We start from the raw sequence: 57,671 nt of genomic DNA on the forward strand, positions 1-57,671 counted from the left end.
GTCGGTTAACACTTCCTGCTGTAATGGCGTGTTCGGGACTTACACCCTAGAGTTATCACCCATGCTGGGCACACATATAGAAAAAGCCCTTCTAGTGTACTAGAAGGGCTTTTTCATAATATATTATTATTAATTTATTGATTCTTTTTTAGGAGGAAACATAAATGAAGCTACAACTGATAGGACTAATACCCCTCCAATAATACTTAATGATACTAATGACTCTACATGGTAGAATGGAGATACTATCATCTTGATTCCAATAAAAGATAAAATAATTGCTAAACCATACTTTAACTTAGAGAATCTATCCATGAAGTTAGCTAACAAGAAGTACAGTGATCTCAATCCTAAAATTGCAAAGATATTAGAGGTGTATAAGATAAATGGATCATCTGGTGCGATAGCAAAAATAGCTGGTATACTATCTACTGCAAAGATCACGTCTGTAAACTCTATCACCATTAATGCTACGAATAATGGTGTTACCATACGTACTCCATTTTTTACAGTAAAGAACTTCTCACCATCATACTCATCACTTACCTTAAAGAACTTATGCACCATACGTACAGCAAAATTCTTAGACAAGTCTTCATTCTCATCGTGTTCCTCCTTTGCAAACCAAGACTTAATACCCGAAATCAATAAGAAGACACCAAATATGGTCAATACTACATTAATCTCCACAGTTCTACCGAATAATTCCATTGCAGGTAGATAAGTATGATTAATAATCTCTACACCAGCAAATATAAAGATTGCTCTAAAGACTAATGCTCCTAAAATACCCCAGAATAACACTCTGTGGTGTAATTCTTTTGGAACCTTAAAGAAGGTAAATACCAATATAAATACAAATAAATTATCTACTGATAATGCTTTTTCTATCCAATAAGCTGATTGAAACCTTGCAAAGTTTTCAAAGTCTAGGTAATAATAAATTACTCCACTAAAGCACATCGCCAGACCTACCCAAACGGCCGTCCAAATAAGCGCTTCTTTTGTTGATACAGTGTGACTGTGTTTATTGAATACTCCTAAGTCTAAAAGTAGCATAATAATAACGACTACTCCAAATACCCCTAATAATACAGGGTGATTGATTAAATGATCCATCTTTTAATTTTTTACTCGACAAAACTAAATGGAATAATCTCCCCCAAGAGAATACACCATAACTAATAGTAAATCAACAAATTACAAACAAACTTTCGAATATCAAAAATACAACTAAAAAAAATAACTTATTGAAAAACAATAAGTTATTTTAATTTTTTAGAATAAAACCTAAACACGGCTAAATCTATATTTTTTTTAATCTAATTTCTCAGTAAGTTTTCTGAATACCTTTTTAGGATCTTTTCCATTGTATAAGATATCATATACCGCATTGATTATCGGAGTCTTAGCACCATATTGCTTATTTAGTTCATAAGCACTTTTAGAGGCATAGTACCCTTCTGCGATCATATTCATCTCCATTTGAGCTGACTTTACAGTATATCCCTTACCTATCATATTACCAAACATACGGTTACGAGAAAACAGAGAATACCCTGTTACTAATAAATCTCCTAAATAGGCAGAGTTATTAATATTACGTTTCATTCTATGCACTTTCTTAATGAATTTTTTCATCTCACGGATAGCATTACTCATCAGTAGAGCTTGAAAGTTATCTCCATAGCCAAGACCGTGAGCGATACCACATGCTACAGCATAAATATTCTTTAATACTGCTGCATACTCTGTACCGATAATATCATCTGTTGTTTTCGCTTTAATATAATGACTACTTACACAGTTAGATATTGTCTTAGCATACTCTTCAGTCTGACAAGCAATCGTTAAATAAGATAGTCGTTCTAATGCCACCTCTTCAGCATGACATGGTCCAGTGATTACTGCAATGTTCTCGTATGGTACATTATAAGTTTGATGGAAGTGCTCTCCTACGATAAGACTCGTCTCAGGGATAATCCCTTTAATCGCAGAGACGATAACTTTCCCTTCTAAACTAACATGTAGTCTACTCATCTCCTGTGACAAGAACGCAGACGGAATAGCAAAGATTACATAATCCGCATAAGATATTGCCTTGTTTATATCATTCGTCAATCTTAATTGCTCTACATCAAATTCTACAGAACTAAGATAATTAGGATTGTGATAATTAACTTTTATCTCTTCTAATGCAGATTCGTTACGCATATACCAAGCAATCTCAGTTAGGTTTTCGCTCAACATTTTTACTATAGCAGTAGCCCAGCTCCCACCACCTATAACTGCAATTTTCGGATATTCATTCATACACTAAATTTATTAGTTGGTCAAAAGTAAGTAAAAAACACATTGCAAACAATTAGAACAACAATAGCTTAAGCTGAAAAAACACATCATTTATTCAATAAATATTGAAATAAATCTAACTTTAACTCAGAAACAAGCTGATAAAAAACACTTTTATTTGCATATTCTCATTTTAGTTTAATTAAAAACAAAGCATATACCTTCTCATTCCGTGACCAATTTTAGATTAAATTAACAGTATATAAGATATACTGCTAAATATACTTCACATTAAACATAAAAAAGAAAAGCACATTCACCATTGCAGTAAATATGCTTCTCTATAGAATTATAAACTCAGTTTGACTATTTCTCTTACTTTGTCAATTGTTATATTTTTCTTTTCTCCCATTGCTCGCCATCCCCTTTCATTAAATCGTTCAGCAATCCACTCTACCGCCTTCTCTCCATCTTCAGTATAATCACTCAATTTAGTAGCAACTCCTAGAGAATGAAAGAACATTACCATACGCTCTATAGCCAGTCTAGCTACCTCATCATCACTACCCTCTAGAGTAAATACTCGCTTACCTAATTGAGCTAATTTCTCTTTCTTCGTTTCGAACATCACACTATATAGATTAGGGCCTATAATAGCTAATGTACGACCGTGATCTATACCATATAACACAGTCAACTCATGACCAATGGCATGTGTCACCCAATCTTCTTTTACTCCTTTCGATATTAACCCATTTAGAGCCATCGTACAGCACCACATATAGTTCATCGCTGCATCATAATCAGTAGGATCCTTTAATATCTTAGGAGCTACTTCTATTAAGGTCTGTAGGATACTCTCCGCAAACCTATCTTGTAAAGGTGCTCCTTGAGGGAACGTAAGGTACTGCTCTAATACATGAACGAAAGCATCTGTTATACCATTAGCAATCTGCTTCTCTGGCAAAGAAGCAATCACAGTAGGATCACATACAGAAAACACAGGGTACAATACCTCTCCTGAGAATGATAACTTCTCTTGTGTAGCCTCTATCGTTACCACCGCGCCACAGTTCATCTCACTACCTGTAGCAGGCAATGTCAGTATTGCACCATAAGGCATAGCCTTCCAGTTTACATTTAGTTTTTTCTGAATAATATCTATAGCCTCTCCTTCAAAGTGCACAGCTGCAGAGATAAACTTAACTCCATCTATCACACTTCCTCCTCCTACACCTAAGATAAAGTCAACCTTTTCTTTCTTAATCAAATCAACAGCTTTCACTAATGTCTCATATCGAGGATTAGGTTCTACTCCCGAAAACTCAACTACTTCATACCCTACTAAAGCTTTTATCACTTGATCATAAACACCATTCTTCTTAATACTTCCTCCACCGTATACTACCAGTACTTTATTTTTTTTATCGATTAGATTAGCTATCTCACCTATCTGTCCTTTCCCGTACAATAAACGAGTAGGGTTATATAATTCAAAATTCAACATAACTACTTTCTTTTTATCTTATAAAATTAAAAAAAGGAATGCAATTGCATTCCTTTTATAGTATTAAATTCTATTTAATTATTTCTTATAAAACAAGTTGTGGTCTATATACTTCCACACTTCTTTATCGAGTAGAGGCATAATATTCTTCCCCTCTTTAATAGAGTCTCTAATAAACGTAGCGGATATCTCCATGATTGGTGCATTCTCTACTAGGTGTATATTAGGGCGATCTAGAAGAGGATTAGCCTCCTCTTTACCACTGAATATACGAGGATAGACATAGATAGGATAACGCTCTAATAGCACCTCATAGTTCTTCCACTTAGGCAGGCTGTCTAGATTGTCTTGTCCCATTAATAAACTAAACTCGTGTTTAGGATAGCGCTCATGTAGATGCGCCATCGTATTCACAGTATAATTAGGTTGTGGCAAATTAAACTCTACGTCAGAAGGCTTGATATAATCATAATCAGTCGTAGCCAAATTAACCATATGTATCCTGTGAAAATCTTCTAATAGACCTTTCTTTTTCTTTAAAGGACTATGAGGAGTTACCACCATCCATACCTCATCTAAGTCAGTGTACTGCACCATATGGTTAGCAATAACTAAATGACCGATATGAATAGGATTAAATGTTCCAAAATACAACCCTACCTTCATACTTATCTTCTTACTTTATAAAGTTTTTAACCAATTCTACAGCCTCATTCTTAGCTGTATCTAAGTCGTAATTCTTAATAATCATATCAAACTGAGGAGCTGTAGCTAATTCTACTGAAGCTTTTGCAATACGCATATTGATCTTATCTTCACTCTCTGTAGAACGTTTCTTAAGACGAATTTTCAATTCATCGATACTAGGTGGCTTCACAAATACTGCTAAGGTCTCATCAGGGAACTTACGCTTAATACGAAGACCTCCTGCTACATCGATATCGAATATTACATTCTTACCTTCTGCCCACAGACGCTCTACTTCACTACTAAGTGTACCATAGAAGTTATCTCTATATACCTCTTCCCATTCTAAGAACTTCTCCCCTTTTATGTTTTGTTTAAACTCTTCAAGAGAAATAAAATAGTAATCTTTACCATTCACCTCTTCCCCCCTTGGTTCACGAGATGTACAAGAGATAGAGAATGCTAGGTTCAAATCTTCTTGTTCTAATAAATGTCTTACTATTGTAGTTTTACCTGAACCAGATGGAGCAGAGAAAACGATTAATTTACCTCTTTGCATAATAATATTCTGTCGTGTTGTATATATAAACTAAAGTACGTTTAGTACTTGCTCTTTTATCTTCTCTAGTTCATCTTTCATCTTTACCACTATTTTTTGCATCTCAGCGTGGTTAGATTTAGATCCCATAGTATTAATCTCACGTCCCATCTCCTGACCGATAAACCCAAGTTTACGACCATTAGCCTCAGCTCCTTCTAGTGTTTCGATGAAGTAATCTAAGTGTTTGCTCAGACGTACTTTTTCTTCAGTGATATCCATCTTCTCTAGATAGTAAATCACCTCTTGCTCATATCTGTTCTCATCGATATTTAACTGAAGTTCTACTAAATTCGTACGCAACCTTTCTTTTACAGTCACGATACGCTCTTTGTCTAATACAGCTACCTCATCCATATACTTGCGGATGTTACCGATACGCAGTCTGAAGTCTTGTTCTAATGAAGCTCCTTCACTAGCGCGGAACTCCTTCATATTAGCGATAGCCTCAGTGATAACCTTTTCTATCTCTTTCCACTCATTCTCGTCTAGCTCAGCACGCTCTACTTTTAATGCATCAGGCATACGCACAGCCATCTTCATAAGCTCTGTAGCATCTGCATCAGGGATAATCTCCTTCATTTGATCAATATATGCCATCACGATAGGGCCATTAATCTTATTAGAAGTTTCTTCTGCTGTAATCTCACTATATAATGAGAAGTCTACTTTACCACGCTCTATTTCTTGTGCTATAAGATTACGAAGAGGTAGTTCTTTCTCTCTATACATCAAAGGCAATCTAACATTTAGATCTAAGCTTTTGCTATTAAGCGATTTTACTTCTACTGTGATTTTCTTTGTTGGTAATTGCAAACATGCCTTACCAAATCCTGTCATCGATTGTATCATATATTAAAAAATAATAGCTACAAAGGTAACAAAATCATTACTAACTGACTTATAAATAGCACAAAATACTGTCTATAAGATTACAGATTATCGCTAAGTCAATATATTGGTGATAATACACCTGTTTATCATCTATAACTTCAAATAAAAGGTATTATAGTAGTAAACACATTCATACCCAAAACAATAAAAACAAGTTATATATACATAAAAAAAGAGAGCCATATAGCTCTCTTTTGTGTTTTATACTCCTATTATTTGTTCGTTCCATCACCTAGAATAGGAGATAACCAAAACAACCATAACTATGAACTATGCCTTCTAAGTCCTTATTTAGACCACCACAATCTACAAAGTCAGCAATAGTAAAAGTCGCGATGAAACTATGTGAATTAAATTTTTTACTAAAACAACCTAACCTTAACTCTTCTGTTTTAATTTAACCCCCAAACACTTAAAACTTTTTCTTTTCTTTTTTATAAAGGAATTAATAGCAATTCTTCCCTTTCGTCTTCGATATTAAGACAACAGGCATCACATTTGGTCACATCAAAAAAAGAATATTTTTTTAAAAAAGAACACAAACAACACATAAACAGGTAGTTACACGTGTTAAAAATATACATAAAACACTAAAAAACCTATTTATATAGAAGTCAATCAGGAATAAAACAGTTCTTAAACTACTTGATTAAGCTATAACATAATTGTACTAATCCTGATTCAAAAGACCTTGTATCCTCTAACTGTAACTTAGACTCTGGTATACCAATATCAAATAATCTAGTACCTCCACCTAACAATACTGGGATCAGAGAGATTACGATCTTATCTATGAGTCCATCCTTCAGTAATCTGTTAACTAACAGTGCTCCTCCATCGCAGAATATATCCTTGCCCTCTTGTGATTTCAGTTTAGATATTAATTCCTTCAGATCACCATTATAGAAAGTCACATTACCTTCTGTAGGTAAATTTTGTCTAGTCATTACATACGTCTCTTTATCCGCATGATGAAACCCATGTCCTTGACTTACTACCCAGTCATACGTACGTTTACCGATCAAGACTGTATCTATAGTTTCTACAAAAGCGGCATAACCATAATCTTCTCCTTCTCGCTGTACAGCATCCAAGAAACTCAAATCATCCCCTGCTTTTGCGATAAAACCATCCAAACTACTCGAAATGTATAATACTACCTGTCTCATATATCTTTGATCTTAAAACACAAAATTGCAAACTTTTATCCTTTCCTAAACAAAAAATTACCTCAGCAGGTAAAAAACTTACCTGAAACGTTTATATAATTTATTAAATTTCAGTTACAAAAAAAAGAGCCAGCACTTGCTGACTCTTTTCCTTACTATTTATTCTTTACTTGTTCGATAGCAGCCTCTACTACTTTCTTACTATTCCCGACATAAATGTTACCATCGATAAACATTACTGGGCGATTTAGAAAAGTGTATTGCTCCAGAATAAGCTTTTTAAAATCATCTTCCTGAAGATTCTTGTCTTTTAATCCTTCGCTTTTGTACAGTTGAGCACGCTTATTGAATAGTTTTTCATAACTACCCACTTGCTTATACATCTCTTCTAACTGTGACTCTGTTACAGGATTCTTCTTGATTTCTTGTAGTTCAAACGTATCTAATTCAGGCATTTCAGCCATAATACGCTTACATGTCGTACAAGTACTTAAATAATATATCTTTCTCATATTATACATCTTTTACGGTAATGATATGTACTGGACAAACTTTCTCTGCTTGTTCACATGCCTCTAAAATAGTGTAATCTGGCGACTTAAGTGTATGAAATCCCTTATTATTCACAGATTTCAATAAGACAGTCTTTCCGTCTTTCTTAGACATCTGAAACTGCTGAGGAGCAACCTCAACACAATAATTACATCCGATACACTTATCGCGTTGTAGCGTGACTATGACCATTATGCCTCTACTATTTTATACAACTTATCAGATAAGCGAATTCTAAACGGAATCTTGATAGTACAGTCATCTCCTTTAGTCGCTTTCTCTACCTTCTGCTCATTGACGAATAGTTCTTCTACGATTAACTCTTGTGCTCCCGTACTCGGTCCTGTAATCAAAATCTTATCACCAATCTTGATATCATAAGCTTCTATTTTAAACTCTCCGATAGACGCTTTCTGGAAGTAGTGAGCCGCTTTACCTACATACACTTTTTTCTGAGTTGCATTACTACCTGGGTTGTCACTCCACTCTCCTAATTTCTGTCCTAAGTAATATCCACTCCAGAATCCACGGTTATACACCGTTTCTAAAGCTTTCATCCACTCTGCTACTTTCTCTTGAGAGTAAGTACCATCAGCGATAGCATCGATAGCCTCACGGTAGGTACGAATCACAGTTGCTACATACTCAGGAGCTCTACCTCTACCCTCTATCTTTAGCACCTTAGTACCTGCATCGATTACTTGATCTAAGAAATCTAAGGTACATAAGTCCTTAGGAGACATCATATACTCATTGTCTATCTCGATCTCAAAACCACTCTCTTGGTCTATTACCGTGTATTTCTTACGACAATTTTGTTTACATGCTCCTCTGTTTGCAGAAGAGTTATGTGAGTGAAGGCTTAAATAGCACTTCCCTGATACTGCCATACACAAAGCTCCATGACCGAAGATCTCTATCTCTACCAAATTACCAGAAGGCCCTTTCACCTGTTCTCTTTCGATAGCTTCAGTGATCTTTTTTACTTGTCTCAAGCTCAGCTCGCGAGAAAGTACGATCGTATCAGCGAATAAGCTATAGAACTTAACAGTCTCAATGTTAGTCACATTTAGTTGAGTAGAGATATGTACTTCTAACCCGATCGCTCGTGCAGATGCTATCACTGCTTGGTCAGACGCGATCACTGCTGTAAGCCCTGCCTCTTTTGCCTTATTCAATAAAGTCTTTACCACAGATAAGTCGTGGTCATAAACGATAGTGTTTAACGTCAAATAAGTACGTACATTCTTCTCTTTACATCTTCTCGCAATCTCTTCTAAATCATCAATAGAAAAGTTCACTGTAGAGCGTGCACGCATATTTAACTGGTCTACTCCGAAATACACTGAGTCTGCACCGTTATCTAATGCGGCCTGTAAAGACTCGAAGTTACCTGCAGGAGCCATAAGCTCTACTCTTCCTGAAACTGTCATATTCTTTATGCTTAATCTATTATTTTATACAATTGGTCGTTTTTACGAATACGGAAACCTAATTCCATAGTCATCTTATCTCCATTATTAGCTGTACTAACTTCCGCTCCATTTACCATCATCTTCTCTATAGTTAGTCTCTCATCACCTGTAGTAGGCCCTACGATAGCTACTTTATCTCCAACATTTAACTCCTTGTCAACAATAAACTGCCCTACACTTGCTTTAGTAAAGTAGTGTTGAGCTGTACCGATAAGTACTTTTCGCTCTGCTTGTTTCTTGCGGATTTGTGTTACTGCACTTACTTTCACTGCCTTCACTTCATCCGTAGCTTTGCGTTCTTTCTGGAACTTTAATGCCTCCGAACGCCCTTTCTTGAATACTAAGTTTCCTTTTTGTACTCCTTGGCGCAGGCGCTTTTGCTCTTCTATAGGCATTTGGATAATGTCCAAACACTCATCAGAACAACATCCGTGCATCTGCTCAGCACATTCGTCACACTGAATGAATAACAAATGACATCCTTCATTTGCACAGTTTACGTGAGTATCACATGGTTTACCACACTGGTGGCAGTTAGAGATAATATCGTCTGTGATACGCTCTCCAAGACGGTGGTCAAACACGAAGTTCTTTCCGATGAACTTACTCTCTAATCCTTCTGCCTTTACCTGACGAGTGTATTCGATAATACCTCCTTCTAATTGGTAAACATTCTTAAACCCGTTGTGTTTAAAGTAAGCGGATGCTTTCTCACAGCGGATACCTCCTGTACAGTACATCAGTAGGTTTTTCTCCTCTTTGATGTCTTCTAACTGGTCTTTGATGATTGGCAGTGATTCACGGAATGTGTCCACGTCTGGAGTGATCGCTCCTACGAAGTGCCCTACTTCACTCTCATAGTGGTTTCTAAAGTCCACTACTACCGTATTTGGGTCTTCTAATAATTCGTTGAATTCTTTTGCCTTTAAGTGAATTCCCTTATTCGTCACATCGAATGTATCATCGTTCAATCCGTCTGCTACGATCTTGTGTCTAACCTTTACTGTTAGCTTTAAGAATGATAAGTCATCTTGCTCTACAGCTACATTTAGGCGAATACCTTTCATGAAGTCATATTGCTCTAACGTCTCTCTGAATGCATCAAACTTAGATGCAGGCACAGACATCTGAGCATTGATCCCCTCGTGAGCTACATAAGTACGTCCTAAAGCGTCTAATGCATCCCAAGCTAGGAATAAATCGTCTCTAAATTGTTGTGGGTTTTCTATTTTGGCGTACGCATAGAAAGATAAAGTCAAACGGTTCTCTCCCGCCTGCTCGATAAGTTCTGCTCTTTCCTCTGCGCTTAATGTGTTATACAGTTGCATGCTATATACTTTTAAGTGTAGATTATATATGTTTGAAATCCTAAATGGAAGAATTTCGGTGCAAAGATACTATTTAGATTTAAAAATGAGAATTGAACCTTATAAAATTTACATAAATAGTTAACTATCAAATTATTCAATCCTTTTTTCAGAACCTCAACTTCTAACACATACATAACCTTTACAAATAGTCACCACATTTATGAATTGATCTATCATATAAATAAAACACGATAATGCACTTCTTAAATATCCCTATAAACAGCCATTTTTCTTAAATAGACGAGCCTAATCAATAATATATGAGACAATTATACAGATATTTGTTTCATATAAACTTAATAGAAATGGATAATAAAACTTTATCAATCGTATCATACATCACATTAATTGGATGGTTAGTAGCATTCTTTGTAGGGAAAGAAAAAGCAAATGACTTACTAAAATACCACTTAAGACAATCATTTGGTGTATTAATCTTAAGCTTCGTTTTATCACTTGTTATACGAGTAATAGCAGGGATATTCCCGGTCATTGCAGGCATGATAGCAATAGTAATATACTTAATCATCCTTCTGTATATGATTATGGGAATACTTAATGCAGCAGGAGAAAAGAAAAAACCATTACCCCTTATCGGTGAATGGTCTGATAAGACAATTAGTTTTATTAAGTAGATACATTACTCTACAATAAGAAAGAGGATTGATTTAATGAATCAATCCTCTTTCTTATATAACCTTTTGATCAGATATTATGTGCTATACGCCACAGTACTCCAGAAGGATCTATTAATACGAAGTCTCTCATCTTCCACACTCTGTCTTCCACAGCTGTCAGTCGGATAGGATATTTTGACTGAAGATCTAGGTTTTGCAAATGCGTGTACCAATCATCTGCACTCTCTACCTGCAAATGAAACATTAGATTCTCCGCTGCCTCTTGATTATAAAAATTCTGTAAAAAGAACTTCTCGGTTCCACAGTCCAGCAGACACAGTTCTTCACTCTGCCATACTATCTTAAACCCAATAGCTATATAGAACGCCTTAGATACCTCAAAGTCTTTACATGGGATAAACGACTTTAGCTCTACTACTGACAAATTAAGCTCTTTATGTTCCATAATCACATCTATATTATACTTACAAAAATAACGAAAGCTACCCTTTTAAGGTAGCTTTCGTTTATATAAATAATAGTAGTTCTTATTGTTTAGTGAACACTTCCGTCACACCATTAGCAGTAAGCTTTAATGTATTCTGATCTGTCACCTCATACGTAAACGTAGCAGACTTCACAGAAGTAGAATCAGTACCTACCATCGCTGTTTCGAAGATAACAGTATTGTCTATCATCTTCCATTTAGTAAACTCGTTAGCCTTGTCCTTGATAGCAGACATGGTCCCGTCCTCTTTTAGTTCGAATCCTTGTAGCAAGCTTGCATCTGCTCCATTTGGCTGCGTCCATGCACCTACCAAGTGTTTCATATCAAGAATTACAGGAGTAGACTCAGCTACTGTTTCTGTTGGTGTAGTTTCTTCCACTACTGGTGCTTCTGTCTGTTGTTTACAAGAAGCGAAAGCGATAGCTACAAAAGCTAAAGCAAGAACTGTTTGTTTCATTTGTACTTAAAAAATCTAAATTAGATTACTTTTTAGTGAATGAATCTTTTGATTCACCATTCACTAGGTTTAATGTTTTACCATCAACCACCTCAAATTGGTATGACACAGTATCTACACTAGATGTACCATTACCGATACTCTCTTGTTCTAAGAACAATTTATCTCCTTCTACCCACCACTTATTTGTTTTAAGCGTAGCCATATTAATAGAAGTAGCTGTTCCGTCCTCTTTTAGTTCGAATCCTTGTACTTCTTTATCATTAATAGGGTTTGGTTGTGTCCAAGACGCAACTAATACTGTAGTGTCCACAGCCACAGGCGCTGTAGTCTCTTCTACTACTTCAGTAGTTGTTGTTTCTTCAGATACAGGAGCTTCAGTTTGTTGTTTACAAGAAGCGAAAGTGATAGCTACTAATGCAATAGCTAAAGTCATTTTTGTTAATTTCATAGCGATATAAATCTTTGTTTTTGTTGGATCAAATGTAGGATAGAGAAGTGTGAAAAAATAAAATTAAGAATAATTTAACCAACCTCGTAATGATAAGTAAAACAGTAAATTACAAATAAACTTTTCTTATAAAAATCGTTTTTTAGTTAAAAAAAGAACAGACCTCTTCTATCCATATTCTCAGAGGAGTACATAATCATATATACACTTTCTAAATCACTTTATTCTCACCTAATAATACCTTGTATGCAGAAAACAAAAAAGGCGCTAAAAAGGCGACTTCTGTATTCCTTACAATTTCATTTTATAATCAGTAAATACCTTACCATTCATAATCTTATTAAGCTTTGTACCTATCAACTTTTTAGTCAATGAGCTTAATCGATCTGTAAATAAGACCCCTCTAGTATGGTCATACTCATGTTGTATAATACGCGCTGTAGTACCGTGGAACGTCTTAGTATGAGGTTTAAAATCTCTATCTAGATACTCTATCGTGATAGACCATGGGCGTGTAACGCGCTTAAAAATATCGGGAATACTTAGACATCCCTCTATCTCATCCCATGTCTCATCAGACTTACCGATAATACGTGCGTTGATAAACGTCTCGCGCATCCCTGTATCTCCCTCTGCGAAGTTAGCTTTGCGCTCATCGTCTTCTGCATTCTCATACATCACTACACTATCTACTACGAATAGCTGTTTAGTCTCACCTATCTGAGGAGCTGCTAGCCCACATCCATAAGCATGCTCCATAGTCTCCCACATATTATCGATAAGCTTATTTAGATCTTCAGAACTGCTATCTATCATATCACAGTCTACTTTTAATATTTTATTTCCGTATGCTAATATTGGTAATTTCATTGTGTTTCTATTTGTTACAAAAGTCGGGATAAGTAACTTCCTACACAAAAAAACTAACCTTAAATAACATGAGTATGGTATAAGAAACTTAAAAACGAAAGACCAATCTTCCCATTAAAACATTAATTCAAACATACTTACTCTCACCTCAAAAAAAATCTCTATCCTATATATTAGCGAAATCATAGAGATTAAAGATAAAGTTGACGAGTTTTAAAAAGCAAATAGTTCTCTTCTAATAAGGTCCTTAGCTTGCACTTTCGTGGAGATTGCCTGCACTTTTCTAGGAGTTTACTAGCCTAAAGAGCGCTTTTCTCGAAGAAAGGTGCAAGCAAACCTCAAGAAATCCCCTAGCATCTCGGTATAAAGCTATAGGTATGTGACCCATAAATACGCAGAACCAATAGACAGCTAGCTCGAGTCGAATTGGCGTTAATGATAAAGAGATAAAAAACAACGCATTGCTATAAATTATATCATAGCAAAGAGAACACACCTCCCTGCTATAATTCATAGCATAATGATATAACTCTCTTGGACTGTAATTAATTTATATTACTTTTACATCAGTAAGAATCTAATTTTTATAAAAAATGAGTGCAGATAAAGAAGCAAAATTAAAAGCGTTACAACTTACACTTGATAAGTTAGACAAAACTTATGGTAAAGGAACAGTAATGAAGTTGGGAGATACTGCTGTAGAAGAGGTAGAAGTTATTTCTTCTGGATCACTAGGTATTGACCTTGCATTAGGTGTAGGAGGATTTCCTAGAGGAAGAATTATAGAGATATACGGTCCAGAATCATCAGGTAAGACGACTTTAACTTTACACGCTATCGCAGAAGCACAAAAAGCAGGTGGTATAGCAGCATTCATTGATGCGGAACACGCTTTTGACCGTTTCTATGCACAAAAACTAGGTGTAGACATCGACAACTTAATTATATCTCAACCAGACAATGGGGAACAAGCATTAGAGATTGCGGAAAACCTAATACGTTCTGGAGCTATTGATTTAGTAGTAATTGACTCTGTTGCTGCCTTAACTCCTAAGAGTGAAATCGAAGGAGAGATGGGAGATTCTAAAATGGGATTACACGCTCGTTTAATGTCTCAAGCTTTGAGAAAGTTAACTTCTACTATTAGCAAGACTAACTGTACTGTATTCTTCATTAACCAGTTACGTGATAAAATCGGTGTAATGTTCGGTAACCCTGAGACTACTACAGGAGGTAACGCATTGAAGTTCTACGCTTCTGTACGTCTAGATATCCGTAAATCTACTCAGATTAAAGATGGTGAGAATGTGATTGGTAACAGAACGAAGGTAAAAATCGTTAAGAATAAAGTAGCACCTCCTTTCCGTACTGCTGAGTTTGACATCATGTATGGTGAAGGTATCTCTAAAGTAGGTGAAGTACTGGATATGGCTGTTGACTATGAAATCGTGAAGAAAAGCGGATCTTGGTTTAGCTACGGTGATACTAAATTAGGACAAGGTCGTGATGCTGTGAAATCAGTGATCAAAGACAACCCTGAACTAATGGAAGAACTTGAACAATTAATCAAGGACGAAATCAAAAATAAAGAAGCTTAATTGTTTCTATCCTTAAATACGAATCCCTTACAATGTTATTGTGAGGGATTTTTTTATATATCAACCTATAAATCCTACTAGTGCAGTATATCGTAACGTCAATACTGCTATATACATAAAACCACTAACATAAAGTATTACAAGGAATTAGAAAAACTCCCTTACCTTCTGCAATGATAAACAACACAAATAGCCCTATTAGAATAGGTAAGCTACTAAATATTCCTCTCAATACAATTTTCTTATTATGTCTATCTAAAGCCATATATCTATTAATCAATACATAATAACGTTAAATAGTACAAAAAAAGTATTTCAACAACACCAACGCCTTTTAAATAATAATCCATTAACACTAGGCACTAAAAGAAGAATCACTTAATTTTGTTGTTCAATAAAACATAAAAAATAGTATGAAATTACGATTATTAGCACTCTTGCTAACAATTACAACCTTTATTAGCTGTGACGATCCGTTTAAAAGACATGATTTTTACCTGTCTAATCCAACTGATAAAGAGATTACAGTATCACTAGATGAAAAGAAATATACCTTAGCACCAAATACCTTTGAGGTACTAAAGCTAGATAATGGTATACACGAATTAGACTACAATGGACAAAAAAACAAGTTCAACGTATTCAAACAAAACTCTGGTGGTATCATCAACCCAACTTTAGAACCGCACTATATCTTCTCGATGGTATATGCTACAGAAGGCAACTTTGACAAATTTGGTTCTATTACAAGAGAAGTACTTATTGATAATGTACTCTATGAAGATAATATTAAATCGACTAATGCGCTTTTTATAGATAATAACCTATACAGATGTACCTATTTCTTAGGTGAAGAATATCCTGCAGAACAGATTACACATAATAAGAATGCAGTAGGTAACTTCTACAATAAATTCTTTACTAAAGCTGAGTTTATCGCTTTCTACGATGAAGATTTACCTGCAGAGAGCAAAGGTTTTCACCAACAGAACATGGTTGCTGGAGGCGAATGTACCATTACAGAACCAAACGCATTAGAACTAACATTACCTGACGTACCACAACAAGATGTAATTGCTTCTTATCAGCAAGAGATAGCATTAGTAGAAGAATTTAAAGCTTCAACAGATGCAGGTCGTCAAAAAGAAATTCAAAAAGCACTGTTTGATTTATCTATGAGCCGATCTAAACTTGATATTAATTACAGTAAATTATCACCTGAACAAAACCAATCTATGAATGACTTCGTTCATGCTAGTGGTAGAATTTCAGGAGCAGGTATCATACAACTGTGAATCCATAAACCACACTATAACTAAAAAAGCGGTGAGATCTTCGTTGTCTCACCGCTTTTTGCATTACTTCGCTTTATACTCCTTCTCCCATTCTAGCACAGGATCATATAATAGATTAAAAGCTGTATCTCTTACTTCTTTTTTGTTCTCTAGGGTCAGCCCTTTCGTTTCTATACAAGGAAATATCTTAACTGGTACCACTCCTGGGTGGCCTATCCCCCATACAAAAGGAAAATAATGTCTCAATCTACCAAATGCTAAAGGAGCTATCGGTATCTGATGATCTATAGCTAGCCGAAAAGCACCATCCTTAAAACTGTCTAGTATGATCGTTCTATCATCTGTTACTCCGCCTTCAGGAAAAATGCAGATGCTCAGCCCTCTACTTAGACGCTCTTGTGCACTGTCGAATACTTGCTTCTTACTTCTTGCATCCTTTCTATCTACTAGAATACAGGCACGTTTATAAAAGAACCCAAACACTGGAATACTCGATAATTCTTTCTTCCCTACAAAGACAAAAGGATTGTCCTTTACAAGAATAAGCATCATCATAATGTCTAACATCGAAGTATGATTAGCAATAAACATATAACTCTTCCCTTTCTCTAGCGGAGTTTCTTCTTCTATCTTATACCTCATCCCTATGCCGTAAAATACGAGAATAGCCCAGATACGAGCTACTTTAAAAAACTGAGGATATGTCTTCTCTGATCCAATCGTTATCAATAAAAAAGGAGATAATATTAAAATAACGATTACCATCCAGATATAAAACCACAGTCGCCAAAGTGAACTGAAAAACACACTTATACTTTTCACCATTTGTATTACAAATTCTATCTTTTACTAACTTCAAAAATAAACAATTCTAACACCATATAACTACATTGACTAGTAAAAACAAGGCAAATAAACTTCAATTCGCTTATCTTTGCTTTTTAAATAATTAATATCACGCAATGGCTAAAATTCTAACAGGAGTTCAAAGTACAGGAACTCCACACTTAGGGAATCTTTTAGGAGCTATTCTACCAGCAGTAGAAATGGCAAACAAAAAAGAGAATGAGTCTTTTATTTTTATTGCGAACTTGCACTCTGCAACGCAAATTAAGGACGCTAAAACTTTACAAGAAAATACCTATAGTGTTGCGGCTACTTGGCTTGCTTGTGGTGTAGACGTTAATCATGTAACTTTTTACCGCCAGTCAGATGTACCGCAAACAACTGAGCTTACTTGGTACTTAAGTTGCTTCTTTCCATACCAACGTCTAACATTAGCTCATTCGTTTAAAGATAAGGCAGATGTTTTATCTGATGTTAATGCAGGGTTATTTACTTACCCAATGTTGATGGCAGCGGATATTTTACTATACGATGCTGAATTCGTACCAGTAGGAAAAGACCAAATGCAACATTTAGAGATTACACGTGATGTAGCATCTCGTTTTAATCACCAAATGGGAGAAACTTTTGTATTACCAGAGGTAAAAATCCAAGAGGAAGTAATGGTAGTACCCGGTACAGATGGAAACAAAATGTCTAAGTCTAGACACAATACCATCAATATCTTCCAAACTGATAAAGTATTGAGAAAAGAGGTTATGAGCATCGAGACAGATAGTACTCCTCTAGAGGATCCTAAGAACCCTGATACTTGTAATGTATTCACGATCTATAAACTATTAGCTACTCCAGAACAAATAGAAGCGATGAGAGCTAAATACTTAGGAGGTAACTATGGTTATGGACATGCAAAACAAGAGCTTTTCGAACTTATCGTTGAGAAGTTTAAAGATATTCGTGAGAAATACGAGTACTATATCAACAACTTAGAAGAAGTAGATCGTCTATTAGGGATCGGTGCAGAGAAAGCGTCTGTGATCGCTACAGGAACTCTAAATAAAGTAAGAGAGAAATTAGGTTACGGAAGTGCTAAATAGTCTTCTATACCCTTTCTTAAGATATCTTATAAGCCTTACCTCTGTGTAAGGCTTATGTATTTATCGCTATTATACAAGCTCAAAATACTTACCTGGCAATGGCCTTACTACACCCAGCATTTCTAAATTAAGCAGGATACTACTTACCTTATAAATCGGTAGAGAACAGCTGAGTGCTATAATATCTAATAACTCACGATCATGCTTACTCAAATAATTAACTATCAACTGTTCATCAGGATTGAGATCTAGAAACAGTTGGGGTTGAATAACTTTAGGCGCTTTAGCTTGAGCATCCCAGTTTAGGGTTTCAACAATCTCTTTAGCAGAAGTTAATAATTGAGCTTTATTCTTTTGAATAAGATGATTGCAACCTGCACTCATAATATCACCAACTCTCCCAGGAACAGCAAAAACGTCTCTGTTATAATCATTAGCAAAGGTCACTGTAGACATAGAGCCTCCCTTAATAGCACTTTCAATAACAATAGTAGCCTGAGACATCCCAGCGACAATACGATTGCGTTGAATAAAGTTCTCTCTATCTACCCTACTGCTCACCCAAAACTCAGATAGACAAGCCCCACCCTGTTCTTCAATACGCCTAGCTACCGCCGTGTGAACATCAGGATAAATTCTATTCAACCCATGTCCAAGAACAGCATAAATATCTAAACCATTCTCTAAAGCTGCTATATGTGCGGTAATATCTACTCCGTAGGCTAGACCGCTCACAATAATGGGGTTATACGACTTTAGATCACTTATTAACTCCATACAGATATCCACACCTCTTTTGCTTGGATTACGTGTCCCTATGAAGCTAATAACCTTTCTATTGTCTAAACTGATACTAGGTACTGTGCTAAATAACAATAAAGGGCTATCCTCACACTCTTTCAATAAAGTGGGGTAACAACTATCTGTATAATCAAAACAAGACAAGTGATACTTCTCAATGTTTTTTAATTCTTGTTCGGCTCTTTTTAAGACATTGCTATCTTGAAGATTTCTCCATAACATACTACCAATCCGATGTACAGCAATGACATCCTTTTCTTTGGCTAAAAAGACTTCTTTAGGAGAACCGAAGTACTCTAATAATCGCTTAGCTGTTATTGGGCCAACTCCCACAGTCGATTGTAATGCCAACATATAAAATAACGTTTCTTCTTCCATAGGTAAATTGGTAATCAATTATAGTATTTGTATCTTCACTTCACAGCCTCAAAAACCTATCCAATATCACGTCAAGCCTCGATATTCTTTCATTTGTTTTAGAAATATAACTTACTAGAGATAAAAAAGTTATAGGTTGTTAAAAATAATAGTGAATATTTTTTTGATTAGTTATTGTTTAATGTAATTTTGTCTTTATGAAGATCGAAAAATACATATCAGCTTTGCTTTATAGATACCAGTGTGTAATCATTCCTGGTTTTGGAGCTCTATTGACAGAAATCAAGTCATCATACTACAGTGAGGAGAAACAATGTTTCTTCCCTCCACAGAAGAGTCTTTCTTTTAATGCGAGTATTAAGCATAACGATGGGTTATTAGCTAATCATATCGCTGTAGAAGAGAATATCTCTTATGATGAAGCTGTTCTTTTAATCAATCAGAATATTAAAGGATGGGAAGTAGAGTTGCGCAATATCGGTAGTTTAGAATTACTGAATGTGGGTATGTTCCAAACTAATTCTGAAGGTAATCTAGTATTCGAACCTGCTTCTAATAGTAATTACTTAATGACCTCTTTTGGTCTATCTACAGTAATGGCAAAGACGATAGAGCGATCTCCTATCATCCCACTTGCTGAAACTGTTACGGTACCTACTGTGAAGACAAATAAGAAGTATACATTCTTTAAATATGCTGCTGTAGTAGCTTTATTTATTAGTACAGCTGGAGTCTTTGTAAACAAAGGATATGAAGCGTACTTAAATGATGAGGCATATACTGTAAGTAAAAATGTGCAGAGTAGAGTAGAGAATAAAATACAACAAGCGACCTTTATCATAGAACCTACAGCCACTACTATCTCTATTCCAGTAAAAGAAGAGGAGCTTATAGAAGAGACTGTAAGTACCCCTTACCACGTTATCGCATGTGCTTTTAGATCAGAACAAACTTCTCTATCTGAGGCTAAGAAACTACAGAAAAAAGGGTATGAAGGAGCAAAAGCACTATCTCGTACAAAATATGGAGTCTACCCTGTCTCTTATGGTAGCTATACGACTCAACAAGAAGCTCAGCGAGAAATGAGAAAAATACATAATACTGTCAATATTGATGCTTGGATTTTAGTACAATAAATAGTTAAAACATATATCCCGAATCTGAAAAGGTTCGGGATTTTTATTTAATGTGCCTATATTTGTCGAAAATAATAACAATGGAAGCAAAATTAGTATCTGAATCAGCTACTTTAATGACAGACTTAGTTCTACCAGGAGAGACTAACCCACTTAATAATATGTTCGGTGGAGAATTATTAGCTCGTATGGATAGAGCTGCTGGTATCGCTGCTAGAAGACACTCGCGCAGAGTATGTGTTACGGCATCAGTGAACCACGTCGCTTTTAACAGACCCATTCCTCTAGGAAGTGTAGTAACTGTGGAGGCTAAAATATCTCGCTCATTTAACTCATCTATGGAAGTGTACTTAGATGTATGGATCGAAGACAGAGAATCAGGAATAAAGAAAAAAGCAAATGAAGCTATCTATACATTCGTAGCTGTAGATGACACAGGTCATCCTGTAGCTATCCCTGAGCTAATCCCTGAAACAGATTTAGAGAAAGAAAGATACATCGGAGCCTTAAGACGTAAACAGTTGAGTTTAGTTATCGCAGGAAAGATGAAACCAAGTGATGCTACAGAACTTATAGCTCTATTTAACGAATAATATTATGAAGAAATTATTATCCCTATTTGTAGTTGCATTCTTTGCATTACAGACAGCTAATGTATTTGCTTGGGGTACTACTGGTCACAGAGTAGTAGCTGAATTAGCAGAAAGAAACCTAAGCAAAAAAGCTAAAAAACAATTAAAAGAAATCATTGGCAACCAACAATTAGCGTATTGGGCTAACTGGCCAGACTTTTTAAAGTCAGATCCTTCTTGGAAGTTCGCAGATAGCTGGCACTATATCAATATGCCTGGTGATCTAGATAGACAAGCATTCGATAAAGAACTAGCGAACTCTACAGATGAAAACTTATATAAAAGAGCTCTTATCCTTATCGAAGAGTTAAAAGACAAGAATCTTCCATTAGCAAAAAAACAAGAGAATCTGTACTTCTTAATCCATATCATCGGTGATGCTCATCAACCACTACACATCGGTAGACCAGAGGATCTTGGTGGAAATAGAGTAAAGATAGAATGGTTTAGAAAAGCAACTAACTTACACAGTCTATGGGACTCTGCTCTAGTTGATTTCGATAAATACAGCTATACAGAATATGCTACTGTACTAGATGTACACGGCGCTAACTACAATCAAAAAATCACTTCTGGTACATTAGAAGATTGGATCTATGATTCGTACACGATGGCGAATAAACTATATGCTAGTGTAGAGCCTGAAGAGTCTCTAAGCTACAGATACCACTTTGATCACAAAGACAACGTAGAAAGTCAATTACTAAAAGGAGGATTAAGATTAGCTAAAATCTTAAATGACATCTTTAAATAAGACATATCTAAAGCATACAGAAAAGGCGAAGTAATGATACTTCGCCTTTTCTTATTTAGTGCTAAAACTAGCTTATTTACATTTAAATTATCGACTATAACTAGATCTAGACGATGAAGATGAACTACTGCTTCCTCCTCTACTGTAGCCTGATGAGCTACTTCCAGAAGATGAGCGGCTATAGTTACTACTTGATGAGCTACTAGGGTAAGAACTACTAGACGAACGACTGTAGCTACTATTGCTAGAACTACTTGGATAAGATGAGCTACCTCTACTATAACTAGATCTAGATGATGAGTTACTAGGATAAGATGAACTACTAGACGAACGACTATAACTACTATTGCTAGAGCTACTAGGATAAGATGAACTTCCTCTACTATAACTAGATCTAGAATAAGAGGAATTATTAGACGATGAGCTCGCATTACTAGAAGAGTTACCTCTACTGTAGCTAGAACGAGAATTGTTGCTCCCTGTATTCGATATCGCCTCTCCTCTATTATAAGAACTAGAACCTGTATTATCTGTAAAACTACTACCTCTACTGTAACTAGAACGAGAGTTACTGTTTACATTACTAGATGTACTACTATTATCCGTATAAGCAGATCTTCTGTAATTTGGGTTCTGGTTACTATCTACTGAATATTCACTTCGTGAGTTAGAGCTACCTCTAGTATTGGTTAAATCTTTTCTATTATAAAAACTATCCTCACTATATCTGGTTCTAAAAGATTGATTAGGATTTTGCCTTTCATAAGAAGATTGAGCCACCCCTTGATACATATTCTGAGCCTGTGTGCTGTATCGGTTACTTGAATAATAGTAATTATTATAATGATTAATCTGAATATTAACATGGCTCATGTATCGATCAGTGCTGTATGGCGAATAATGATAATAATAATCAGGGTAATACCCCCATCCCCAAGATGAGTGATATGCTCTGTAATTACTAGTCCAGAATAAAGTAAACATAGGTGGTCTACTTAAATAAACAGGCTCATAAATATAATTAGGTCCATAGAGATAAGAGTTTCCAACTACCTGCATTAATACAACATTTTCTCTTGTATCTTTTTCTACTTCAATAGTTGCTACATCTTGAAAAAGATCCTTACCTAATACAGCTTGAATCACAATAAGGTGTGTTCTTCCTTCCACTAATTCCACAACTCGTAGATAATCTACATAACCATCTCTATTTAAGTCAAGGTTATTAATTCTCAAATTAGGGTCATTCAGTCTAAATTCAAAATCAGATAAATCTTTAGACTCTCCAAATATAGAAGCTACAGCTTGAAGGTCTAAATTATCACTAATGTCATAGTTATTAGCTGTTACGACAGCTCTCTGTCCAAAACTTAAAGCTCCAGTAAGAGAAAAAATAACTAAAAATATATATTGTATTATTTTCATTTCAAAAAGTATAAAATGTTATCACTTCTTCTATAATGGCAAAAAATGTACCATAACAATCTATAGCAAGATACTGAAAAACAAAGAGTAAAACTTATTTGATTTCATAAAAAGAGTAAATGTTTTCATAATATTCCACATTTCAAGGGTAGTGATAACAAATTAAAAGACAGTATTTTAAAGTATCTTCTTATTTAGTCTTACAATTTTAGTAATTTTGCACTATAATATAGTTTATATGATTGATAGAGAAGAAATAAATTTTGAACGTTCTGTAATCGTTGGAATCATTACACAAGATCAAGATGAATCAAAGCTAAATGAGTATTTAGACGAATTAGAGTTTTTGACATTTACAGCAGGAGGACAAGTATATAAGCGTTTTACACAGAAAATGGACAAGCCGAATCCTAAGACCTTTGTTGGTACTGGGAAGATGCAAGAAATTCATAATTATATTGTAGAGAACGATATTCATACCGTGATATTCGATGATGAACTATCGCCTGCTCAACAAAAGAATATTTCTAGGGAATTAGACTGTAAAGTACTAGATCGTACTAACTTAATCCTAGATATCTTTGCTCAAAGAGCACAAACTTCTTATGCAAGAACTCAAGTAGAACTAGCACAATTCCAGTATTTATTACCAAGGCTATCTGGTATGTGGACTCACTTAGAGAGACAACGTGGAGGTATTGGGATGAGAGGTCCTGGAGAGACAGAGATAGAAACAGATAGACGTATCGTACGTGACCGTATTACCCTTTTAAGAGATAAACTAAAGGTAATCGATAAGCAAATGGCTTCTCAAAGAGGAAACCGTGGAGCGATGGTACGTGTAGCATTGGTAGGATATACTAACGTAGGGAAGTCTACACTGATGAATGCTGTAGGTAAAAGTGAAGTATTCGTAGAGAATAAGTTGTTTGCAACACTAGATACAACTGTACGTAAAATCGTAATTGGCAACTTGCCATTCTTATTGTCAGATACTGTAGGTTTTATTCGTAAACTACCTACTCAGTTGGTTGAGTCATTCAAAAGTACCTTAGATGAAGTAAGAGAAGCAGATCTATTATTACACGTAGTAGATATTTCTCACCATGACTTCGTAGATCACATCGAATCTGTAAATGAGATTCTTAAAGATATCAAGAGTAATGACAAGCCTACTATTATGATATTTAACAAAATAGATGCTTATCAACCTGAGAGAATAGAAGAGGATGATCTAATGACAGAACGCACTTCAAAACACTATTCGATAGAAGAGTGGAAGAAGACTTGGATGAATAAAGTAGGTGAAAACAATGCTATTTTTATCTCTGCAACAAACAAAGAAAACTTTGAAGAGTTTAGAAAGAAAGTGTATGAAGCAGTACGTGAAATCCACATTACACGTTTCCCTTATAACAACTTTTTATTCCCGGATTATGACCATTTAATTGAATCTTCAGAAGAAGAATAAAATATTTGTTTATAAATTAATTAGTAAAAGAAGATTAGATAATAATATTTTTTCTATTTTTACACTATTGCTAAAAAGCTGATTATATGTATTTATCAATGAACAATAATTTCTCTAATAATAATTTGAATCGTTTCTACGACTCGAAGAGGAATCCTATTGGCATTGATTTAAGTTAATTATATATTATTTCATTATCCGTTTAAAGGCTCCTCTCTGAGGAGCCTTTTTTATTTTAAAACAAATTCAAAAACAAAAAATCATGAGCAAAAAAGAAATTTTACAAACAGAAAAATCCATTGCATTAGTCAAAGAACAATTCTCTAAAGGACTATGTGATGCACTTAATCTATATCCTATATCATCACCTATGATTGTAAATGAAGGCACAGGAATTAATGATGATCTAAATGGTATAGAACGTCCAGTATCATTCCCTGTAAAATTTCTAAACAACAATCGCGGCGTAGTAGTACATTCATTAGCAAAATGGAAAAGAATTAGACTACAAGAACTAGAATTAGATGCTCATGAAGGAATTCTAACAGATATGAAAGCCCTTCGTCCAGATGAGGATAGCAGTCCTATACACTCTATCTATGTCGATCAATGGGACTGGGAATTACGCATTGAAAAATCTGATAGAACTCTAAGTTATTTGAAAAATATAGTACGTTCAATCTATCAAACATTGCTAGACACAGAACACAGAATATATGAAGAACTAGGAATAGAACCTATCCTGCCTAAAAAACTATCTTTTATCCATTCTGAGCAACTTTTACAACTATACCCTACTCTTACTTCAAAAGAAAGAGAACATGCAATAGCGAAAGAATATGGAGCTGTATTTATTATAGGAATTGGAGGAAAGCTATCTAATGGACACCCACATGATAGTCGATCAGCTGACTATGACGATTGGACTACTCCTACAGAAGATGGTTATAAAGGATTGAATGGAGATCTACTAGTGTGGAACCCCGTTCATGGTAAATCACTAGAACTATCTTCTATGGGGGTTAGAGTAGATAAAGAAGCTTTAGAACATCAATTAGAGTTAGCAGGAGCTTTAGATAAAAAATCGTTGTTATATCACAGTTTACTTCTTGAGGACAAGTTACCTCTTTGTATAGGTGGAGGTCTAGGTCAATCAAGAATTTGTATGTTTTTATTACGTAAAAAACATATTGGAGAAGTACAAGCAAGTATTTGGCCAGAAGAAGTAAGAAAAGATGCAGAACAAAAAGGAATAAACCTATTATAAAAAAGAAAAGGTTGGCAAATGCCAACCTTTTTACTTTTTATTTATTCTATTAGAAGTTGTAGTTTACTCCTACACCTACCATCTCTCTAACTTGGAAGCCTTTATAAGCTAAGTCATCGTAGATTGTTTGGAATGTAAAGTTTGTAGAAAGATATTTATTAATCTTCATCACTACATTCAACTGATAATCAATTACCACATTCTCTGGTTTTTTCAGATAGTTAGAATATAAGTTTAAGATATTCTCTACAGATACATTCTCCATAATGTCGAATTTGTAGTATCCATTAACTGACATCCCCAGTTGGTATTTCATTGATTTACCTTTTTCGACACCAAAAGCATCACCAAACTCTGTAAAGTGGTCATGAACTAAAATGAAACGTGAAGTAGCAGGTGCAATATTCACTTTCAAATTATCACTCTTTTTCCACAACATACCAGGTCCTACTTGTAAATAAGCTGGAGACATAAAGTGTGAGTTGTATACTCCATCTTTATCTATCCCTCTATCCATCTGAGTCTTGAAATTCAAGAATGCAGAATAGAACCAGTTACCTTCAGCCTTTTTACCTAGCAATGAGTTAAACTCTAGTCTATCATCAGTTTTCTTCTGATCTTGCCCTTTTAACTTAGTAAGACCGTAACTAGCAATTATTTTATTATCCCAGTTCCAATCACCTTGTTTGTAATTGAAATCATAATTTACTTTTAAACTTCCAGATACGTTATTATCTCCACCTGCTTGCCAATTTGAGAAGCTAGATTGGTTAAGTAAAAAAGTAAAATTACCTGTTCTTGTCCATGGGCTAACAGCTTCTGTTGCCGCATTAGCCTCAGTTTCCTGAGCCTGAGCCGAATACACTGCTAAGAAAGCGCACACTCCTAATAAAAGTCTCTTCATATTGTTAAAATTTTAATCAAAAATAATAACAATAAGTTAAAATAGCAAAGAATGGACTACTTTTTAATTGTACGTTTATACACAGGTACAGCAGAACATGCTTCTCCAAACATCACTGAACGTGCGTGATTCATCATTAATTGGGTTGCTAAAACATACGCCTCCTCAGGAATTTCCTTCTTTGAGCAACCTTTAATTATCACTGGTAAATCCGCATATTGAGAATAATCTAAAGAAAATAACAATTCTTGATAAATAGACTTTTCTAAATGTGCTCTATCTCCTAAAAATATACGTTTGGCAACAGGTTGAAGATGACTTGTCAAAAGCATATATGCCCATCCTGGAAGAATAGCATCTGTAGAACAGAACAATCCTACGTAAGCATTCTCATAAAGAGACCAATCTACTTCTTTTAATGCAGCCCTGAACTCTTTCTCTCTAAGCACAAAACCCTCATATAACCACTGTGCTATATCGATATCCATACGAGGATTCGTAGGATATAGCTCTTCTAGGTCAAAAACTTTTAGAGCGCTATTAGCAACTTTATTTACAATTTCCCCTTCCATAATTAAAGCATTCCCAATTCTAGCTTAGCCTCTTCACTCATTAAATCTTTTGTCCAAGAAGGCTCAAAAGTTAATTCAATCTCAACACTTTTTACATTGTCTATTGATCGTACCTTTTCCTCTACTTCCATTGGTAGAGTCTCTGCTACAGGACAGTTAGGTGAAGTTAATGTCATAAGAATCTTAACATCATAATTCTCATTAACAAAAACATCATAAATTAATCCTAGCTCATATATATCTACAGGAATCTCTGGGTCATAAATAGTTTTAAGAACCTTAACTATATTCTCCCCTAATTGTTGTACATCTACTTCTTCCATACTCTATAAATTTATTGTTTAGCTTGATAAGCTAAAGCATACATTTTAATTTGTTTTATCATTGAAACTAATCCATTTGCTCTAGTTGGAGACAAATGTTCTTTTAGACCTATCTCGTCAATAAAAGACATATCAGCATTCAGGATATCCTCTGTTCTCTGTCCTGAAAAAACTCGAATCAGAATAGCAATAATTCCTTTCGTTAAAATAGCATCACTATTTGCTGTAAAAACGACCTTGTCGTCTTGTAACTCAGCATGTAACCACACTTGTGATTGACATCCCTTAATCAAGTTCTCTTCTACTTGATATTGAGGATCGATTAACGGAAGACTTTTTCCTAATTCAATAATATATTCATAACGTTGCATCCAATCGTCGAACATTGAAAAATCGTCAATTATCTCTTCTTGAATTTCTTTAATTGTCATATCGTTATATTTTCTTTATTTACTTATTATGATAACATCATTTGTGCTTTCTTCACTGCTTCTACTAACACATCGATTTCCTCTTTCGTATTATAGAAAGCAAATGAAGCTCTAATTGTACCTGGAATGCCAAAAAAGTCCATAATAGGTTGCGTACAATGATGTCCTGTACGTACCGCTACACCAAGTTTATCTACAATAACTCCAACATCATAAGGATGAATACCTTCTAGATTAAAAGAAATCACTGAAGTCTTCTCTTTAGCAGTCCCATATATTTTAAGTCCTTCTATTTCAGATAAACGCTTCGTTCCATACTCTAAAAGCTCATGTTCATAAGCAGCTATTTTATCAAACCCTATTCCGTTTAGATAATCTAAAGCAACTCCTAATACAATTCCTCCAGCAATATTCGGCGTACCTGCCTCAAATTTGTGTGGTAAACATGCATACGTTGTTTTCTCAAAAGTCACAGTTTTGATCATCTCTCCTCCTCCTTGATAAGGTGGTAATTTATTTAACCATGCTTCTTTTCCATAAAGAACACCAGTTCCTGTTGGTCCACACACCTTATGACCTGAGAACACATAGAAATCACAATCTAGGTCTTGTACATCAGGTTTAATATGCGGTGTTGCTTGAGCACCATCGATTAAAACAGCAGCTCCTGCTTGATGCGCTTTAGCAATAATTTCCTTAATTGGGTTAATAGTTCCAAGCGCATTAGAAATATGGGTTACAGCTACTATTTTTGTATTAGAACTTAATAGCTTGTCGAATTCTTCCATAATTAAATCACCTTCCTGATTCATTGGAATAACTTTCAATGTAGCACCTGAACGTTCACAAGCGAACTGCCATGGCACAATATTAGAATGGTGCTCCATAGCGGAGATAAGCACCTCATCACCTTCCTTAAGCAGACTACCAAAACCACTTGCTACCAAGTTTATTCCAAACGTAGTCCCTGCTGTAAACAGTACTTCATAATCATGCTTAGCATTCACATGAGCTTGTACTTTTTTACGAGCTTCTTCATACGCATCCGTAGCCAATTGACTAAGTGTATGTACACCTCTATGAATATTTGCATTGATAGTTTCGTAATATTTAACAATTGCATCCTCTACCACTTTTGGCTTTTGTGCAGTAGCTGCGTTGTCAAAATAAACTAAAGGCTTGCCATTTACTGATTGAGTAAGAATTGGAAAATTCTTACGTACCTCCTTTATATCTAACATATTACTTTTCATTTAATTAAAAATACTTCTCATACTTCTTTAGTATGCAAATGTAAAAGCAAAGATAAGGATAACTATACTTTAGCCTACTAAATATTAATTTAAAATTAATCTAAATATGTTTTGTAACGCGTAAAAAAGATTCTATTTTTGCCATAATTTAGAACTATTTCAAATAAACAACTCAAATGAAAAAACTAACAGCTTTATTCCTAATCGTTACAGCAATGATGAGCTGTAACTCTAAAAAAGAACAAGAGTCTACACCAGTTGAAACGACTCAAGTAAAAGAAAGAATTATTTCTCTAAATGGAGCAATTACAGAAACGCTTGTTGCACTTGGAGAAAAAGAAAATATAATAGCAGTAGACGTAACTAGCACTTATCCTGAAGACATTAAAACAACAGCTCAAGATCTAGGACATACTTCTAAAATATCAATTGAAAGCATTATGGCGTTAAAACCAACGGTTATATATGCTACAGAAAAAGACCTTAACGACGATTTCAAAAGTCAATTAGAAAAGACAAAAATCCGCTTAGAAGTTATTAAACAAGAGTTCACTTTAGAAGGAACTAAGACATTAATAAAAACTGTAGCTCAGTCATTAAACAATGAAAACTACCAATCGCTTCTAGACAAAATAGATCAAGACTTACAAGATCTTCCTTCTTTTGAAAACAAACCTAAAGTATTGTTTATCTATGCTCGTGGTGCTGCTACCCTTCTAGTTGCAGGAGATAAAACACCTGTAAACAATATTGTAGATCTAGCAGGAGGACAAAACGCAGTAACAGAATTTGAGGATTTCAAACCTCTTACACCAGAATCATTACTAAACAGTAACCCAGACTATATCCTAATGTTCACAACAGGATTACAAAGTATGGGAGGTATCGATGGAGTATTAAAAATCGATGGTATCAACAAAACTAATGCTGGTAAAAACAAAAAAGTAATTGCGATGGATGGCTTATTATTAAGTGGATTCGGTCCAAGAGTAGGCCAAGCAGCAAAAGAATTAAATCAACTACTATCTGAATAAATTATAATGAAAACCAAACTCTCTTTTTACGCAATAGTATTATCTGTTATCTTAATTGTGATAGCCATTGCGTCTATATTCATAGGAGTTTATCAATTTGAGTCTGGATCATTCCAGACTTTATATCAAATATTGTTCACTAAGCAAGAGGTAAATCCAAGCGACTATTATGTATTTTTTGATGTCCGACTTCCCAGAGTTCTAATGGCAATCTTAACTGGCGCTGGACTATCTCTTGCCGGAACAACACTTCAAGGAATGTTTAAGAATCCCCTTGCCTCGCCAGATCTTATAGGTATTACAGCTGGATCTGTATTATTTGCAGCAGTGACTATTGTTTTAGGATCTCATATTAAATCCTTGATCCCAGAAGCTGTACACTACTCATTATTGAGTATAATGAGCTTTGTAGGAGCTATCATCACGATGTCCTTTGTATATAAAATGTCTACTACAGCGGGTAAGACTAATATCAGTGTATTACTACTATCAGGAGTAGCTATTACTTCTCTGACGGGTGCTGCGACAGGCTTGCTGACTTACTTATCAAGTGATGAAGAATTGAGAAATTTAACCTTTTGGACCTTAGGTAGCTTAGCAGGAGCGACTTGGACTAAAGTTAGTATCCTTGCAGTAGTTGTATTAGTTTCTATAATCTTGTTAATCAACAAGGGAAAGGCCTTAAATGCGATGATGCTAGGAGAACGAGATGCTACACACTTAGGAATACCAGTAGAAAAAACAAAGAAAAAAATAGTATTATTATCCGCCCTTATGGTAGGTACCATAGTAGCATTCACTGGAACTATAGGATTCGTAGGATTAATAGTTCCATATATACTTAGACTTGTTTTTAAATCTAACTATTACTTCATTCTACCCCTATCTACACTATGTGGTAGTATACTATTATTAGTTGCAGATACGATAAGCAGAACACTAGTGCCTCCTTCAGAGATTCCGATAGGTATTCTTACTTCGATTATGGGAGCACCAGTATTTATTGCTATATTAATCAAGTTTAAAAAATCACTCTAGTTATGATTGAAGCTTTTAAAATAAACTATTTAGCAAAAGGAAATTATATCATTAACGATATAGACTTCGAATGTAAAGAAGGTGAGTTTATTGCAATATTAGGTCCTAATGGAGCGGGTAAGTCTACGTTCTTAAGTATACTTGCTGACGAATTACACGAAAAGGGAAACAAAGTTCTATTGAAATCATGTGAATACCCTAAATGGTGTAGTAAAGAACTACCTAAGCACAAAGCTAAGTTTTCACAACATCACAATGGAGATATACCTCTAAACGTAGAAGATGTAGTGATGATGGGTAGATATCCTTATTTTGACCACATCCCTACAGAAGACGACAAAACTGCAGTACAGCAGAGTATGGACTGTATAGACATCTGTCCACTACAGCACAGAGAGTACAATCATCTATCAGGAGGAGAGAAACAACGCGTCCACTTAGCTAGAGTATTATCACAGTTAAACAATAATGTTGAAAATAAGCTGTTATTCTTAGACGAACCTTTGAACAATCTAGATGTACTACATCAGCACCGTATCATGGACATCATTAAAGAATTTACAGCTAAAGGAAATACAGCTATCGTAGTAATACATGATCTAAATTTAGCAGCACAGTATGCTGATAAAATACTCTTGCTACAGAAGGGAAAAAAAGTAATCTATGATACACCTGCAGCAGTATTAACTCAAGAGATCATCTCTGAGGTATATAACTTTCCATGTGTGGTGACTAAAAACCCTGTTAGCAATAACCCTTTAATAATATTTGGTATCTAAAAACAATAATTATGAGTACAAGCACACAAACATTAAAAGAACGTTGGGACGCTCTAAAGGAGACCAATCCACATATTAGAATACGCAACGCAGCCAAAGAACTTAACGCTAGTGAAATGGAATTGCTTGCTACACAAATAGGAGATTCTGTTACGCGATTAAAACCTGAATTTGAAGCAATACTATCTGAAGTAGAAACTTTAGGAAAAGTAATGGCGCTTACGCGTAATGACGAATGTGTACACGAGAGAAAAGGGGTGTATGCTAACCCAGATTTTAGTAGCCCTCACGCTGGTCTATTCGTTAATCCAGACATTGATTTAAGAATCTTCTTAAGTCATTGGAAAAAAGCTTTTGCAGTAGTAGAAAAAGCAGGAGATAAAGACAGAATGAGTTTACAGTTCTTTGGTAAAGATGGTGAAGCTATTCACAAGATCTATTTAGTACCTCAGAGCAACGAAGAAGCATTCCACGCATTAGTAAAAAAATATACTTCAGAGAATCAGTCAACTGAAGAAACAACAGAGCCTTATATACATAATCTAGACGAAAGATTAGATGAAGAGATAGATGTAGAAGGATTCAGAACAGAGTGGAAAGAACTAAAAGATACACATAACTTCTTTTCATTATTAAAGAAATACAACCTAACGCGTACGCAAGCATTAAGATTAGCTCCAGATGAGTACTACGCTAAGCAGATTACTAAAGATGCTATCGTAACCTTGTTAGAAGGTGCTTCAGAGGCACAGACACCTATTATGGTCTTTGTCGGGAATAGAGGTAATATCCAGATTCACACAGGCGAAGTAAAAAGAACGATGTGGCATCAGAACTGGTACAATGTACTAGACCCAGACTTCAATATGCACCTAGATATGGATAAGATAGCACAGACATGGATAGTGCGCAAACCTACAGAAGATGGTATTGTAACTTCTGTAGAAGTATTCAACGAGATTGGCGAAATCATCGTCCAATTCTTTGGTAAGAGAAAACCAGGAATACCAGAATTAGAACAATGGAGAGAACTAGTTGCTAAACTAGCTTAATATACTAAAAAGTGGAAGGCATACCTTCCACTTTTTTTATTTTCAGTAGGTCCCCTTCTATTCATCAAAAATAAAAAATTACATATTTTTTAAGACAACACAATAAAAATTAGGAATAACAAAATTGCCTTAAGACAATATCGTCTTAATACACCTACTCTCAAATGATATCACCATTAAATCGACAATCACAACATTTCAACAAATAATAGTTATCAACAGATGTTTAATAACTAATTATGATTTTCAAACATTTTCTATTGATTTAGTCCTTAGTAAAGAGTAAATTAGCTAAGATAACTTCGTCAATCTTATCTACTTACACACAAGGCTATCGCAGTGTTTACAAGTGTTTATCACTTTTAAAAAGTACACTCACTTGACGTTTTGACTAGAATAAGATTGTCCTAATTATGTAATCTAATAAAATTAAGCTATGTCGATTTTTGATAAAAGAGTAAACTACAAACCGTTTGAGTATCCTGGAATTTACCAATTCACAGATGCAATTAATAAATCATTTTGGGTACATAGTGAAGTTGACTTCACAGCAGATACACAAGATTTCCATTCGCACTTAACGAAAGAAGAACAACTAGCTATTAAGCATAGTTTATTAGCTATTGCACAGATAGAAGTTGCAGTTAAGACCTTTTGGGGAAACTTATACTTACACTTCCCTAAACCAGAATTTAATGGGCTAGGAAGTACATTTGCAGAATGTGAGTTTAGACACTCAGAAGCATATTCTAGATTATTAGATGTATTAGGATATAATGACGAGTTCGAGAACTTACTGACAGTACCTGTTATTAAAGAAAGAGTAGAATACTTATCAGAAGTATTAGAGAACTCTGGTAACTATACTGACCGCAAAAAATACGTAGTATCTCTTATCCTATTCTCTTTATTGATAGAGAATGTATCTCTGTTCAGCCAGTTTGCCATCATCTTATCTTTTACTCGTTTTAAAGGACTGATGAAGAATGTGAGCAACATCATTGCATGGACATCAGTAGACGAGCAAGTACATGCTAATGCAGGTATCTATATCGTTAACGTGATTAGAGACGAGTTTCCAGACTTCTTTGATGACGAGTTAATCAATCATGTCAATGAAGTAATCCATAAATCTATCGAGATCGAAAGCAGAATCTTAGACTGGATCTTCAGCACAGGAGAAATAGAAACGGTAAACAAAGCAGATCTATTAAACTTCATGAAGTTCAGAGTAGACGAAAGTATGCAAAAGATTGGCCTTAAAAAGGTATTTAATATCACCCACGAACAATACAAACCAATGGCTTGGTTCGAAGAAGAAGTGTTCGCAAACAGTTTAGATGATTTCTTCGCTAAGAGACCTGTTGACTATACGAAGCACGATAAGAGTTTCTCTGCAGACGACCTATTCTAAACCAAAAAATTCACTATCAAAAAAACCTAAAAGAATTCTATGAACAATTTCTCATTACCATTATTGACAGAAGACAACGATAACCTAACAGAAAAACTTTGGTGGAAAAACTCCGAAAGTGAACAAATCCTTAATAGAGGATACTTGCTTAAAGGAGAGACGGTAGAAGGTGCTATCGACCGTATCGCATCAGCTGCTGCCAGAAGACTGTATAAACCTGAATTAAAAGAATCATTCCAAGAGATGATAGAACGTGGATGGATGAGTCTAAGCTCTCCTATATGGGCTAATATGGGTACAGAGAGAGGTCTACCTATTTCTTGTTTTAACGTACATATTCCAGATGGTATAGAAGGAATCACACACAAGCTTGGTGAAGTAATTATGCAAACCAAAATCGGTGGTGGTACATCAGGTTACTTTGGAGCGCTACGCGAGAGAGGTAGTGCAGTAACAGATAATGGTAAGAGTAGTGGTGCTGTAAGCTTTATGAAGTTGTTCGATACAGCTATGGACACCATATCACAAGGAGGTGTGCGTAGAGGTGCTTTTGCAGCATACCTAGACATAGACCATCCTGACTGTGAAGAATTCTTAAATATAAAAAATATCGGTAACCCTATCCAGAACCTATTCTATGGAGTATGTATACCAGACTACTGGATGCAAGAGATGATAGATGGGGATAGAGAGAAGAGACAATTATGGGCTAAAGTACTAGAGAGTCGCCAACAAAAAGGTATGCCATACTTATTCTTCTCTGATAATGTGAATGGGCATAAACCACAAGTATACAAAGATCTTAATATGCGTGTGAACGCAAGTAACCTTTGTTCTGAGATTATGCTTCCTTCTTCTGATGACGAATCTTTCATCTGTTGTTTATCTTCTATGAACTTAGAGTTATACGACGAGTGGAAAGACACAGAAGCTGTTAAACTAGCGATCTACTTCCTAGACGCGGTACTCCAAGAGTTTATAGAAAAAACAGAAGGAAACTACTATTTAGCTGCTGCTAATCGTTTTGCTAAACGTCATAGAGCGCTAGGATTAGGTGTACTAGGATGGCACTCATACTTACAGAAGAATATGATCCCATTCGAAGGGCTACAAGCTAAAATGCTAACAAATCAAATATTTGATAACATTAGTGCTAAAGCAGACAAAGCGTCTCAAGAATTAGCGCGTATCTATGGTGAACCAGAGATCATGAAAGGATATGGTAGACGTAACACGACTACTATGGCTATCGCGCCTACTACCTCATCATCTGCTATCTTAGGACAGACTTCTCCAGGGATAGAACCTTTTAGTAGTAACTATTACAAAGCTGGATTATCTAAAGGAAACTTCATGCGTAAGAATAAATACCTAACGAAGTTACTTGAAGAAAAAGGCTTAGACAACGAAGAGACATGGAGAACTATCATGCTTAACGGTGGTAGTGTACAGCAGATAGAAGGTCTTACTGAAGAAGAAAAAGCAGTATTCAAGACATTCAAAGAAATCAGTCAACTTGAAATCATACAACAAGCTGCTGTGAGACAGAAGTACGTAGACCAAGCACAAAGCTTAAACCTAAACATCCCTTCTGCCCTACCGATCAAGGAAGTAAACAACCTAATGATCGAAGCATGGAAACTAGGAGTTAAAACACTATACTACCAGCGTAGTCAGAGTGTATCTAAAGAGATGGTAACGAACCTAGTGACATGTAGCAGTTGTGAATCTTAAGAACTCAATCTATATTATCTTATAATCTATACAGAGAGAATCTTCATACAGAGGGTTCTCTCTTTTTTTATCCCTCCTCTTCTACCTCATCGTATTATACAGTATGTCAAAGAACGTATGAACTATAATTCTATGGACAAAACTATTACTTCATACTTTCTTTATCCTCTACATTGCCTTTTATGACTGTATATGCACACTTCTAGTCTATTATGGTCGCATAAAGTGGGATAGGTATAATATTGTATATACAACCTTTTTAAGCGCGTATTATTGACAAAAGCAACTCTATGTGATAGTTATCTTAAAATAGCGTAAAAACGCGTAAAAACAACTACAGTGCACTACAAGCTACTTACTAGCCATCAATACCAAAACCTTATAATAATCAGAACACACCAACATTTAATAATAACACAAAAAAGAAATCATCATCAATAAAACACCAACATCTTAAAATAATGTTAAAAACAAGTCGTTTTATACCCTCACATTCTAAGACACAACGCATTACATTTTTTGGCACGATATATGAAATATTCATTGTACAACAAAAACAACAAACTTTCTTTTTCTTAAGCGACCTAGCTCCCCCAATAGCTAGGTCGTTTTTATTATTATAATTAGCATACCTAACCAATATGACCATAGCATTTATTAAATGCAAAAAGAGACTGCCTAAGGCAGTCTCTTTTATATTTGACCAAGTATAAAAAACGTGAAATTAAATTTCAAATCCCATAGATACTCCTAATTTTCCAGCAATTACTTTCGCTACCTTAGATTTTAACTCAGGTATTTTTACAGACTCCATTACTTCATCTGTAAAAGCATACATTAGTAATGCTTTTGCTTCTTTCTTAGGAATTCCTCTTTGACGCATATAGAACATAGCATCATCGTCTAACTGTCCTATAGTACATCCATGCGAACACTTCACATCATCAGCGAAGATTTCTAACTGTGGTTTAGCATAGATAGTAGCTTTCTCACTTAATAATATATTATTACTCTGTTGGAAACCATCTGTTTTTTGTGCTATTTTATCTACATAGATCTTACCATTGAATACCCCAGTAGAGTTACCATCATAGATACCTTTATAGTTCTGGTGGCTCTCACAGTTAGGCTGGTTATGAGATACTAATGTATAGTGATCCACGTGTTGTTTTTCACTGATTAGTGTCACTCCTTTTAACGTACTATCAATGCGTTCTCCGTCTTGATAGAAGTTTAAGTTATTTCTAGTCAACTTACCTCCGAATGAGAAAGTATGAACAGAAACTCTACTCTCTTGCTTCTGAGTAATATATGTATTGTCTACTAGTGTAGCTTCTTCGTTATCATTCTGTAACTTATAGAAATCTACGATAGCACGTTTATGCGCAACGATCTCCGTTACAGCATTAGTAAGTACAGTAGAGTTAGTCAAGTTTTGATGTCTTTCTACGATCTGTACATGAGCATTCTCTCCTACTACTACTAAGTTACGAGGTTGTACTAACAGGGCTTTATCTGCTACCGTAGAGAAGTATATAATCTCTATCGGCTTAGCTACTACTTTACTTTTAGGGATATTAATAAAAGCTCCCTCTGTAGCGAAAGCTGTGTTTAGCGCTGTCATACTATCCGTCTTATCAGCCGTATTGTTATAAAAGGCATCGATCACCATTTTATATTTAGGCTTAGTCATTGCTGATGACATTAAGCATACGTCTAACCCATCATGAGTAGTAGATGATAAGTGAGAACTGAACACCCCATTGATAAACACCAATTTATAAGTATCAGAATCACTTAAGAAGTATTTCTTTACATCTTTATACTCTATCGCTGTCTCCTCTTTCTGTAATACGCGGAATTCATTCTTTAAAATTGAGTTTAATGAAGTATACTTCCACGCTTCTACTTTCTTAGTAGGAAATCCTTTATCTTCGAATGTCTTTAATGCTTCTAAACGGATATCGTGTAAACCTTCATGTTCACCTTTTAAACCTTGTTCAAAAGCCACAAAAGACGTAATTAATTTATCTTTAAGCTCCATAATTCTTTCTTTGCAATTAGATTAAAATGATTGATTCTTGAGATCTAGTATTCTTACTTCTCTAAAGAAGCTTTGATCCAATCGTATCCTTTTTCTTCTAATTCCAATGCCAATTCTTTACCTCCTGTCTTAACGATTTTTCCATCGTATAATACGTGTACGAAATCTGGCACGATATAGTCTAATAAACGTTGGTAGTGCGTAATTAACACTACTGCGTTATCTTCACTTTTTAGTTTGTTCACTCCATTAGCTACGATACGTAGAGCATCGATATCTAATCCTGAGTCAGTCTCATCTAGGATAGCTAACTTAGGCTCTAACATAGCCATCTGGAAGATCTCATTACGTTTTTTCTCACCACCAGAGAATCCTTCGTTAAGAGAACGAGATAAGAACTTTCTATCGATCTCTAATAACTCTGCTTTCTCTTTGATTTTTTTCAACATCTCGTTCGCAGGCATTTCTTCTAATCCTTGTGCTTTACGTGATTCGTTGATTGCTGTTTTCATAAAGTTAGTTACAGAAACACCAGGAATCTCTACAGGATATTGGAACGATAAGAACACTCCTTTATGAGCTCTTTCTTCTGGTCCTAATTCTCCTAACTCTTCTCCATCTAAAAGAATCTCTCCTTCAGTAACTTCGAATGCTTCATTACCAGTGATCACAGATGATAATGTACTCTTACCAGCACCGTTAGGTCCCATGATAGCGTGTACTTCACCAGCTTTTACTTCTAAGTTAATTCCTTTTAATATTTCTTTATCTTCAACACTTGCGTGTAAATTTTTTATCTGTAACATAAATTGTCTTATTTAATTTTGTTGAGGTAATCTGATTTTTTGAACTCTTTAGTTTAGGCGTAGATTAACCTACACTTCCTTCTAAAGAAATCTCTAATAATTTTTGTGCTTCTACAGCGAACTCCATTGGCAACTTATTCAACACATCCTTAGAGAATCCGTTAACGATAAGTGCAATCGCTTTTTCTGTAGGAATACCACGTTGGTTACAATAGAAGATTTGGTCTTCACCGATCTTACTAGTTGTCGCCTCATGCTCGATCTGAGCAGTAGTATTCTTAGCCTCGATATAAGGGAATGTATGAGCTCCACACTCATTACCCATTAATAAAGAGTCACATTGAGAGAAGTTACGAGCATTCTCAGCTCTAGGTCCCATCTGAACCAATCCTCTATAACTATTTTGAGATTTACCAGCAGATATACCTTTCGAAATAATAGTAGACTTCGTATTCTTACCTAAGTGTACCATCTTAGTACCAGTATCCGCCTGTTGGAAGTTATTCGTCACAGCGATAGAGTAAAACTCACCGATAGAGTTATCCCCTTTTAATATACATGATGGGTACTTCCATGTCACAGCAGATCCAGTCTCTACTTGTGTCCAAGAGATCTTAGCATTCTTCTCACATAGACCACGTTTAGTCACGAAGTTAAATACTCCTCCTTTTCCTTCACTGTCTCCAGGGAACCAGTTCTGAACAGTAGAATATTTAATCTCAGCATCATCCATAGCGATAAGCTCTACTACAGCAGCGTGTAATTGGTTCTCATCACGTGATGGTGCAGTACATCCCTCTAAGTAAGAAACATAACTACCCTCATCAGCGATCACTAATGTACGCTCAAACTGACCTGTACCAGCCTGGTTAATACGGAAGTATGTAGACAACTCCATAGGACAACGAACACCCTTAGGAATATAACAGAATGAACCGTCTGAGAATACCGCAGAGTTCAGCGCTGCATAGAAGTTATCTGTCTGTGGTACCACAGTACCTAAATATTTCTTCACTAGCTCTGGGTGCGTCTTGATCGCCTCAGAGATAGAGCAGAATATAATACCTTTCTCAGCTAGAGTCTCTTTAAATGTAGTCGCTACAGACACAGAGTCCATCACGATATCCATCGCTACACCAGTAAGGCGCTTCTGTTCATTAAGCGAAATACCTAGTTTATTAAAAGTCTCTATCAGTTCTGGATCCACCTCATCTAAGCTCTTATACTCATCCTTCTTCTTAGGTGCAGAGTAGTAAGATATAGCTTGAAAATCAGGTTTAGTATAGTTCACATTAGCCCATTCTGGCTCTACCATAGATTCCCAGATACGGAATGCTTCTAACCTCCACTCAGTCATCCACTCAGGCTCACCTTTCTTAGCAGAGATCGCTCTAACAATATCTTCATTTAACCCAACAGGAAATGTCTCTGACTCTATATCTGTATAGAATCCATACTCATACTCCTTGGTTTCTAATTCTTTCTTTAAATCTTCTTCTGTATACTTACTCATATATTTATACTTAAAAGCCACTACTTTCTCGTACGCTTCTTTTATTAAACTAATTATCAAAAGGAAAGAAAGACAGACGTACATCCGCCTTTCTACCTTGAGGTCTTATAATGAAAAGCTTTCTCCACATCCGCAAGTTCTACTTGCATTTGGATTGTTGAAATAAAAACCTTTACCGTTCAATCCTCCAGAATACTCTAAAGTCGTTCCTACTAGGTACAAAAAGCTTTTCTTATCCACTGCGATTCTCACCCCATTGTCTTCGAAAACCTTATCGTCTTCTCCTATCTCGTGATCAAATTTTAATTGATACGAAAGTCCGGAACATCCTCCACTAGTCACTCCTACACGTACATAATCTGTAGTATGGTTAAACCCTTCATCATCCATCAAAAGGGCTACGCGTTTACTCGCTATATCTGAAACTTTTATCATACCTTTTTTAAAATAGATTAGTTCTAAAATTTGATTTACAAAGGTATTATAAAAAAATGGTTTCTTGTACTAACTAACATATTTATAACGATTAGAAGTTTTAATACTAATATCAATAAAAACTATCGTTAGAACTCCTTTTTTGATATTCTTTCCTAACTACTTTAGTAAAAAAACTACTGAAAACTAATCACTTAATTCGATTATTTTGCTCTACTAAAATACTTTATTGCAAATATTGTACCTTTAATTATACTATTCAAGGACATTTAAAAGAATGTATTGAACAAATCAAGGGAATATTTTTTTAAAAAGACAAAGTTATCCTTTATCAATAAAATATAAAAGCAAGAATCGATAATATTTTGAACACTAAAACAGATACTAATTCTACCTTAAAAGAAGTCCCCTTTCCCACATCAAACAAACCCAATCAACATCAAAGTAGAGACGGATTATTATCCGTGTCAAACAAACAAAATAACCCATTAAATACACAAACAAATCATTATCCATATCAAACATACCCAATCAATATCAATGTAGAGACGGATTATTATACGTGTCAGACAAACAAAGTTACACATTCAAAGCACGAACAAAACACCCCATTCAAAACTCATTATAAAACCTATCCTTATTCCAACGTGAAGGATTAGTATAAATATAATTAGCAATATTCTGATACGCAGAAACTGTTCTGATGATATGATCATGATACCCATCTTGCCAAAAGAACGCTATACCAAGACTATTAGCATCTTTCTTTACTCCCACTTTAAACCCCTTTATTATACTTCCTAAACTTCCGGATACGTTTTTAAACTCCTTGTTATTATCAATATTCTTAGTTTTATCATTCCCTCTATTAATATGTAAGATACCATGCACATGATTTGGCATTACAATAAATGCATCTAATATAACAAATGGATAATAATGAGGGATACTAAACCAACAATTTAAAACACATCTCCCTAAATCATTTAAGTACATCTTATCTTGAAATATATACCCAAAATTATGTTTCATATCTCTTGTACAAATAGTAATAAAATACGTTCCATCATTTGTATAATCCCACCATTTAGCTCTATTTGAAGATCGATTATACACACCTTTAAACTTCTTATTCATAATTCTTTTTTATGAATAAACACAGCAAAAAGTAATCCTTACTTATGTGTATATTAAATATTTACAATTTAATAATATTGATTGGGTTATTTTATTTGACACGGATAATAATCAGTGTGTACATTGATTGGATTATTTTATTTGACACGGATGATAATCCGTCTCTACTATAATCACAATATAATTAACTGACCTACTTCCTGGACACGGATAATCTGTCTCTACATTGATTGGATTATTTTATATGACACGGATGATAATCCGTCTCTACTTTATTGACCATACAATTAACTGACCAACTTTCTGGATACAGATAATCTGTCTCTACATTGATTGGATTATTTTATTTAACACGGATGATAATCCGTCTCTACTATAATCACATTACAATTAACTGACCTACTTTCTGGACACAGATAATCTGTGTGTACATTGATTGGGTTATTTTGTTTGACACGGGGATGATAATCTGTCTCTACTTTATTGACGATACAATTAACTAACCTACTTTCTGGATACAGATAATCTGTCTCTACATTGATTGGATTATTTTATTTGACACGGATAATAATCCGTCTCTACTATAATCACAATACAATTTCTAATTCTTCATTAACTATCGCCCTCTTTTGCCCTTTTTGGCTATTATTGGAGAGATTGCCTTCCTTTGGTTATTTCATTTCACCATAAAAAATTATTAATCAACACCTTATCACTTTTTAATCAAAAAGTGTTCGGAAGCTATTCGGTAATACCCAGTGTTTACTTGGGATAAGCACCCTTTTACCGAACCGTACTAAATCTCTACCCGAACCATCTACTTACTAGTATCACTTCTCTTTACTACCTATCAGATTCTATGTTACACTAAGGCCAGTGACAGACTTTTGCAAAAAAGAGAGACTAGGAGAAATAATTTTAGTAATTTGCACCTAACTCAAATAAACTAAAACAATTATGAAACTATACGCTATAGAAAGTGGCAACTTTAAACTAGACGGTGGTGCTATGTTTGGCGTTGTTCCTAAAGTGATTTGGAACAAAACCAACCCTGCGGATGCTAATAACCTCATCGACTTAGGGGCTAGACTACTCCTTATCGAAGAGGGCAACAGACTGATCCTTATCGATACAGGTATGGGAAATAAACAATCTGATAAATTCTTTGGATATTATAATCTATGGGGTGACCATAGCATAGACAAGTCTCTAGCTAAGCATGGCTTTCACAGAGATGATATCACAGATGTATTTTTGACACACTTACACTTCGACCACGTAGGAGGTGCTGTAAACTGGAATAGTGATAGAACAGGATATGTAAACGCGTTTAAAAACGCGAAGTACTGGACGAATGAGAATCACTGGCAATGGGCAACTAAACCGAATGCTAGAGAGAAGGCTTCTTTCTTATCAGAAAATATACTTCCTATACAGGAGAGCGGTGCACTTCACTTTATCCCAAAGGCTGAAGGAAACATACTGCACAACTCAGAATTAGGCTTTGATATCTTCTTCGCAGATGGACATACTGAGAAGCAAATGATCCCTATACTGAACTATAAAGGAAAAAAGATAGCTTATGTAGCCGATCTACTGCCTACAGTAGGACACATCCCTCTTCCTTATGTAATGGGATACGATACAAGGCCTCTGCTAACACTAGACGAAAAAGAGAAATTCTTAAAGATGGCAGCTGATGACAACTGGTATTTGTTCTTAGAACACGATGCTCATAATGAAATCATCACTGTACAACATACCGAAAAAGGAGTGAGACTAAATGAGAATTTAAAAGCTAATGAAATCTTAATTTAGTGTTAAGTACACTTTCAAGATGTAACTTATTTATATTTTTAGCACGAATAACATTGATAATTTAAATTTAACTATAATGCGATTGATTAAACCTTTATACCTATCAGCTGCTTTAGCATTAGCCCTAACTAGCTGTGGTACAACAAGTACGATTACTAATACACCAATCTCGGGTGTAGATAATCTACCGAAGAGAACAACAAAACTTACAGAAGAACAATTACGCAGATGGAGTCATTTAGACATCATCAATGACACTGTTCCTGGAATGTCTGTAGACAGAGCGTATGAAGAAATTCTTAAAGGAAAGAAATTACCTAAGAAAGTAATTGTAGGAGTTGTAGATTCAGGTATTGAGATTGATCATGATGATTTAAAGACTCAAGTTTGGACAAACCCTAATGAAATAGCGGGTAATGGTATCGATGATGATAATAATGGATACATCGATGATATCCACGGATGGAACTTCTTAGGACAGTCTGTACACGAAAACATGGAATTAGTACGTGTGATCCGTAGAGGAGATGATGGTTCTGAGCAGTATAAAAGAGCTGTGAAGGAATACGACGAAGAGATAAAAAGCAACCAAGAGAGCAAACTACGCGTAGACATGTTATTGCGTGCGAATGAGCGTATCGCAAAATACCTAGATAAGAAGGACTACACAATGGATGACTTAAACAGTATTCCATTAGACGCAAATGAAGAGATTCTTCACTCTAAGAATGTTATGTATAATATCTTAGCAGGTGGAAGAGAGTTATCTTGGTTAGAAGCTTACAAAAACAGTGTAGAAAGTAAAGCGAAACACCACTTAAACTTAGAGTTCGACGGTAGAAAGATAGTAGGTGATGATCATACAGATATCAATGATAGAATCTATGGTGATAACAACGTGATCGGACCTGTAAGAGAAGAGGCTAAACACGGTACTCACGTAGCTGGTATTATCGCTCAGACTCGTGGTAATAACTTAGGTGGAGACGGTGTAGCATCTGAGGTAGCAGAGATCATGGCTGTAAGAGCTGTACCTGATGGAGATGAGTATGATAAGGATATCGCATTAGGGATCAGATATGCTGTAGATAACGGTGCTAAAGTAATCAACGGAAGCTTCGGTAAATACTATGAAGAAAACAGTCAGTGGGTACGTGACGCTATTAAATATGCAGAAGAGAAAGATGTACTTATCGTAGTAGCTGCAGGTAATGATGCTATGGACTTAAACATCCCTGGAGGTGTAGAGCGCTATCCTAATGATAATGTAAAGATGGGACCAGAGATCTCTAACAACTTCTTAGTAGTAGGAGCTCTTAACCCAGAGTTTGGTAAAAATATGGTGGCTCGTTTCTCTAACTATGGAGATTATGACGTAGATGTATTCGCTCCTGGAGTGAAGATCTATGCTACTGTACCAACGAATACTTATGAGTACTTACAAGGTACTTCTATGGCTTCTCCTAACGTAGCAGGTGTTGCAGCATTAGTGAGAGCTTATTACCCAGAGTTTACAGCTGGAGAAGTGAAGAAAATCATCATGGACTCAGGTGTAGCAGTAAACTTCGACGTAGTAGTAGGTGAGAAAAAAGAAATCAGAAATTTCCAATCTATCTCTACTTCTGGTAAGTTTGTAAATGCTTACAATGCATTACTATTAGCTGAGAAATTGTCAAAAGCTAAAAAATAAAACTTGTAACTAAGTAACCCTTAATATAAAAAGCTCCACATTTATGCATAATATATGTGGAGTTTTGATTTCAAACACATTATGAAAAAAATATTACTAACTCTAGCTATTTGCTCTATTGCCTTAATAGATGTAATCGCTCAAAACAACCCTAATCCAGGTTATTGGCAACAACATGTTGACTATAAAATGGACGTGAAGATGGACGTGAAAAAGTACCAATATACAGGTACTCAAAAGTTAACTTATACGAACAATTCACCTGATACTTTAAAGGCAGTATACTTCCACCTTTACTACAACGCATTCCAACCAAATAGTGATATGGATGCGCTACTATCAAATATCGCTGATCCTGACTCTCGTATGGTAGATACTAAAACAGTGAGAGGTAGAAAAGTATTTGAAAGTAGAATCACAAAGCTAAAAGACAATGAAATAGGATACTTAAAGGTATCTAAAATGATGCAAGATGGTGAGGCTTTAGAGACGAAAGAAGTAGGTACTGTACTAGAGGTAACTCTAAAAAAACCTATCGCTCCTAAGTCATCTACTGTATTCACAATGAATTTCGATGGACAAGCTCCTGTGATGATCCGTAGAGCTGGTAGAAACTCTAAAGAGGGTGTAGCACTGTCTATGTCTCAATGGTTCCCTAAGATCGCTGAATACGACTTCGAAGGATGGCATGCTGAGCAGTATCTAGGTAGAGAGTTCCACAGTGTATGGGGTGACTTCGACGTAAAAATTACATTAGATAAAAACTATATCTTAGGTGGTACAGGTAATATCGTAAATAATAATGAGGTGGGATATGGATACCAAGATGCTGGTATCGATGATAACTCTATCAAGAAAGGTAAAGAGCTTACATGGCACTTTAAGGCTGAGAATGTACTAGACTTTACATGGGCAGCAGACCCTAACTTCATACACGATACGTATGATGGACCTGATGGAGTGAAACTTCACTTCTTATATAAAAACAATCCTGCTATTATAGATAACTGGAAAAAACTACAGCCTGTAACAGCAGAGTTAATGAAATTCTTCAATGAGAATGTAGGTCCTTACCCTTATAACCAATACTCTGTAATACAAGGTGGTGATGGAGGTATGGAATACTCTATGTGTACCTTAATCACAGGAGAGAGATCATTCCCTAGCTTAGCAGGTGTGACTGCTCATGAGTTAGCACACAGTTGGTTCCAACATGCATTAGCTACTAATGAGACAAAACACGAATGGATGGATGAAGGGTTTACTTCATTTATCTCTGACCTAGCGATGCTAAAGATCTTACCTAAAGACCAACAAGAAGATGTGAATCCGTTCGGATCTACTTATAAGAGCTACTACAGCTTAGTGTCTAAGGGGATGCAAGAGCCATTAAGTACACATGCAGATCATTATCTTACGAATAGAGCATATTCTACATCTGCATACAGCAGAGGGTCTATCTTCTTAACTCAATTAGCTTACTTAATCGGGTGGGATAATATGATGACTACACTGAGAACGTACTATAATGAATACAAGTTCACTCACCCTACTCCTAATGACTTCAAGCGTGTAGCAGAGAAAGTATCTGGTGCTGTATTAGACCAATATTTAATCGACTGGACACAGACGAACAACACGATAGACTACTCTATCCTATTCGTAGAAGAGGTACAGAAAAACCAAACTTTAGTTACTTTAGGAAGAATGGGAAGAATGGGGATGCCACTAGATATCTTAGTAGAATACGAAGATGGTTCTATAGAGACGTTCTATATCCCTTATACTTCAATGCACTGGATAAAACCTAACCAATTTGTACAATACGAAAGAACAGTATTAGATGGATGGGGATGGGCTCAACCAGAGTATAAATTCACAATCAACAAGCCAAAAGGTACTATTAAGAAAATAGTGATCGACCCAAGCCAGTTTATGGCTGATGTAAATCAAGAAAATAGTATCTATACAAAATAGAAATAGGCCGCAGTAGCGGCCTATTTTATTTATAAATATTTCATATTCCTTTGCTACCTTTGCAATCTATATGGAACAAAAAAAATACAATTATCCTAAAAAGGAAAAACTAAAAAGCAAAACTGTAATCGAAGAGTTATTTACAACAGGTAAAACTGTGAGTAAATACCCTTTGAGAATGGTATATGTGCAGATAGCTAATCAAGAAGACCTCCCTCTAAAAGTAGGGGTGTCTGTATCTAAACGCCATTTTAAAAAGGCGGTAGATAGAAACTATTTTAAAAGATTATTACGTGAAGCATATAGGCTAAATAAACACTTACTTCTAGAAAATATAGATAAGCCTTATGCTATGATGCTATTCTATCAATCTAAAGATAGATTAACATTCAAAGATGTAAACGAGAAGATGATTAAGCTTTTCGAAAAATTCATAGACGCTACAACAGAAAAAAAAGAAGATACTCCTTAATAATTTATCTTTTTTACCCCTTATATTTGCACTATATCAAAAATACATTTAACTTAATAGTTTTCTGATTATTAATCATTAAATACTAATAAATAAATATCTTTTCATTATCTAAAAGTATTATTTATTCTTGATTGAGTTGATCATTTTTACAATACATAGCATCTAATGCTACTTACGTGTAAGAGTTCAGAAAAGCATTGTTATAAATATTCCTGAGATTATTCAGGATTTAAAATAGTGATAGCTCTATGCAAAATTTAGAAAAAGGAAATTGTTTAATTAAAACCGATAGTGATGTAAAACACATCTCTACACCTAACAAAAGCACTCTAGACCTTAATACTACACACAAAGGTCTTGAAGTAGCTAATAACAGATTGCGCCACATTCCTTTACAAGGTCAGTCTAACTTCAGAGACCTAGGCGGATATCAAACACAGGACAATAAAACGGTTAGATGGGGATGCTTATTCCGCTCAGGACAATTGAGTAACTTAACTAACTTAGACCTAGACTACCTTAGCTCACTTCCATTGACTACAATAGTAGACTTTAGAAGTAAAGAAGAAAGTGAAGAGCAGAAAACACTCTTACCTAAAACGGTAGTTAATGAAGTACTTCTGCCCATCACACCTGGTAATCTTAGTAAGAATCAGGTAATGCAGATCGTGCAAGAAGGTGATGTAGACCTAGCGACTAAGTTTTTAGTGGATATCAATGAACAACTAGTACTCGACAATCAAAGTCAATACAAAGCTTTCTTTAGAGAGGTAGAGTGTTCAGAGGCTCCATTAATGTTTAACTGTACGGCGGGTAAAGATAGAACAGGCTTAGCTGCTGCTCTACTCCTATCTGCTCTAGGCGTGAATCAGCATACAGTGATAGAAGATTATCTATTGACTAATCAATATGTCAATCTCAATATACAAAAGATACAACAACAATTTAATCTAGAAATACAACAAGCAGAAACACTTCTAACCCTATTCACAGTACAAGAACAATTCTTAGATAAGGCATTGAATACTATAGAAAAATATTATACTTCTGTAGAACAGTACTTGACAGAAATATTAGAAGTGGATATCGCTTTGTTAAAAGCAAAATATCTTTACTAAACTAAGACTAGCCATGGAGTGGTATTTATTCCTATTCTGACTATTAGCTTATTAGTAACCATATCGTTACAAATTACAAGTTTAAATCCGACACTTTTATGCAAGCACAGTCATCACATGGCCACAGTTCTCAATTGAATAAAATAACCTTAGGGACACTACTAGTGACCTTAGGTATTATCTATGGAGACATTGGTACATCCCCACTTTATGTAATGAAGGCCATCATAGGAAAAGAGGTTATCCGAGAGGATATTATCTTAGGAGCTATTTCATGCGTTTTTTGGACTTTAACCTTACAGACGACCATTAAATATGTTTTTCTAACTCTAAAAGCAGATAATAATGGTGAAGGAGGTATATTCTCACTCTATACTTTAGTTAAGAGGTTGAAGAAACGTTGGTTAATCATTCCTGCTATTATTGGAGGTAGCGCATTATTAGCCGATGGTATCATCACCCCTCCTATTTCTATATCCTCTGCTATAGAAGGACTTAGAATATATGAACCTAAACTACAGACTATTCCGATAGTCATAGGAATTATCTTTATTCTCTTTGTCATCCAACAATTTGGTACCAAAGCTATTGGTAAATTCTTTGGCCCTATGATGACCTTGTGGTTTTTAATGATAGGAATGATTGGTCTATTTCACTTAGTGGATAACCTTACAGTACTTAAGGCTTTAAATCCTTACTATGCAGTTCATTTACTTTCTATACACTCAGAAGGGTATTTTGTACTGGGGTTTGTCTTTCTATGTACTACAGGAGCAGAAGCACTGTATAGTGATCTAGGACATTGTGGGATAAAGAATATACGCATCACTTGGGCATTTGTAAAAGCGATGCTAGTATTGTGTTATTTTGGACAAGGAGCTTATTTAATCAACTTTTCTAACCAGACACTACTAGAACTATCAACAGACAATCAAAACCCTGCTAATCCCTTCTTTTTAGTTATGCCAGAATGGTTCCTACCTTTTGGTATCGCTATTGCTACATTAGCGGCAGTAATTGCATCACAAGCCTTAATAAGTGGATCATTTACACTCATCAATGAAGCGATAAGACTTAACTTATGGCCAAAAGTAAAAGTAAAGTTCCCGACCAATGTGAAAGGTCAACTATATATACCTTCTATCAACTGGTTACTATTCTTAGGCTGTGTATTCGTAGTTCTACACTTTGAAGAGTCAGGAAATATGGAGGCTGCGTATGGACTAGCGATTACGTTGTGTATGATCATGACTACGATCTTACTAGGCTACTATATGTACTTAAAACGTGTGCATATCATTGTGATTGTCTTAGTTGAACTAATATACCTGAGCTTAGAAGTTTCATTCTTTATTGCTAACGTTCAGAAGTTTACTCACGGTGGTTATGTTACGGTTATCATAGCATCTTTACTAGCTGGTACGATGATTATAAATTACCTAGCTAAAAAGATAAGAAAGAACTACACAGAGTTTGTCAATATAGAACAATACAAAGACATCCTACTAGATATCAGTGGAGATACAAGCATTCCTAAATTTGCTTCTAATTTAATCTATTTAACCAACTCCAATACATGTTCTAAAATAGAGTATAAAGTGCTCTACTCTATCACACAACGAAGACCTAAAAGAGCAGATAACTATTGGTTTATACATGTAAATGTGAGTGATCAACCTTATAACTTAGAATATAAAATTCAGAAGATGGGTGCTGATAATATTATCCGTGTTGACTTTTATCTAGGTTTTAGAAATGATCAAAAAATCAGTGTATTAATGAAACAAGTACTCAAAGAACTGACTGAAACAGGTGAAGTAGATGTTATTAGTAAATACACCTCTCTACAGAAAAATAATATCTATACAGACTTTGAGTATGTATTGATAGAAAAAGAATTGTCTTATGACAATGAGTTACCAGCTCATGAAACAATTATTTTGAAATTATACGAATGGCTTAAAAAACTAGCCCTGTCAGAAGAAAAGGCCTTTGGTCTAGACAGTAGTGCTGTAACCGTTGAGCGATTTCCAATGGTGATTAATCCAATAGACGAATTACCTTTACATAGAAGGTATTAATACATAAAAAGGCGTTCAGTAGTGAACGCCTTTTTAATTTATTTAATTTGTTTCACTCTCATTAAATTTTAAAGAGTTAACAATTGATTCTACTTCCATTAAGATACCTCTCTTTCCCATTGCAGGATTATATACTAACCCTTCTATAAACAAGTATCTATTAGCTGATACATCTCTAAATACATAACTCATATAAGGACCACTCATAAAGCTATTATGCATATCCCACTCTCCAGTGAACTCATAGACCTTTCGTCCTTGTCTTATAAACTCTCTATTATTAGGAATAAATCCTTCGTTGAGTCTTAGATAAGAATTATCTTCTATAGAGTGTATATACTTCCCATTTACCGAATCTTTTACAGATAATAAGTTACTTAGAATAGTTCCCTCTGTATTCTCAATTCTATCTATCGGTACATCATAAATCAGAATATTACTATTACCTGAAGCAATATTCTTTTTAAACCATACAAAGTGATAATTACTTCCAACCAGCTTATAGGTAGTTGGCAAATTTAAACTTACTTGAAACTTATCTTGAAAATAGTCAATATCAACAATTTTTCCTTCAAGAATTCGCTTTGCAACGACATCAAACTCAGAACGCAAGATAGAATTTACGATAGAGTCCGCATTCTTCTTAAACTCACTTATTAACCCCTTCCTAGAATCTCCACTCACCGTAAAGTACATCTGCCCTGCAATATGTTTATCCTTCTCGAATAAAAAGCTATTGTTATTATAATTATCCGAAAAAACTATAATATTTCGTCTGTTCTTTGTACGTGAAGAAAATAGATTAGGTGAAATCTGCTCCAAAGAAAAAGTAGACTCTGGCGGTGTAATACCTTCTATAGGTACAGCTAACTGTTCTCTTATACTATCTCCTACACTACCGTACCACAATCTATCGTTAATGACAATAAGTATTTGATGAGGTACATCCATAGGATCATCTGATCTATTCTTAGCAGACCTATCTCTACACCCAACTAGGGCAAATAATACTAACAATAAACAACCTACATACCTCACACTATACTCTCCTATTTTCTACTCTAATTAAGTCTTAACTTCATACCTGGACGAATGTCATCTGAGTCCTTCATATTATTTAAAGACTTTAACTTAGACACAGTCACTCCAGCAAATTTCTTACTTATTGATGATAAAGAATCTCCTCTCTGTACAGTATAAAAATTATTTTTAGTACCACCTGAAGCTTGAGCTACAGCTTTTTTACCTACTACTAATTTCTTGCCTGGATAGATTAGATTTCCTTTTAGATTATTCAATTTCTTTAATTGTGCAACCGAAATACCGTATTTACTAGCGATAGTACCTACACTCTCCCCTTTGCGTATAGTGTGATAACGCGGATTAATAGATGAACTTTCAACTATAGATTCTGCAACCACAGCATAATTAGGTTGTTCTTTTTTAGAATCTAAGAAGTCTACATAAGCATACATCTTATCCTCATTAGACGCCATTAAACCAATTTTCTTAACTGGTAGTCTTAAGAAATTCAACTTACCACTATCATAAGGAATTACTTGTAACTTGTAAGTAGGATTTAAGAACTCTATTTCTTCTTTAGACACATCTAATAGACTAGCTATTTGATCAAAAGACATTGTCTTCTTTATCGCTATTGTATCAGTCTCTACTACCTTTATAGGTGCTTTTTTAGACGTAATACCATGCTCTTTTGCATATTCAAAAATATACATAGTAGCATAGAACGCTGGCAAATAGTTTTGTGTTTCACGTGGAAGATTAGGTCTAATATTCCAGTAATTCGTATATCCATTAGAGCGACGAATAGCCTTACTCACGTTACCTGGACCAGCATTATAAGATGCTAACACTAAGTCCCAATCACCGAACATCCCATACAAGTCTGAAAGAAACTTAGCAGCTGCCTCAGATGACTTCAATGGATCGATACGATCATCTATATAAGAAGTTACCTCTAGATTATATTGTTTCCCTGTAGGATACATGAATTGCCATAAACCAGTTGCTCCCACTCTAGAGCGAGCCACAGGGTTAAGTGCAGATTCTACTATAGATAAATACTTAACCTCTAAAGGAACATTTTGTTTTGCTAATTGCTCCTCAAACATAGGGAAATAGTATTCTGATAAGCCTAATAACCTCTCAAAAGAACGTTTTCTATTCTTTAAAAATGACTTGATCACGCGTTCTAATGTTTCATTGTATTCCACATTAAAAGGTGTTTTCTCATTTAATCGTTTTAAACGTTCTTTTAAAAGCTCAGTAGGTAATTCATCAAAACGAATATCTCCTTCGTCAAAGTTTGCATCTGCTAACTCATTCTCTAGCTCATTAAATAAATCTTGGTTCATTAACTCACTCAGCCAGCGCTTCTCGATAGAGGCACTACTAGCATGATTAACGAATGTCTTTTTAATAGAGTCCAGATACACCTCTGGGCTCATTTCTTTCTTTGTTACTTCTGTAAGCGTACTAGGCTCATTCTGTCCCATGACTGAGTACGAAAAAAGACCGCATGCTAATAAAGTTAATACTTTGTAATTCATCGCGCTATCTATTATAAAATCCCTATGCTTAGTACATAAGCACAGGGATCTACTATTATTCTTGTATTGCTTTTATTCCAGGTAATACTTGTCCTTCTAACATTTCTAACATTGCTCCACCTCCAGTAGAAACATAACTCATCTTAGGAGCTAGACCGAACTGTTTTACAGCAGCTACAGAGTCTCCACCTCCTACTAATGAAAAAGTACCATTCTTAGTAGCTTCAGCAATGAAGTTACCTAATTCGATCGTACCATTCGCAAATTTCTCCATCTCGAATACTCCTAATGGACCATTCCACAAGATGATTTTTGACTCAGCTACCACAGGCTTTAAGCTTTCTAATGTCTTAGGACCTACGTCTAAACCTTGCCATCCATCAGGAATTTCATTAGCAGCCACCACTTGTACATTTGCATCAGCAGCGAATGCATCAGCAGCTAAAATATCAACAGGTAAATGTACTTGTACATTCTTCTCTTTTGCTTTTTTCAAGATATCTAAAGCTAATTCTAGCTTATCATCTTCACAGATAGAATTACCGATCTTACCTCCTAGAGCTTTAATAAACGTAAAGGTCATCCCTCCACCGATAATCATGTGATCTATCTTATCTAAGATATTCTCGATAATCGTAATTTTAGAAGATACTTTAGAACCTCCTAATACAGCTGTAACAGGCTTATCAGTACTATTCAATACCTTGTTTAAACTCTCTATTTCTTTAGCTAATAAATAACCAAAGCATTTTTTATCAGCAAAGTACTTCGCTACGATAGTAGTAGAAGCATGCGCTCTATGTGCAGTACCAAAAGCATCATTCACATAAAAATCAGCTAACTCCGCTAACTGTTTTGAGAACCCTTCATCCCCTTTTTCTTCCTCTGCGTAGAAACGTAGGTTTTCTAATAAGATGATATCTCCAGCTTTACTAGCTGCGATAGCTTCTTTAACTGTACTGCCTATACAGTCACTCACAAAAGTAACTTTATGTCCTAAAATCTCTTCTGTTTTTGAAACGATATGACGTAGTGAATACTTGTCATTACGCTCTCCTTTAGGTCTTCCTAAGTGAGACATTAAGATAGCTACACCACCGTCTTTTATTATTTTTTCAATAGTAGGTTTTGCAGCCTCTATTCTATTTGTATCTGTAACATTAAAATTCTCATCTAGGGGAACATTAAAGTCAACTCTAACTAACACCTTTTGACCTTTAAAATCAAAACTATCAATAGATTTCATCTTTACTTTTTTATATATTTTACGATAAGTTACACAAATATAAATCTTTTTCGATATCAGACTACCTGATTATTATATTGTTAAACGAAAATTTTAACATATTACACTCATTACTCTTTTATAAATACACTAATAAATAGAGTTATTAATAAATATATTTCACTTTACATATATTTATTATTCAATATTATAGTATTTATCAACAGAAATACAAAATAATAAGCCGAAATAAATATTTAAACTATTTTTAATTTTAGAACAGTTATGAATTAGAACTTGTCTAAAAAACTCTAAATATCAAACAAAATAGACATTACTAACACAAAATTAAACGCAAAACACATTCGCTTGATTATCACTTCACAGATTTAGTACCTGATAATAAGCCATATTATCACATCATATTGTTCTACAACTAACCTTATTTTGTGAAGGTAAATAATTTCTAAACAGAAATAAAATAGTTGTACAATTATGAATCTGATTATTTTAAACACTTGATAATTAATTTATCTTTGCCTTATGCAATTTTCAGATATTATAGGACAATCCTTTTTAAAAAATCATTTGATACATTCAGCTGCATCAGGTCGTGTACCTCATGCACAGTTATTTATTGGTGGAGAAGGTACAGGTACTTTACCGATGGCTATCGCCTATGCACAGTATTTACTATGCAAAAATACGGGTAATGAAAACACAGGAGGAAATGATGCCTGTAATATCAAATTTAACAATCTTGCTCACCCAGATTTGCACTTTGTCTATCCTGTAGCTACGACAGAAGCAGTAAAAAAGAATGCTACTAGCGATCTATTTGCAGAACAATGGCGCGGTTTTTTAAAAACAAATAGTTACGGAAACCTTTTCGATTGGTACACCCACATTGATATTCAGAATAAACAGGGACAGATAGGTGTAGATGAAGCGAGTGAAGTATTGAAAAAACTTGCCTTAAAATCCTTCGAAGGTGGTTATAAGATTATGATTATCTGGATGGCAGATAAACTAAATACTGAGGCATCTAATAAACTGCTAAAGCTATTAGAAGAACCACCTGCTAAAACGGTGTTTATCCTAATCGCAGAGAACGAGAAGAATATCCTACAGACTATCCTCTCGAGATGTCAAGTACTAAAGTTTCCTCCGCTTAACGCCATCGAAATACAAGAAGCCTTAGTACAACGCGAACAATGCGATCCACAAGAAGCCATCATGATCGCTAATCAATCTCAAGGAAGTTATAATAAAGCTCTGAGCTTACTGCATAATAAAGCCAATGCCTTACCTTATGAGAAATGGTTTGTACAATGGGTACGAGCGGCCTTTAGAGCAAAGGGAAACGCTGCTGTAATTCAAGAGTTAATAGAATGGAGTGAAGAACTAGCTGCGCTAGGACGTGAACAGCAAAAACAGTTTATAGAGTTCTGCATAGAACTATTCAGACAGGCACTGTTGTTAAACTATCAGACTCCAGAGCTAGTGTATTATAAAACGACAGTAGATAAGTTTAAACTAGAAAACTTCGCTCCCTTCGTCAACGGAGAAAATATAAATGAAATATACCAAGAGCTAGGAGATGCTATCTACCATATAGAACGTAATGGTAATGCTAAAATGATCTTCACAGATCTATCTATAAAGCTAACAAGGTTAATCCATAAGAAGTAATAAAAACGGTCGCATTCTATGAATGCGACCGTTTTTATATTATTTCTATTTACAAAGGTATTGCTTTGGCTTGCACTTTCTTGCAGATTTCTAGGGCTTTTCTAGGAGAATCCTAGTCAAAACAGATGTTTTGTCGAAGGAATGTGCTAAAATACTGCGAGCAATCCTCTAGCAAAGCAAAAGCAAATAAGCCCCACACTAGATTCATTCTCTAATGATAGTATACTAACCACTGTATAGGCCTTACTCCTCGTTCTGAGCCATTGCGCGTTGATACAGTTTTAATTCTTCCCATGAGAACTCCTCTTCCGCATTCGCTTTAATCTCAGATAACGTCATTCCCTTACTCTTCTCAAATAAAGCAGTTAATTCCTCTATTCGTTCTTTTGGCAATACTTCCTCTAAGGTG

Annotated in this window: 54 protein-coding genes (1 of these 54 running past the window's edge); 22 read left to right on the plus strand and 32 right to left on the minus strand. The window is 35.1% G+C overall.

Going from position 1 to position 57,671, the window contains the following annotated elements; genetic code table 11:
• Positions 1-129: 129 nt before the first annotated feature.
• The 11 genes from HX049_RS07175 to HX049_RS07225 all read right to left on the minus strand — a co-directional run bounded on the left by HX049_RS07175 (position 130) and on the right by HX049_RS07225 (position 10,502).
• Positions 130-1,119: a TerC family protein gene (locus tag HX049_RS07175; protein WP_131540410.1), complete on the minus strand. Its 990-nt coding sequence runs from the start codon at positions 1,117-1,119 to the stop codon at positions 130-132.
• Positions 1,120-1,317: 198 nt separating this feature from the next.
• Positions 1,318-2,313 (minus strand): NAD(P)H-dependent glycerol-3-phosphate dehydrogenase, encoded by a 996-nt coding sequence (locus tag HX049_RS07180; protein WP_006257848.1) that lies wholly within the window; start codon positions 2,311-2,313, stop codon positions 1,318-1,320.
• A 328-nt stretch (positions 2,314-2,641) separates the two neighbouring features.
• On the minus strand, positions 2,642-3,799 hold the full coding sequence (locus tag HX049_RS07185) for an iron-containing alcohol dehydrogenase (protein ID WP_286415077.1): 1,158 nt from the start codon (positions 3,797-3,799) through the stop codon (positions 2,642-2,644).
• Positions 3,800-3,877: 78 nt separating this feature from the next.
• The gene (gene nadD / locus HX049_RS07190; RefSeq protein WP_286415079.1) at positions 3,878-4,465 is read right to left on the minus strand and encodes a nicotinate (nicotinamide) nucleotide adenylyltransferase; all 588 of its coding nucleotides are present in this window, start codon (positions 4,463-4,465) and stop codon (positions 3,878-3,880) included.
• Positions 4,466-4,475: 10 nt separating this feature from the next.
• Positions 4,476-5,045 (minus strand): guanylate kinase, encoded by a 570-nt coding sequence (gmk, locus tag HX049_RS07195; protein ID WP_006257851.1) that lies wholly within the window; start codon positions 5,043-5,045, stop codon positions 4,476-4,478.
• A gap of 30 nt (positions 5,046-5,075) precedes the next feature.
• Positions 5,076-5,924 carry a YicC/YloC family endoribonuclease gene (locus HX049_RS07200; RefSeq protein WP_286415231.1) on the minus strand — a complete coding sequence of 283 codons (849 nt, stop codon included), beginning with the start codon at positions 5,922-5,924 and terminating at the stop codon, positions 5,076-5,078.
• A 695-nt stretch (positions 5,925-6,619) separates the two neighbouring features.
• Positions 6,620-7,147 (minus strand): dihydrofolate reductase family protein, encoded by a 528-nt coding sequence (locus tag HX049_RS07205; protein ID WP_286415081.1) that lies wholly within the window; start codon positions 7,145-7,147, stop codon positions 6,620-6,622.
• 155 nt (positions 7,148-7,302) lie between these two features.
• The gene (locus HX049_RS07210; protein WP_006257854.1) at positions 7,303-7,659 is read right to left on the minus strand and encodes an arsenate reductase family protein; all 357 of its coding nucleotides are present in this window, start codon (positions 7,657-7,659) and stop codon (positions 7,303-7,305) included.
• Position 7,660: 1 nt separating this feature from the next.
• Positions 7,661-7,891, minus strand: coding sequence for a ferredoxin (locus tag HX049_RS07215; protein WP_006257855.1), 231 nt, complete (start codon positions 7,889-7,891; stop codon positions 7,661-7,663).
• Entirely contained in the window at positions 7,891-9,132 is a 1,242-nt protein-coding gene (locus HX049_RS07220) for a peptidase U32 family protein (RefSeq protein WP_155091947.1), read from the minus strand. Before HX049_RS07220 ends, HX049_RS07215 begins: the two co-directional genes overlap by 1 nt.
• 11 nt (positions 9,133-9,143) lie before the next feature.
• Complete coding sequence (locus HX049_RS07225) at positions 9,144-10,502, minus strand: rhodanese-related sulfurtransferase (RefSeq protein WP_286415084.1); 1,359 nt, start codon at positions 10,500-10,502, stop codon at positions 9,144-9,146.
• A gap of 347 nt (positions 10,503-10,849) precedes the next feature.
• Here HX049_RS07225 and HX049_RS07230 point away from each other — a divergent pair, with 347 nt between their 5' ends.
• Positions 10,850-11,179 (plus strand): DUF4870 domain-containing protein, encoded by a 330-nt coding sequence (locus HX049_RS07230; protein WP_286415086.1) that lies wholly within the window; start codon positions 10,850-10,852, stop codon positions 11,177-11,179.
• 70 nt (positions 11,180-11,249) lie between these two features.
• On the opposite strand, the gene HX049_RS07235 is transcribed toward HX049_RS07230, so the two are convergent.
• From HX049_RS07235 to def, 4 genes are all read right to left on the minus strand, one after another.
• On the minus strand, positions 11,250-11,627 hold the full coding sequence (locus tag HX049_RS07235; protein ID WP_286415087.1) for a VOC family protein: 378 nt from the start codon (positions 11,625-11,627) through the stop codon (positions 11,250-11,252).
• Positions 11,628-11,709: 82 nt separating this feature from the next.
• Positions 11,710-12,126, minus strand: coding sequence for a lipocalin family protein (locus HX049_RS07240; protein ID WP_286415088.1), 417 nt, complete (start codon positions 12,124-12,126; stop codon positions 11,710-11,712).
• Positions 12,127-12,151: 25 nt separating this feature from the next.
• Positions 12,152-12,577 carry a lipocalin family protein gene (locus HX049_RS07245; protein ID WP_286415089.1) on the minus strand — a complete coding sequence of 142 codons (426 nt, stop codon included), beginning with the start codon at positions 12,575-12,577 and terminating at the stop codon, positions 12,152-12,154.
• A 291-nt stretch (positions 12,578-12,868) separates the two neighbouring features.
• Positions 12,869-13,447, minus strand: a complete 579-nt coding sequence (gene def, locus HX049_RS07250; protein WP_286415090.1) for a peptide deformylase — start codon at positions 13,445-13,447, stop codon at positions 12,869-12,871.
• A 593-nt stretch (positions 13,448-14,040) separates the two neighbouring features.
• Here def and recA point away from each other — a divergent pair.
• Positions 14,041-15,045: a recombinase RecA gene (gene recA / locus HX049_RS07255; protein ID WP_006257865.1), complete on the plus strand. Its 1,005-nt coding sequence runs from the start codon at positions 14,041-14,043 to the stop codon at positions 15,043-15,045.
• Between the two features lie 413 nt (positions 15,046-15,458).
• Positions 15,459-16,340 carry a hypothetical protein gene (locus HX049_RS07260; protein ID WP_131540401.1) on the plus strand — a complete coding sequence of 294 codons (882 nt, stop codon included), beginning with the start codon at positions 15,459-15,461 and terminating at the stop codon, positions 16,338-16,340.
• A 63-nt stretch (positions 16,341-16,403) separates the two neighbouring features.
• Here the strand turns inward: HX049_RS07260 and HX049_RS07265 are convergent, their stop codons facing one another.
• Entirely contained in the window at positions 16,404-17,165 is a 762-nt protein-coding gene (locus tag HX049_RS07265; protein ID WP_286415093.1) for a lysophospholipid acyltransferase family protein, read from the minus strand.
• Between the two features lie 137 nt (positions 17,166-17,302).
• On the opposite strand from HX049_RS07265, the gene trpS reads away from it, so the two are divergent.
• Entirely contained in the window at positions 17,303-18,283 is a 981-nt protein-coding gene (gene trpS / locus HX049_RS07270; protein WP_286415094.1) for a tryptophan--tRNA ligase, read from the plus strand.
• Positions 18,284-18,352: 69 nt separating this feature from the next.
• Here trpS and HX049_RS07275 read toward each other — a convergent pair whose 3' ends face one another.
• Positions 18,353-19,438: a DNA-processing protein DprA gene (locus HX049_RS07275; RefSeq protein WP_286415232.1), complete on the minus strand. Its 1,086-nt coding sequence runs from the start codon at positions 19,436-19,438 to the stop codon at positions 18,353-18,355.
• Between the two features lie 221 nt (positions 19,439-19,659).
• On the opposite strand from HX049_RS07275, the gene HX049_RS07280 reads away from it, so the two are divergent.
• The 3 genes from HX049_RS07280 (at position 19,660) to HX049_RS07290 (ending at position 21,984) form a co-directional block, all read left to right on the plus strand.
• Complete coding sequence (locus tag HX049_RS07280; protein ID WP_286415096.1) at positions 19,660-20,598, plus strand: SPOR domain-containing protein; 939 nt, start codon at positions 19,660-19,662, stop codon at positions 20,596-20,598.
• An 80-nt stretch (positions 20,599-20,678) separates the two neighbouring features.
• A complete protein-coding gene (locus tag HX049_RS07285; protein WP_006257871.1) occupies positions 20,679-21,191 on the plus strand; it encodes an acyl-CoA thioesterase in 513 nt (170 codons plus the stop codon).
• A 4-nt stretch (positions 21,192-21,195) separates the two neighbouring features.
• The gene (locus HX049_RS07290) at positions 21,196-21,984 is read left to right on the plus strand and encodes a S1/P1 nuclease (RefSeq protein WP_006257872.1); all 789 of its coding nucleotides are present in this window, start codon (positions 21,196-21,198) and stop codon (positions 21,982-21,984) included.
• 87 nt (positions 21,985-22,071) lie between these two features.
• Here HX049_RS07290 and HX049_RS07295 read toward each other — a convergent pair whose 3' ends face one another.
• Positions 22,072-23,409 carry a hypothetical protein gene (locus HX049_RS07295; protein ID WP_286415097.1) on the minus strand — a complete coding sequence of 446 codons (1,338 nt, stop codon included), beginning with the start codon at positions 23,407-23,409 and terminating at the stop codon, positions 22,072-22,074.
• A 238-nt stretch (positions 23,410-23,647) separates the two neighbouring features.
• Here HX049_RS07295 and hflX point away from each other — a divergent pair, with 238 nt between their 5' ends.
• A complete protein-coding gene (hflX, locus tag HX049_RS07300; RefSeq protein ID WP_006257874.1) occupies positions 23,648-24,880 on the plus strand; it encodes a GTPase HflX in 1,233 nt (410 codons plus the stop codon).
• Positions 24,881-25,142: 262 nt separating this feature from the next.
• Complete coding sequence (gene asnA, locus HX049_RS07305; RefSeq protein ID WP_286415098.1) at positions 25,143-26,147, plus strand: aspartate--ammonia ligase; 1,005 nt, start codon at positions 25,143-25,145, stop codon at positions 26,145-26,147.
• A 49-nt stretch (positions 26,148-26,196) separates the two neighbouring features.
• Here asnA and HX049_RS07310 read toward each other — a convergent pair whose 3' ends face one another.
• From HX049_RS07310 to HX049_RS07330, 5 genes are read right to left on the minus strand one after another with little or no spacing between them, the layout of a single operon-like run.
• Positions 26,197-27,051 (minus strand): DUF3078 domain-containing protein, encoded by an 855-nt coding sequence (locus tag HX049_RS07310; RefSeq protein WP_131540395.1) that lies wholly within the window; start codon positions 27,049-27,051, stop codon positions 26,197-26,199.
• 56 nt (positions 27,052-27,107) lie between these two features.
• Positions 27,108-27,623 carry a DUF2480 family protein gene (locus HX049_RS07315; protein ID WP_286415102.1) on the minus strand — a complete coding sequence of 172 codons (516 nt, stop codon included), beginning with the start codon at positions 27,621-27,623 and terminating at the stop codon, positions 27,108-27,110.
• A 2-nt stretch (positions 27,624-27,625) separates the two neighbouring features.
• Positions 27,626-27,946: an iron-sulfur cluster assembly protein gene (locus tag HX049_RS07320; RefSeq protein WP_006257878.1), complete on the minus strand. Its 321-nt coding sequence runs from the start codon at positions 27,944-27,946 to the stop codon at positions 27,626-27,628.
• An 11-nt stretch (positions 27,947-27,957) separates the two neighbouring features.
• Positions 27,958-28,377, minus strand: coding sequence for a SufE family protein (locus HX049_RS07325; RefSeq protein WP_286415103.1), 420 nt, complete (start codon positions 28,375-28,377; stop codon positions 27,958-27,960).
• 26 nt (positions 28,378-28,403) lie between these two features.
• Positions 28,404-29,618 carry an aminotransferase class V-fold PLP-dependent enzyme gene (locus HX049_RS07330; RefSeq protein ID WP_286415104.1) on the minus strand — a complete coding sequence of 405 codons (1,215 nt, stop codon included), beginning with the start codon at positions 29,616-29,618 and terminating at the stop codon, positions 28,404-28,406.
• 188 nt (positions 29,619-29,806) lie between these two features.
• On the opposite strand from HX049_RS07330, the gene HX049_RS07335 reads away from it, so the two are divergent.
• From HX049_RS07335 to HX049_RS07360, 6 genes are all read left to right on the plus strand, one after another.
• Positions 29,807-30,664 (plus strand): heme/hemin ABC transporter substrate-binding protein, encoded by an 858-nt coding sequence (locus HX049_RS07335; protein WP_286415107.1) that lies wholly within the window; start codon positions 29,807-29,809, stop codon positions 30,662-30,664.
• A 6-nt stretch (positions 30,665-30,670) separates the two neighbouring features.
• Complete coding sequence (locus tag HX049_RS07340) at positions 30,671-31,702, plus strand: FecCD family ABC transporter permease (RefSeq protein ID WP_131540390.1); 1,032 nt, start codon at positions 30,671-30,673, stop codon at positions 31,700-31,702.
• A gap of 2 nt (positions 31,703-31,704) precedes the next feature.
• A complete protein-coding gene (locus HX049_RS07345; protein WP_131540389.1) occupies positions 31,705-32,481 on the plus strand; it encodes a heme ABC transporter ATP-binding protein in 777 nt (258 codons plus the stop codon).
• 11 nt (positions 32,482-32,492) lie between these two features.
• Entirely contained in the window at positions 32,493-33,533 is a 1,041-nt protein-coding gene (locus tag HX049_RS07350; RefSeq protein WP_286415112.1) for a hemin-degrading factor, read from the plus strand.
• A 436-nt stretch (positions 33,534-33,969) separates the two neighbouring features.
• A complete protein-coding gene (locus HX049_RS07355) occupies positions 33,970-34,947 on the plus strand; it encodes a ribonucleotide-diphosphate reductase subunit beta (RefSeq protein ID WP_006257885.1) in 978 nt (325 codons plus the stop codon).
• Positions 34,948-34,986: 39 nt separating this feature from the next.
• A complete protein-coding gene (locus HX049_RS07360) occupies positions 34,987-36,681 on the plus strand; it encodes a ribonucleoside-diphosphate reductase subunit alpha (protein ID WP_006257886.1) in 1,695 nt (564 codons plus the stop codon).
• 724 nt (positions 36,682-37,405) lie between these two features.
• Here the strand turns inward: HX049_RS07360 and sufD are convergent.
• From sufD to HX049_RS07385, 5 genes are all read right to left on the minus strand, one after another.
• Positions 37,406-38,725, minus strand: coding sequence for a Fe-S cluster assembly protein SufD (gene sufD / locus HX049_RS07365; RefSeq protein WP_286415114.1), 1,320 nt, complete (start codon positions 38,723-38,725; stop codon positions 37,406-37,408).
• A 53-nt stretch (positions 38,726-38,778) separates the two neighbouring features.
• Entirely contained in the window at positions 38,779-39,531 is a 753-nt protein-coding gene (gene sufC, locus HX049_RS07370) for a Fe-S cluster assembly ATPase SufC (protein ID WP_041888229.1), read from the minus strand.
• A 64-nt stretch (positions 39,532-39,595) separates the two neighbouring features.
• On the minus strand, positions 39,596-41,044 hold the full coding sequence (gene sufB, locus HX049_RS07375) for a Fe-S cluster assembly protein SufB (RefSeq protein ID WP_041895060.1): 1,449 nt from the start codon (positions 41,042-41,044) through the stop codon (positions 39,596-39,598).
• Positions 41,045-41,149: 105 nt separating this feature from the next.
• Positions 41,150-41,479, minus strand: a complete 330-nt coding sequence (locus tag HX049_RS07380) for a HesB/IscA family protein (protein WP_131540386.1) — start codon at positions 41,477-41,479, stop codon at positions 41,150-41,152.
• 612 nt (positions 41,480-42,091) lie between these two features.
• The gene (locus HX049_RS07385) at positions 42,092-42,616 is read right to left on the minus strand and encodes a transposase (RefSeq protein ID WP_286415118.1); all 525 of its coding nucleotides are present in this window, start codon (positions 42,614-42,616) and stop codon (positions 42,092-42,094) included.
• Positions 42,617-43,573: 957 nt separating this feature from the next.
• Here HX049_RS07385 and HX049_RS07390 point away from each other — a divergent pair.
• The 6 genes from HX049_RS07390 (at position 43,574) to HX049_RS07415 (ending at position 51,775) form a co-directional block, all read left to right on the plus strand.
• Complete coding sequence (locus tag HX049_RS07390) at positions 43,574-44,434, plus strand: MBL fold metallo-hydrolase (RefSeq protein ID WP_286415119.1); 861 nt, start codon at positions 43,574-43,576, stop codon at positions 44,432-44,434.
• Positions 44,435-44,510: 76 nt separating this feature from the next.
• Positions 44,511-46,124, plus strand: coding sequence for a S8 family peptidase (locus HX049_RS07395; RefSeq protein ID WP_286415121.1), 1,614 nt, complete (start codon positions 44,511-44,513; stop codon positions 46,122-46,124).
• 54 nt (positions 46,125-46,178) lie between these two features.
• Complete coding sequence (locus HX049_RS07400; protein WP_286415122.1) at positions 46,179-48,101, plus strand: M1 family metallopeptidase; 1,923 nt, start codon at positions 46,179-46,181, stop codon at positions 48,099-48,101.
• A 70-nt stretch (positions 48,102-48,171) separates the two neighbouring features.
• Positions 48,172-48,573, plus strand: a complete 402-nt coding sequence (gene rnpA, locus HX049_RS07405) for a ribonuclease P protein component (RefSeq protein WP_131540382.1) — start codon at positions 48,172-48,174, stop codon at positions 48,571-48,573.
• Between the two features lie 251 nt (positions 48,574-48,824).
• A complete protein-coding gene (locus HX049_RS07410; protein WP_286415125.1) occupies positions 48,825-49,694 on the plus strand; it encodes a tyrosine-protein phosphatase in 870 nt (289 codons plus the stop codon).
• Positions 49,695-49,792: 98 nt separating this feature from the next.
• Positions 49,793-51,775, plus strand: a complete 1,983-nt coding sequence (locus HX049_RS07415) for a KUP/HAK/KT family potassium transporter (RefSeq protein WP_286415127.1) — start codon at positions 49,793-49,795, stop codon at positions 51,773-51,775.
• A 42-nt stretch (positions 51,776-51,817) separates the two neighbouring features.
• Here the strand turns inward: HX049_RS07415 and HX049_RS07420 are convergent, their stop codons facing one another.
• Genes HX049_RS07420 through HX049_RS07430 form a run of 3 tightly spaced genes read right to left on the minus strand, consistent with a single transcriptional unit; the run spans position 51,818 to position 55,591 of the window.
• Entirely contained in the window at positions 51,818-52,813 is a 996-nt protein-coding gene (locus HX049_RS07420) for a DUF4837 family protein (protein ID WP_286415128.1), read from the minus strand.
• Between the two features lie 23 nt (positions 52,814-52,836).
• A complete protein-coding gene (locus HX049_RS07425; protein ID WP_286415129.1) occupies positions 52,837-54,345 on the minus strand; it encodes a lytic transglycosylase domain-containing protein in 1,509 nt (502 codons plus the stop codon).
• Between the two features lie 55 nt (positions 54,346-54,400).
• Positions 54,401-55,591: a phosphoglycerate kinase gene (locus HX049_RS07430; protein ID WP_286415130.1), complete on the minus strand. Its 1,191-nt coding sequence runs from the start codon at positions 55,589-55,591 to the stop codon at positions 54,401-54,403.
• A 522-nt stretch (positions 55,592-56,113) separates the two neighbouring features.
• On the opposite strand from HX049_RS07430, the gene HX049_RS07435 reads away from it, so the two are divergent.
• Complete coding sequence (locus HX049_RS07435; protein ID WP_286415131.1) at positions 56,114-57,262, plus strand: ATP-binding protein; 1,149 nt, start codon at positions 56,114-56,116, stop codon at positions 57,260-57,262.
• Between the two features lie 243 nt (positions 57,263-57,505).
• Here HX049_RS07435 and HX049_RS07440 read toward each other — a convergent pair whose 3' ends face one another.
• Positions 57,506-57,671: the 3' portion of a helix-turn-helix domain-containing protein gene (locus HX049_RS07440; protein WP_286415133.1), read on the minus strand. The gene runs 2,114 nt beyond the window's last position; 166 of the gene's 2,280 nt are visible here — the last part of the coding sequence; the start codon falls outside the window, past its right edge; it ends in the stop codon at positions 57,506-57,508.

It is taken from the genome of Myroides odoratimimus (genome assembly GCF_030326305.1).
GTDB classification, from domain to species: Bacteria; Bacteroidota; Bacteroidia; order Flavobacteriales; family Flavobacteriaceae; genus Flavobacterium; species Flavobacterium odoratimimum_A.

What these genes read in the sequence shown, in the direction of transcription:
- HX049_RS07220 (WP_155091947.1), bottom strand. Translation starts at nt 9,132, where the DNA reads ATGACAGTTTCAGGAAGAGTAGAGCTTATGGCTCCTGCAGGTAACTTC.
- HX049_RS07280 (WP_286415096.1), top strand. Translation starts at nt 19,660, where the DNA reads ATGAAGATCGAAAAATACATATCAGCTTTGCTTTATAGATACCAGTGT.
- rnpA (WP_131540382.1), top strand. Translation starts at nt 48,172, where the DNA reads ATGGAACAAAAAAAATACAATTATCCTAAAAAGGAAAAACTAAAAAGC.
- HX049_RS07295 (WP_286415097.1), bottom strand. Translation starts at nt 23,409, where the DNA reads ATGAAAATAATACAATATATATTTTTAGTTATTTTTTCTCTTACTGGA.
- HX049_RS07230 (WP_286415086.1), top strand. Translation starts at nt 10,850, where the DNA reads ATGGATAATAAAACTTTATCAATCGTATCATACATCACATTAATTGGA.
- HX049_RS07265 (WP_286415093.1), bottom strand. Translation starts at nt 17,165, where the DNA reads ATGGTGAAAAGTATAAGTGTGTTTTTCAGTTCACTTTGGCGACTGTGG.
- HX049_RS07275 (WP_286415232.1), bottom strand. Translation starts at nt 19,438, where the DNA reads ATGTTGGCATTACAATCGACTGTGGGAGTTGGCCCAATAACAGCTAAG.
- hflX (WP_006257874.1), top strand. Translation starts at nt 23,648, where the DNA reads ATGATTGATAGAGAAGAAATAAATTTTGAACGTTCTGTAATCGTTGGA.
- sufB (WP_041895060.1), bottom strand. Translation starts at nt 41,044, where the DNA reads ATGAGTAAGTATACAGAAGAAGATTTAAAGAAAGAATTAGAAACCAAG.
- HX049_RS07390 (WP_286415119.1), top strand. Translation starts at nt 43,574, where the DNA reads ATGAAACTATACGCTATAGAAAGTGGCAACTTTAAACTAGACGGTGGT.
- HX049_RS07315 (WP_286415102.1), bottom strand. Translation starts at nt 27,623, where the DNA reads ATGGAAGGGGAAATTGTAAATAAAGTTGCTAATAGCGCTCTAAAAGTT.
- HX049_RS07435 (WP_286415131.1), top strand. Translation starts at nt 56,114, where the DNA reads ATGCAATTTTCAGATATTATAGGACAATCCTTTTTAAAAAATCATTTG.
- def (WP_286415090.1), bottom strand. Translation starts at nt 13,447, where the DNA reads ATGAAATTACCAATATTAGCATACGGAAATAAAATATTAAAAGTAGAC.
- HX049_RS07200 (WP_286415231.1), bottom strand. Translation starts at nt 5,924, where the DNA reads ATGACAGGATTTGGTAAGGCATGTTTGCAATTACCAACAAAGAAAATC.
- HX049_RS07185 (WP_286415077.1), bottom strand. Translation starts at nt 3,799, where the DNA reads ATGTTGAATTTTGAATTATATAACCCTACTCGTTTATTGTACGGGAAA.
- HX049_RS07320 (WP_006257878.1), bottom strand. Translation starts at nt 27,946, where the DNA reads ATGGAAGAAGTAGATGTACAACAATTAGGGGAGAATATAGTTAAGGTT.
- trpS (WP_286415094.1), top strand. Translation starts at nt 17,303, where the DNA reads ATGGCTAAAATTCTAACAGGAGTTCAAAGTACAGGAACTCCACACTTA.
- HX049_RS07335 (WP_286415107.1), top strand. Translation starts at nt 29,807, where the DNA reads ATGAAAAAACTAACAGCTTTATTCCTAATCGTTACAGCAATGATGAGC.
- HX049_RS07340 (WP_131540390.1), top strand. Translation starts at nt 30,671, where the DNA reads ATGAAAACCAAACTCTCTTTTTACGCAATAGTATTATCTGTTATCTTA.
- HX049_RS07325 (WP_286415103.1), bottom strand. Translation starts at nt 28,377, where the DNA reads ATGACAATTAAAGAAATTCAAGAAGAGATAATTGACGATTTTTCAATG.
- HX049_RS07400 (WP_286415122.1), top strand. Translation starts at nt 46,179, where the DNA reads ATGTGGAGTTTTGATTTCAAACACATTATGAAAAAAATATTACTAACT.
- HX049_RS07215 (WP_006257855.1), bottom strand. Translation starts at nt 7,891, where the DNA reads ATGGTCATAGTCACGCTACAACGCGATAAGTGTATCGGATGTAATTAT.
- asnA (WP_286415098.1), top strand. Translation starts at nt 25,143, where the DNA reads ATGAGCAAAAAAGAAATTTTACAAACAGAAAAATCCATTGCATTAGTC.
- HX049_RS07345 (WP_131540389.1), top strand. Translation starts at nt 31,705, where the DNA reads ATGATTGAAGCTTTTAAAATAAACTATTTAGCAAAAGGAAATTATATC.
- HX049_RS07330 (WP_286415104.1), bottom strand. Translation starts at nt 29,618, where the DNA reads ATGTTAGATATAAAGGAGGTACGTAAGAATTTTCCAATTCTTACTCAA.
- HX049_RS07380 (WP_131540386.1), bottom strand. Translation starts at nt 41,479, where the DNA reads ATGATAAAAGTTTCAGATATAGCGAGTAAACGCGTAGCCCTTTTGATG.
- HX049_RS07310 (WP_131540395.1), bottom strand. Translation starts at nt 27,051, where the DNA reads ATGAAGAGACTTTTATTAGGAGTGTGCGCTTTCTTAGCAGTGTATTCG.
- HX049_RS07285 (WP_006257871.1), top strand. Translation starts at nt 20,679, where the DNA reads ATGGAAGCAAAATTAGTATCTGAATCAGCTACTTTAATGACAGACTTA.
- HX049_RS07235 (WP_286415087.1), bottom strand. Translation starts at nt 11,627, where the DNA reads ATGGAACATAAAGAGCTTAATTTGTCAGTAGTAGAGCTAAAGTCGTTT.
- HX049_RS07175 (WP_131540410.1), bottom strand. Translation starts at nt 1,119, where the DNA reads ATGGATCATTTAATCAATCACCCTGTATTATTAGGGGTATTTGGAGTA.
- nadD (WP_286415079.1), bottom strand. Translation starts at nt 4,465, where the DNA reads ATGAAGGTAGGGTTGTATTTTGGAACATTTAATCCTATTCATATCGGT.
- HX049_RS07180 (WP_006257848.1), bottom strand. Translation starts at nt 2,313, where the DNA reads ATGAATGAATATCCGAAAATTGCAGTTATAGGTGGTGGGAGCTGGGCT.
- sufC (WP_041888229.1), bottom strand. Translation starts at nt 39,531, where the DNA reads ATGTTACAGATAAAAAATTTACACGCAAGTGTTGAAGATAAAGAAATA.
- sufD (WP_286415114.1), bottom strand. Translation starts at nt 38,725, where the DNA reads ATGGAGCTTAAAGATAAATTAATTACGTCTTTTGTGGCTTTTGAACAA.
- HX049_RS07260 (WP_131540401.1), top strand. Translation starts at nt 15,459, where the DNA reads ATGAAATTACGATTATTAGCACTCTTGCTAACAATTACAACCTTTATT.
- HX049_RS07290 (WP_006257872.1), top strand. Translation starts at nt 21,196, where the DNA reads ATGAAGAAATTATTATCCCTATTTGTAGTTGCATTCTTTGCATTACAG.
- HX049_RS07205 (WP_286415081.1), bottom strand. Translation starts at nt 7,147, where the DNA reads ATGAGACAGGTAGTATTATACATTTCGAGTAGTTTGGATGGTTTTATC.
- HX049_RS07385 (WP_286415118.1), bottom strand. Translation starts at nt 42,616, where the DNA reads ATGAATAAGAAGTTTAAAGGTGTGTATAATCGATCTTCAAATAGAGCT.
- HX049_RS07430 (WP_286415130.1), bottom strand. Translation starts at nt 55,591, where the DNA reads ATGAAATCTATTGATAGTTTTGATTTTAAAGGTCAAAAGGTGTTAGTT.
- HX049_RS07240 (WP_286415088.1), bottom strand. Translation starts at nt 12,126, where the DNA reads ATGAAACAAACAGTTCTTGCTTTAGCTTTTGTAGCTATCGCTTTCGCT.
- HX049_RS07225 (WP_286415084.1), bottom strand. Translation starts at nt 10,502, where the DNA reads ATGCAACTGTATAACACATTAAGCGCAGAGGAAAGAGCAGAACTTATC.
- HX049_RS07410 (WP_286415125.1), top strand. Translation starts at nt 48,825, where the DNA reads ATGCAAAATTTAGAAAAAGGAAATTGTTTAATTAAAACCGATAGTGAT.
- HX049_RS07415 (WP_286415127.1), top strand. Translation starts at nt 49,793, where the DNA reads ATGCAAGCACAGTCATCACATGGCCACAGTTCTCAATTGAATAAAATA.
- HX049_RS07355 (WP_006257885.1), top strand. Translation starts at nt 33,970, where the DNA reads ATGTCGATTTTTGATAAAAGAGTAAACTACAAACCGTTTGAGTATCCT.
- HX049_RS07360 (WP_006257886.1), top strand. Translation starts at nt 34,987, where the DNA reads ATGAACAATTTCTCATTACCATTATTGACAGAAGACAACGATAACCTA.
- HX049_RS07425 (WP_286415129.1), bottom strand. Translation starts at nt 54,345, where the DNA reads ATGAATTACAAAGTATTAACTTTATTAGCATGCGGTCTTTTTTCGTAC.
- recA (WP_006257865.1), top strand. Translation starts at nt 14,041, where the DNA reads ATGAGTGCAGATAAAGAAGCAAAATTAAAAGCGTTACAACTTACACTT.
- HX049_RS07350 (WP_286415112.1), top strand. Translation starts at nt 32,493, where the DNA reads ATGAGTACAAGCACACAAACATTAAAAGAACGTTGGGACGCTCTAAAG.
- HX049_RS07245 (WP_286415089.1), bottom strand. Translation starts at nt 12,577, where the DNA reads ATGAAATTAACAAAAATGACTTTAGCTATTGCATTAGTAGCTATCACT.
- gmk (WP_006257851.1), bottom strand. Translation starts at nt 5,045, where the DNA reads ATGCAAAGAGGTAAATTAATCGTTTTCTCTGCTCCATCTGGTTCAGGT.
- HX049_RS07210 (WP_006257854.1), bottom strand. Translation starts at nt 7,659, where the DNA reads ATGAGAAAGATATATTATTTAAGTACTTGTACGACATGTAAGCGTATT.
- HX049_RS07395 (WP_286415121.1), top strand. Translation starts at nt 44,511, where the DNA reads ATGCGATTGATTAAACCTTTATACCTATCAGCTGCTTTAGCATTAGCC.